Source organism: Streptomyces sp. NPDC127119 (genome assembly GCF_042677425.1).
Classification (GTDB): domain Bacteria; phylum Actinomycetota; class Actinomycetes; order Streptomycetales; family Streptomycetaceae; genus Streptomyces.
In genome coordinates this window covers 5400-50947 of the sequence record NZ_JBHXTO010000058.1, presented here as the reverse complement: position 1 = coordinate 50947, position 45548 = coordinate 5400, and the positions used below count along the sequence as shown (strand labels likewise).

Annotated in this window: 37 protein-coding genes and 1 pseudogene; 16 read left to right on the top strand and 22 right to left on the bottom strand. The window is 70.4% G+C overall.

Annotation, left to right across the window (positions count from 1 at the left end; genetic code table 11):
* Together ACFVH5_RS23845 and ACFVH5_RS23840 are read left to right on the top strand one after the other, a co-directional pair.
* Nucleotides 1-453 (top strand): annotated as a pseudogene (locus ACFVH5_RS23845) (hypothetical protein); the annotation flags it as partial.
* Nucleotides 454-483: 30 nt separating this feature from the next.
* Nucleotides 484-1029, top strand: a complete 546-nt coding sequence (locus ACFVH5_RS23840) for a hypothetical protein (protein WP_385835687.1) — start codon at nucleotides 484-486, stop codon at nucleotides 1027-1029.
* 112 nt (nucleotides 1030-1141) lie between these two features.
* Here ACFVH5_RS23840 and ACFVH5_RS23835 read toward each other — a convergent pair whose 3' ends face one another.
* The 7 genes from ACFVH5_RS23835 to ACFVH5_RS23805 form a co-directional block, all read right to left on the bottom strand.
* Nucleotides 1142-2254, bottom strand: coding sequence for an ABC transporter ATP-binding protein (locus ACFVH5_RS23835; RefSeq protein ID WP_385835686.1), 1113 nt, complete (start codon nucleotides 2252-2254; stop codon nucleotides 1142-1144).
* Between the two features lie 12 nt (nucleotides 2255-2266).
* The gene (locus ACFVH5_RS23830; protein ID WP_384804607.1) at nucleotides 2267-3328 is read right to left on the bottom strand and encodes an ABC transporter ATP-binding protein; all 1062 of its coding nucleotides are present in this window, start codon (nucleotides 3326-3328) and stop codon (nucleotides 2267-2269) included.
* A 10-nt stretch (nucleotides 3329-3338) separates the two neighbouring features.
* Nucleotides 3339-4316 carry an ABC transporter permease gene (locus ACFVH5_RS23825; RefSeq protein ID WP_384804609.1) on the bottom strand — a complete coding sequence of 326 codons (978 nt, stop codon included), beginning with the start codon at nucleotides 4314-4316 and terminating at the stop codon, nucleotides 3339-3341.
* 105 nt (nucleotides 4317-4421) lie between these two features.
* A complete protein-coding gene (locus ACFVH5_RS23820) occupies nucleotides 4422-6224 on the bottom strand; it encodes an ABC transporter substrate-binding protein (RefSeq protein WP_384804611.1) in 1803 nt (600 codons plus the stop codon).
* A 100-nt stretch (nucleotides 6225-6324) separates the two neighbouring features.
* Nucleotides 6325-7362 (bottom strand): ABC transporter permease, encoded by a 1038-nt coding sequence (locus ACFVH5_RS23815; RefSeq protein ID WP_384804613.1) that lies wholly within the window; start codon nucleotides 7360-7362, stop codon nucleotides 6325-6327.
* A 464-nt stretch (nucleotides 7363-7826) separates the two neighbouring features.
* Nucleotides 7827-9734, bottom strand: a complete 1908-nt coding sequence (gene typA / locus ACFVH5_RS23810) for a translational GTPase TypA (RefSeq protein ID WP_384804615.1) — start codon at nucleotides 9732-9734, stop codon at nucleotides 7827-7829.
* A gap of 217 nt (nucleotides 9735-9951) precedes the next feature.
* On the bottom strand, nucleotides 9952-12186 hold the full coding sequence (locus ACFVH5_RS23805; protein ID WP_385835685.1) for an ABC transporter family substrate-binding protein: 2235 nt from the start codon (nucleotides 12184-12186) through the stop codon (nucleotides 9952-9954).
* Nucleotides 12187-12527: 341 nt separating this feature from the next.
* On the opposite strand from ACFVH5_RS23805, the gene ACFVH5_RS23800 reads away from it, so the two are divergent.
* From ACFVH5_RS23800 to ACFVH5_RS23785, 4 genes are read left to right on the top strand one after another with little or no spacing between them, the layout of a single operon-like run.
* The gene (locus ACFVH5_RS23800) at nucleotides 12528-12818 is read left to right on the top strand and encodes a hypothetical protein (RefSeq protein ID WP_384804619.1); all 291 of its coding nucleotides are present in this window, start codon (nucleotides 12528-12530) and stop codon (nucleotides 12816-12818) included.
* 18 nt (nucleotides 12819-12836) lie between these two features.
* A complete protein-coding gene (locus tag ACFVH5_RS23795) occupies nucleotides 12837-13658 on the top strand; it encodes a hypothetical protein (protein WP_385835684.1) in 822 nt (273 codons plus the stop codon).
* Nucleotides 13659-13677: 19 nt separating this feature from the next.
* Nucleotides 13678-15630 (top strand): fumarate reductase/succinate dehydrogenase flavoprotein subunit, encoded by a 1953-nt coding sequence (locus tag ACFVH5_RS23790; protein ID WP_385835683.1) that lies wholly within the window; start codon nucleotides 13678-13680, stop codon nucleotides 15628-15630.
* Nucleotides 15627-16403: a succinate dehydrogenase/fumarate reductase iron-sulfur subunit gene (locus tag ACFVH5_RS23785; protein ID WP_385835682.1), complete on the top strand. Its 777-nt coding sequence runs from the start codon at nucleotides 15627-15629 to the stop codon at nucleotides 16401-16403. The genes ACFVH5_RS23790 and ACFVH5_RS23785 overlap by 4 nt, the downstream gene beginning before the upstream one ends.
* Before the next feature lie 66 nt (nucleotides 16404-16469).
* Here the strand turns inward: ACFVH5_RS23785 and ACFVH5_RS23780 are convergent, their stop codons facing one another.
* The 7 genes from ACFVH5_RS23780 to ACFVH5_RS23750 all read right to left on the bottom strand — a co-directional run bounded on the left by ACFVH5_RS23780 (nucleotide 16470) and on the right by ACFVH5_RS23750 (nucleotide 25093).
* Nucleotides 16470-19115 carry a SpoIIE family protein phosphatase gene (locus ACFVH5_RS23780; protein ID WP_385835680.1) on the bottom strand — a complete coding sequence of 882 codons (2646 nt, stop codon included), beginning with the start codon at nucleotides 19113-19115 and terminating at the stop codon, nucleotides 16470-16472.
* Nucleotides 19116-19365: 250 nt separating this feature from the next.
* Nucleotides 19366-19773, bottom strand: coding sequence for an ATP-binding protein (locus tag ACFVH5_RS23775; RefSeq protein ID WP_385835678.1), 408 nt, complete (start codon nucleotides 19771-19773; stop codon nucleotides 19366-19368).
* Between the two features lie 261 nt (nucleotides 19774-20034).
* Entirely contained in the window at nucleotides 20035-20523 is a 489-nt protein-coding gene (locus ACFVH5_RS23770) for a (deoxy)nucleoside triphosphate pyrophosphohydrolase (protein WP_385835677.1), read from the bottom strand.
* An 89-nt stretch (nucleotides 20524-20612) separates the two neighbouring features.
* Complete coding sequence (locus ACFVH5_RS23765) at nucleotides 20613-20795, bottom strand: SPOR domain-containing protein (protein ID WP_210880537.1); 183 nt, start codon at nucleotides 20793-20795, stop codon at nucleotides 20613-20615.
* A 313-nt stretch (nucleotides 20796-21108) separates the two neighbouring features.
* Nucleotides 21109-21861 carry a GntR family transcriptional regulator gene (locus ACFVH5_RS23760; RefSeq protein ID WP_385835676.1) on the bottom strand — a complete coding sequence of 251 codons (753 nt, stop codon included), beginning with the start codon at nucleotides 21859-21861 and terminating at the stop codon, nucleotides 21109-21111.
* A 146-nt stretch (nucleotides 21862-22007) separates the two neighbouring features.
* The gene (locus tag ACFVH5_RS23755) at nucleotides 22008-23252 is read right to left on the bottom strand and encodes a DUF4190 domain-containing protein (RefSeq protein ID WP_385835674.1); all 1245 of its coding nucleotides are present in this window, start codon (nucleotides 23250-23252) and stop codon (nucleotides 22008-22010) included.
* A 236-nt stretch (nucleotides 23253-23488) separates the two neighbouring features.
* A complete protein-coding gene (locus tag ACFVH5_RS23750; RefSeq protein ID WP_385835673.1) occupies nucleotides 23489-25093 on the bottom strand; it encodes a S8 family serine peptidase in 1605 nt (534 codons plus the stop codon).
* 272 nt (nucleotides 25094-25365) lie between these two features.
* On the opposite strand from ACFVH5_RS23750, the gene ACFVH5_RS23745 reads away from it, so the two are divergent.
* On the top strand, nucleotides 25366-26475 hold the full coding sequence (locus ACFVH5_RS23745) for a threonine synthase (protein ID WP_385835671.1): 1110 nt from the start codon (nucleotides 25366-25368) through the stop codon (nucleotides 26473-26475).
* A 43-nt stretch (nucleotides 26476-26518) separates the two neighbouring features.
* Here the strand turns inward: ACFVH5_RS23745 and ACFVH5_RS23740 are convergent, their stop codons facing one another.
* The 3 genes from ACFVH5_RS23740 to ACFVH5_RS23730 all read right to left on the bottom strand — a co-directional run bounded on the left by ACFVH5_RS23740 (nucleotide 26519) and on the right by ACFVH5_RS23730 (nucleotide 31787).
* A complete protein-coding gene (locus tag ACFVH5_RS23740) occupies nucleotides 26519-28768 on the bottom strand; it encodes a DEAD/DEAH box helicase (protein ID WP_385835670.1) in 2250 nt (749 codons plus the stop codon).
* A 121-nt stretch (nucleotides 28769-28889) separates the two neighbouring features.
* Nucleotides 28890-30737: a helix-turn-helix domain-containing protein gene (locus ACFVH5_RS23735; RefSeq protein WP_385835667.1), complete on the bottom strand. Its 1848-nt coding sequence runs from the start codon at nucleotides 30735-30737 to the stop codon at nucleotides 28890-28892.
* A gap of 432 nt (nucleotides 30738-31169) precedes the next feature.
* Nucleotides 31170-31787 (bottom strand): rhomboid family intramembrane serine protease, encoded by a 618-nt coding sequence (locus tag ACFVH5_RS23730; protein WP_385835666.1) that lies wholly within the window; start codon nucleotides 31785-31787, stop codon nucleotides 31170-31172.
* 233 nt (nucleotides 31788-32020) lie between these two features.
* Here ACFVH5_RS23730 and ACFVH5_RS23725 point away from each other — a divergent pair, with 233 nt between their 5' ends.
* Genes ACFVH5_RS23725 through ACFVH5_RS23715 form a run of 3 tightly spaced genes read left to right on the top strand, consistent with a single transcriptional unit; the run spans nucleotide 32021 to nucleotide 34742 of the window.
* Complete coding sequence (locus ACFVH5_RS23725; protein ID WP_385835664.1) at nucleotides 32021-32857, top strand: CPBP family intramembrane glutamic endopeptidase; 837 nt, start codon at nucleotides 32021-32023, stop codon at nucleotides 32855-32857.
* Nucleotides 32854-34071 carry a sensor histidine kinase gene (locus ACFVH5_RS23720; RefSeq protein WP_385835663.1) on the top strand — a complete coding sequence of 406 codons (1218 nt, stop codon included), beginning with the start codon at nucleotides 32854-32856 and terminating at the stop codon, nucleotides 34069-34071. The genes ACFVH5_RS23725 and ACFVH5_RS23720 overlap by 4 nt, the downstream gene beginning before the upstream one ends.
* 8 nt (nucleotides 34072-34079) lie before the next feature.
* Nucleotides 34080-34742 (top strand): response regulator, encoded by a 663-nt coding sequence (locus ACFVH5_RS23715; protein WP_385835688.1) that lies wholly within the window; start codon nucleotides 34080-34082, stop codon nucleotides 34740-34742.
* Nucleotides 34743-34858: 116 nt separating this feature from the next.
* On the opposite strand, the gene ACFVH5_RS23710 is transcribed toward ACFVH5_RS23715, so the two are convergent.
* Both ACFVH5_RS23710 and ACFVH5_RS23705 read right to left on the bottom strand, forming a co-directional pair.
* The gene (locus ACFVH5_RS23710; protein ID WP_385835662.1) at nucleotides 34859-35782 is read right to left on the bottom strand and encodes a CPBP family intramembrane glutamic endopeptidase; all 924 of its coding nucleotides are present in this window, start codon (nucleotides 35780-35782) and stop codon (nucleotides 34859-34861) included.
* A 151-nt stretch (nucleotides 35783-35933) separates the two neighbouring features.
* Nucleotides 35934-36728: an SDR family NAD(P)-dependent oxidoreductase gene (locus ACFVH5_RS23705; protein WP_385835661.1), complete on the bottom strand. Its 795-nt coding sequence runs from the start codon at nucleotides 36726-36728 to the stop codon at nucleotides 35934-35936.
* A 103-nt stretch (nucleotides 36729-36831) separates the two neighbouring features.
* Between ACFVH5_RS23705 and ACFVH5_RS23700 the strand changes: the two genes are divergently transcribed.
* Nucleotides 36832-37461: a TetR/AcrR family transcriptional regulator gene (locus ACFVH5_RS23700; RefSeq protein ID WP_385835660.1), complete on the top strand. Its 630-nt coding sequence runs from the start codon at nucleotides 36832-36834 to the stop codon at nucleotides 37459-37461.
* Nucleotides 37462-37500: 39 nt separating this feature from the next.
* Here the strand turns inward: ACFVH5_RS23700 and ychF are convergent, their stop codons facing one another.
* Nucleotides 37501-38589, bottom strand: a complete 1089-nt coding sequence (ychF, locus tag ACFVH5_RS23695; protein WP_385835658.1) for a redox-regulated ATPase YchF — start codon at nucleotides 38587-38589, stop codon at nucleotides 37501-37503.
* Between the two features lie 184 nt (nucleotides 38590-38773).
* On the opposite strand from ychF, the gene ACFVH5_RS23690 reads away from it, so the two are divergent.
* The gene (locus tag ACFVH5_RS23690) at nucleotides 38774-39331 is read left to right on the top strand and encodes a DUF6542 domain-containing protein (RefSeq protein WP_384814509.1); all 558 of its coding nucleotides are present in this window, start codon (nucleotides 38774-38776) and stop codon (nucleotides 39329-39331) included.
* Between the two features lie 130 nt (nucleotides 39332-39461).
* Here the strand turns inward: ACFVH5_RS23690 and ppgK are convergent, their stop codons facing one another.
* Together ppgK and ACFVH5_RS23680 are read right to left on the bottom strand one after the other, a co-directional pair.
* A complete protein-coding gene (gene ppgK / locus ACFVH5_RS23685; RefSeq protein ID WP_385835657.1) occupies nucleotides 39462-40208 on the bottom strand; it encodes a polyphosphate--glucose phosphotransferase in 747 nt (248 codons plus the stop codon).
* Nucleotides 40209-40237: 29 nt separating this feature from the next.
* On the bottom strand, nucleotides 40238-41254 hold the full coding sequence (locus ACFVH5_RS23680; protein WP_385835656.1) for a 4-hydroxy-3-methylbut-2-enyl diphosphate reductase: 1017 nt from the start codon (nucleotides 41252-41254) through the stop codon (nucleotides 40238-40240).
* A gap of 105 nt (nucleotides 41255-41359) precedes the next feature.
* On the opposite strand from ACFVH5_RS23680, the gene ACFVH5_RS23675 reads away from it, so the two are divergent.
* The 4 genes from ACFVH5_RS23675 to ACFVH5_RS23660 all read left to right on the top strand — a co-directional run bounded on the left by ACFVH5_RS23675 (nucleotide 41360) and on the right by ACFVH5_RS23660 (nucleotide 45414).
* A complete protein-coding gene (locus ACFVH5_RS23675) occupies nucleotides 41360-42736 on the top strand; it encodes an APC family permease (RefSeq protein ID WP_385835654.1) in 1377 nt (458 codons plus the stop codon).
* A 353-nt stretch (nucleotides 42737-43089) separates the two neighbouring features.
* Nucleotides 43090-44298, top strand: a complete 1209-nt coding sequence (xseA, locus tag ACFVH5_RS23670) for an exodeoxyribonuclease VII large subunit (protein ID WP_385835652.1) — start codon at nucleotides 43090-43092, stop codon at nucleotides 44296-44298.
* A 21-nt stretch (nucleotides 44299-44319) separates the two neighbouring features.
* Nucleotides 44320-44577 carry an exodeoxyribonuclease VII small subunit gene (locus ACFVH5_RS23665; protein WP_385835650.1) on the top strand — a complete coding sequence of 86 codons (258 nt, stop codon included), beginning with the start codon at nucleotides 44320-44322 and terminating at the stop codon, nucleotides 44575-44577.
* A 246-nt stretch (nucleotides 44578-44823) separates the two neighbouring features.
* Nucleotides 44824-45414 carry a malonic semialdehyde reductase gene (locus tag ACFVH5_RS23660; protein WP_384814522.1) on the top strand — a complete coding sequence of 197 codons (591 nt, stop codon included), beginning with the start codon at nucleotides 44824-44826 and terminating at the stop codon, nucleotides 45412-45414.
* Nucleotides 45415-45548 lie beyond the last annotated feature (134 nt).

The window sequence follows — 45548 nt, the reverse complement described above, 5'->3', positions numbered from 1 at the left end:
ACCTGGCAGCGCGGCCCCGAGCACGGTCACGCCTGGCACGACACCTGGGTCGACATGGGCGGAACCGCACAAGGACGCCCCACCGTCCTCGTCGGCCGCGACGGAGGCATGGTCCTCTTCACCCGCGGCACCGACAACGCCCTCCACCACCGCTGGCAGACCGGCACCGGCGGCCCCTGGTCCGACTGGAACCCCCTCGGCGGACAGCTCACCAGCGACCCCGCCGTGGTCCTCAACCCCAGCGGTGATCTCTCCGTCTTCGGACGGGACGCGCGCGGCCGGGTCACCCACACCTGGCAGCGGGGCCCCGAGCACGGTCATGCCTGGAACGAGAGCTGGGTCGACATGGAGGGCAGCCTCGCCGCCGATCCCGACGCGTCCGCGGTCACCGGCGTACTCGCGGCTCCCCGTACCCCGGCCGAGGCCCCGGCGGCGGCCCGCCCCGCCCCGTAAACCGTCCGCCCCAGGATCAGGAGCCCCAGGATGGCGTGCCACATCCCGCCCCACCACGATCTCGACGTGACCAGGGCCGTCTACCTCGTCGGCCGCGAACTCCAGGTCTCGGACAAGGTGATGCTCGCCGGTTTCGAGGCCGGCTGGGTCGAGTCGCACATGAACAACCTCGACTGCGGCGACCGCGACTCCCTCGGCGTCTTCCAGCAACGGCCCAGTCAGGGCTGGGGAACCCCGGAGCAGATCAGGCACGTACCGTACGCGGCCCGGCAGTTCTTCGTCCGCGCCGTACGGGTCGAGGAGCAGTCGCCGCAGCTCACCGCGGGGCAGACGGCCCAGAAGGTGCAGCGTTCGGCCTTCCCGGAGCGGTACGACCAGGTCGCGGACAAGGCCCGCGCTCTCCTCGACGAGGCCAGGGAGGCCGCGGGCACGCCCGCGGTGCCCGCCCCGCGTGTCAGCACCGGGGTTCCGTCGGTCGTGGACCACGGCTCGGGGATGGCCGTCTTCGGCGTGGACGACACGGGAGGGGTGTTTCACCGCTGGCAGAACGAGCCCGGCGGTCCGTGGTCGGGCTGAACTGCTGCGTCCGAAAACGCCGGACGGGCTGAAGAATCGCGGCCCGTCCGCGAAATCTTCAGCCCGTCCGGCGTCCGAGGACCGGGGGTCCGGGGGCAGCGCCCCCGCCCTCCTACTCCCCTTCCTTCTCCAGCGCCGCCAGCGCCGGGTCCAGCACGATGTCCGCGTCGCGGGCCTCCGTCGTCGGGTCCTCCGGGAAGTGGCAGGCCGTCAGATGGTTCTCACGGTTGCCGGAGATCTGCACGAGCGGCGGCTCGGTCGTCGCGCACTTGTCCTGCGCCTTCCAGCAGCGCGTACGGAAGCGGCAGCCGGACGGCGGGTGGATCGGCGAGGGGACGTCGCCGGAGAGCCGGATGCGCTCCCGGTCCTCGGTCTCGTCGTCGAGCGTCACCTCGGGGACGGCCGACAGCAGGGCGTGCGTGTACGGGTGACGGGGCCGGTTGTAGATGGAGTCGCGGTCGCCGACCTCCACCACCTTGCCCAGGTACATCACCGCGAGGCGCTGCGAGAAGTGCCGGACGATCGCCAGGTCGTGGGCGATGAAGAGGAAGGCGATGCCCATCTCTTCCTGGACCTTCTGGAGAAGGTTCACGACCTGTGCCTGGATCGACACGTCCAGGGCCGACACGGGCTCGTCCGCGACGATCAGCTTCGGGTTCAGGGACAGCGCGCGGGCCACGCCGATGCGCTGGCGCTGACCGCCGGAGAACTCGTGCGGGAAGCGGTTGTAGTGCTCGGGGTTGAGCCCGACCAGCTCCAGCAGCTCACGGACGCGCTTCTCGATGCCGCCCTTCGGGTTGATCCCGTTGACCTCCATCGGCGACTTGATGATGGTGCCGACGGTTTGCCGCGGGTTCAGCGAGGAGTACGGGTCCTGGAAGATCATCTGGATCTCGGACCGTACGGGCGCCATCTGCCGGCGCGAGGCGTGCGTGATGTCCTGACCCGCGTACGTGACCTTGCCGGCCGTCGGCTCAAGGAGCCGGGTGATGAGCCGGCCGGTCGTCGACTTGCCGCAGCCGGACTCGCCGACCAGGCCGACGCTCTCGCCGACTCCGACGGTCAGGTCGACCCCGTCGACGGCCTGCACGGCTCCGACCTTGCGCTTGATCGGGAAGCCGCCGTAGATCGGGAAGTGCTTCGTCAGGCCCTCGACGGAGAGCAGCGTCTCGGCTGTTCCGTCCACCGGGCCCTGCGGCTTCGGCAGGGTGAGTTTGTCGCTCATGAGTCGTTCTCCCTAGCCCAGCCGGGGCTTGATCTGCTCGATGAAAAAGGTCGACTTCTGCGCGTCGTCCAGGTGACAGGCGGCGCCGCGGCCCGCGGCCAGCTCCGGCCGCTCGGTGGAGCAGCGGTTGCCGCCGACCTCGGACGTGAAGCCGCACCGGGGGTGGAACGGGCAGCCCGACGGCGGGTTCAGCAGGCTGGGCGGGGACCCCGGGATCGGGGTGAGCGCCTGCGCCGTGTCACCGCCGAGTCGCGGCATGGAGCTCAGCAGGCCCCAGGTGTACGGGTGCTGGGGCGCGCGCAGTACCTCGCGGACGCTGCCGCGTTCCACGGCCCGGCCCGAGTACATCACCAGCAGGTCGTCGGCCATCTTGGAGATGACGCCGAGGTCGTGGGTGATGAAGATGATCGCCGAGCCGAACTCCTGCTGGAGGTCCTTGAGCAGGTCCAGGATCTGGGCCTGCACGGTCACGTCCAGAGCCGTGGTCGGCTCGTCCGCGATGAGCAGGTCCGGGTTGCAGATCAGCGACATCGCGATCATCGCGCGCTGGCGCATACCGCCGGAGAACTGGTGCGGGTAGTCCTCGAAGCGCATCGCGGGCTGCGGGATGCCGACCTTGTCGAGCATCTCGATGGCGCGCAGCTTCGCCTCCTTCTTGGAGGCGCCGGTGTGCTTCATGAAGGGCTCCGCGATCTGCCGGCCCACCGTGTAGTACGGCGAGAGCGCGGTCAGCGGGTCCTGGAAGATCATCGCGACCTTGTTGCCGCGAAGCTTCTCCATCTCCTTCTCGGTCGCGGTGACCAGTTCCTTGCCGTCGAGGACGATCTCACCCTCGACGGTGGCGGTCTTGGGGTTGTGCAGTCCGAGGACGGTCAGGTTGGTGACGGACTTGCCCGATCCCGACTCCCCCACGATGCCGAGCGTCTTGCCGCGCTCGACGTCGAAGGAGAGCCCGTCGACGGCCTTCACGATGCCGTCCTCTGTGGAGAACCGCACCCGCAGGTCGCGGACCGAGAGGAAGGCCTCCGGCCCGCTCGGGGCCCTCTCGCCTTCGGTCTTGGTCAGTGTGGTCACGGTATTTCTCCTAGGCGAGGCGCACGCGCGGGTCGATGTAGGCGTAGGCGAGGTCCACGACGATGTTCAGGATCAGGATGAAGAAGGCGCCGAACAGCATGACGCCCATCGTCAGCGGAAGGTCCTTGGTCAGCGAGCCCTCGACCGCGAGACGCCCGATACCGGCGAGGTCGAAGGTGAACTCCGTGACCACGGCGCCCGACAGGAGCGCGCTGAGGTCCATGCCGATGATCGTGACGATCGGGATGAGTGAACCGCGCCAGGCGTAGCGGAAGAAGACGTAGCTCTGCCGCATGCCCTTGGCTCGCGCGGTTCTGACGTGCTCCTCCTGGAGCTGCTCGATCATCGTCGAGCGTGCCATACGGGTGTACTGGGCGGTGAAGATCGTGGCCATCACGGCCCACGGGATCAGCATTCCCATGAACCAGCTGCCGGGGTTGTCCGTGAAGGACACGTACTTGGGGCTCTCCAGCCAGCCGGTGTTGTAGACGAGGAGGCTGAGGACGATGGGGCCCAGGAAGTAGATCTGGAACGAGCTGAGCACCATCGAGGAGCCGCTGACGACCTTGTCGAGGGCGGTACCGCGCTTCCAGGCCGCCATCAGACCCGTACCGAGGCCGAACAGCAGGAAGATCACCAGGCCGCCGATGGTCAGCGAGAGCGTCAGCGGGAAGCGGTCCATGATGGAGTCCCACACGAAGTCGCCGCTGTCGAACGAGACACCCAGGCACGGGGCGGCGCAGTGTCCCTGCGGGAAGTCCCGGCCGGACACGATGCCCATCATGAATTCCCAGAACTGGGTGGTGATGGGCTTGTCCAGGCCGAGGTTCTCGCGGATGACCGCGATGTTCTCGGGGGAGCAGTTCTTGCCGCAGGACAGCTGCGCGAAGTCCTGGGGGATCGTATAGAACAGGAAGAACGTGAAGGCGCCGATCAGGAACATGATCACGACGGCGCCGCTCAGCCTGCGGATGAGGAACTGAAGCATGGCGGGTGGGTGCTCTCTTCGAAACGCGGCGGCAGGAGGGGGATACCGACCGCGGGGGTGCGCTCCGCCTGGCGCACACCCCCGCGGATCAGCCGAGCATGGGTGTTACGGCTGCTTCAGGAACAGGTCGTTGATGTCGATGTAGCTCGACTCCGTGCTGAACCGGGCGCCACCGATGTTCGAACCGTAGAGCTGCATCTGCTTCGAGTAGTAGACCGGGGCGCTGGGGTTGGTGTCCTCCACGATGCGGTGGTGGGCCTCTTCCCAGGTCTTGGCGGCTGCCTCGGGCTCCTCGGTCACGGCCTTCTTGATGAGGTCGTTGACCTTCGGGTCGTTGATGTGCGAGTAGTTCGGCGCACCGTCGGCGATCAGGTCACCGTCGTAGACGGGCGTGATGACCGTGGACGGCGACGGCCAGTCCTGGCCCCAGCCGGTCATGTACAGGTCGTACGGGTTCTTGAGCTTGCCGACCTGCTCGTAGAAGGTCGCGCGGTCGATCTCCTTGGCCTGGACATCGAAGCCGAGCTTGTTCAGCGCGTCCTTGATGATGACCATCTGGGCCTGGCCGCGGGGGGTGTTGGAGTAGGCGTAGCTGAGCTTGGTGCCCTCCTTGAAGCCCGCTTCCTTCAGCAGCTCCTTGGCCTTCGCCGGGTCACCGTTGGGCTTCTTCAGCTTGCCGAACGGGTCGTACTTCGGGTCGAAGCCGGGCAGGGTCGGGGCCAGCAGACCACCCGCGACCTCACCGCCGTACCGGCCGCCGTCCGCCTGCACCATGGACTGGTTCGGGATCGCGTAGGTGATCGCGTCCCGGATCTTCTTGTCCTTCATCTGGGCGCTGTCGAGGTTGAAGCTCAGGGCCCAGACGTAGACCTGGTAGCCCTGGATGGTGCGCTTCTTGGCGTCGGCGTTGCCGATGACCGTCGACAGCTGCGCCGGGTCCACCGAGTCGGTGAACTGGATGGCGTTGGCGGCCTCGCCCTTGTCGGCGATCAGACGCTTGGTCTGGCTGGCCTGGTCGATGGTGTTGGTGAAGTTGTAGCCGTCGACGTACTGGTGGCGCACCGAGTCCGTCTTCTCGTCCCACTGCTCGTTCTTGACGAGCTTGAGGGACTTGCCGGCCTTGTACTCGGCGATCTTGTACGGGCCGAGGGAGGCGGGGGCCTTGTCGTACTTCTCCTTCGTGTCCTGCTTCTCGGGCACGATGGCGTAACCGGCCATGGCCAGGGCCTGCGGGAGGTCCGGCTGGGCGGTCTTGAAGTGGAAGACGACCGTTTTGTCGTCCGGGGTCTCAAGGACCGAGTCCGGCAGGTGCTTGCCCTTGTAGGGGCCGTCCGGCAGCGCCTTGCGGTAGTCGGAGCCCGAGAGCCAGGTCTGGACATAGGTCGGACCGTCGAAGATCACCTTCGAGTACTGCCGCTCGATGGTGTGCCGGACGTCCTTGGACGTGATGACGTTGCCGTCCTCGTCCTTGACGTCGTCCTTCAGGGTGTACGTCCAGGTCTTGCCGCCCTCGGACGACTTGCCCGAGTCGGTGGCGATGTCGCCGACGACGGTCAGGTTGCCCTTCGCGTCCTCCTGGAAGTTCGTCAGACCGCGGTGGATCAGGTTGGCGAACTGGCCGGCGTCACTGACGTAGATCTGGCCCGGGTCCATGTGGGACAGGTCGGACTGCTGGTAGACGTTGATCGTGCCACCGGACTTGGCCCCGGCCACCGCCTCGGCCGGACCGGTCGACGCCTGCGCGTCACCGTAGGCGACGGGCTTCGACTGCGCCTTGGCGTCCTCCTTGGACTTGGAGTCGTCCTTGCCGCTGTCCTTGCCGCTGTCGCTGCAGCCGGTCAGTGCCAGCGATCCCGCCGCTACCGCGACGGTTATGGCGCGGACGGTGCGCATTCTTATCGGGTTCATGATTCCGATGACCTACCTGTCGATAGTTGTCCACGAGTGCTGCCTGACGGTCCGGACGAGCCGGAACGGGGGTGGCAGCCCCCCCACCACCAATGGACGTTTAGCGTCCGGTCTTGGGGTCGAATGCGTCCCGGACGGAGTCGCCGAGAAGATTGAAGGCGAGCACGAAGACCACCATCGCGATGCCCGGGAAGAACATGAACATCGGGTCCTGCTCGTAGATCCCGGCGCCGATGGCGAACATCCGGCCCCAGTCCGGTGTCGGCTCGACGAAGCCCACACCGACGTAGCTGAGGAACGCGATCGAGAGGATCGCGCTGGGCAGCATGTACGTGCCCTGCACCAGGATCGGCGTGACGATGTTCGGCAGGATCTCCTTGCGCACGATACGCGCCGGAGAGGCACCCGAGACCTTCGCCGCCTCCACGAACTCCCGCTCCCGCAGGGAGAGTACGGAGCTGCGCACCAGACGGGCCATGCCCATCCAGCCGAGGAACCACATCACCAGGATGATCGCCACCGCACGCAGATAGGTGGGGGTCTCGTCCGTCGGGGAGACGAACATCGCGGTGACGACCGGCATGAAGGCGATGAAGAACAGCTGCTGCGGGAAGGCCAGGAAGAAGTCGGTGATCCGGCCCAGCCAGTAGTCGACCTTGCCGCCGAAGTAGCCGCTGATCATGCCGAGGACGACACCCGTGACCACGCTGAACACCGTGACGAGCACGGCCATGTAGAGCGAGGTGCGCATGCCGTACAGCAGCATGGTGAACACGTCGCGGCCCAGCTTGGGCTCGACGCCGAACCAGAAGTCGGAGGACATGCCGCCGAAGGATCCGGTGGGCATGGCGAAGTCGTCGAGCAGGAAGGGGTAGTCGGGCTCCTGCGCGTACAGCGTGTAGGGGTCCTTGCCGTACAGGGACGAGATGACCGGGGCGAGGGCGGCGACCGCGAAGAAAAAAATCACCACGCACGCGGAGATGACTCCGGTACGGTCTCGCTTGAAGCGATGCCACATGAGCTGCCCGGGGGAACGGCCTTCGAGCTGCTCGGCCTCGGCGGGCTCGGCGTTCGACGCGAGCTCGGGGTCCAAGGCCGCCGACGGCCCGGAGCCCTCGGCCTTGGTTGGACTGGTCATCTTTGTTCTTCCCCCGGGGGATGGAGAGTTGAGCGCAGCACAGATACCGGCAGGTTCTGTGGTTTCAGGGAACTTTCACCAAGTGGGTCAACGCGCGTCAAGGGCGGAAGACATAGGGATCTCCCTACCGTCGAAATTTTGAGCAAAAATTGCAGAGAATGACACCTACGCGCGCTTGACAGGTGAGATGAGATTCCGGCGAATCGGTCATCTACTGCGAAAATTTCGTTTACGTGTCCGAAACTTGATTGGGCATTGACCGATATGCGAACGCCGCCGCATCCTTTACGCCGTTGTCCGAACTGAGCCGTTTTTTCGGCCCGCGGACAGGCCCGTGTCCGGGTACGCCGAAGGCCCGGCTCCCCGCCGTGCGGAGGGCCGGGCTCTTCTCGAACCGTCGGCGGGACCCCTGAAGGGCCCTCAGAGGCCCCGGAAGCGTGCTCCCGGGGCCCGCGGGGGCAGGGTCAGCCGTGCTTGGCGCGGCTCGCGGCGCGACCGCGCTCACGGGCGTCCAGGTTGACCTTGCGGATGCGCACGGCCTCCGGGGTCACCTCGACGCACTCGTCGTCGCGGCAGAACTCCAGCGACTGCTCGAGCGAGAGCTTGCGCGGCGGGACGATCGCCTCGAACGAGTCGGCCGCGGCCGACCGCATGTTGGTGAGCTTCTTCTCCTTGGTGATGTTCACGTCCATGTCGTCGGCGCGCGAGTTCTCACCGACGATCATGCCCTCGTACACCTCGGTGCCGGGCTCGGTGAAGAGCACACCGCGCTCCTGGAGGTTCGTCATCGCGAACGCGGTGACGGCGCCCGAGCGGTCGGCGACCAGCGAACCGTTGTTACGGGTCGTCAGCGTGCCGAACCACGGCTCGTGGCCCTCGTGGATCGAGTGGGCGATGCCCGTGCCGCGCGTCCCGGTCAGGAACTCCGTACGGAAGCCGATGAGACCGCGGGACGGCACGACGAACTCCAGCCGGACCCAGCCCGAGCCGTGGTTCGACATGTTGTCCATCCGGCCCTTGCGGACGCCCATGAGCTGCGTGACCGCGCCCATGTGCTCCTCGGGCACGTCGATCGTCATGCGCTCGACCGGCTCGTGGGTCTTGCCGTCGATCTGCTGCGTGACCACCTGCGGCTTGCCGATGGTCAGCTCGAAGCCCTCACGGCGCATCTGCTCGACCAGGATGGCCAGCGCCAGCTCACCGCGGCCCTGCACCTCCCAGGCGTCGGGGCGCTCGGTGTCGAGGACCCGCAGCGAGACGTTACCGATCAGCTCGCGGTCCAGACGGTCCTTGACCTGCCGGGCGGTGACCTTGCGGTCCTTGACCACGGCCTTGGCGTCCGCGCCCTTGCCGGTCGCGCCGCGGCCGACCATCGGGGAGGTGTTCGTGCCGATGGTCATCGAGATGGCCGGCTCGTCCACCGTGATGAGCGGCAGCGCGATCGGGTTCTCGGGGTCGGCGAGGGTCTCGCCGATCATGATGTCCGGGATACCGGCGACGGCACAGATGTCACCGGGGCCCGCCTTCTCGGCGGGCTTGCGGGTGAGCGCCTCGGTCATCAGCAGCTCGGTGATGCGGACGCTCGACATGCTGCCGTCACGCTTGATCCACGTGACCGTCTGGCCCTTGCGCAGCTCGCCCTGCTCGACGCGGAGCAGCGCGATACGGCCGAGGAAGTTGTCCGCGTCCAGGTTGGTGACGTGCGCCTGGAGCGGGGCCTCCTCGTCGTAGGACGGGGCCGGGACGTGCGACAGGATCGTGGAGAAGAAGGGCTCCAGGCTGTCGCTGTCGGCCGGGACCGTGCCGTTCTCCGGCTTGGTCAGCGACGCGACGCCGTCACGGGCGCACGCGTAGACGATCGGGAACTCGATCTGCTCCTCGTCGGCGTCCAGGTCGAGGAAGAGGTCGTACGCCTCGTTCACGACCTCGTCGATGCGCGAGTCGGGGCGGTCCGTCTTGTTGATGCACAGGATGACGGGCAGGCGGGCCTGCAGCGCCTTGCGCAGCACGAAGCGGGTCTGGGGCAGCGGGCCCTCGGAGGCGTCGACCAGGAGGACGACCGCGTCCACCATCGACAGACCGCGCTCGACCTCACCACCGAAGTCGGCGTGGCCGGGGGTGTCGATGATGTTGATGGTGATGACGTCGCCGCCATCCTTCGGGTGGTACTTCACCGCCGTGTTCTTGGCCAGGATCGTGATGCCCTTCTCACGTTCCAGGTCGTTCGAGTCCATCATGCGGTCGTCGAGCGACTCGGCGGCGTGCGCGGCGAAGGCACCGGCCTGCTTGAGCATGGCGTCGACCAGGGTGGTCTTGCCGTGGTCGACGTGGGCGACGATGGCGACGTTGCGGATGTCGTGGCGCGTGGCCATATTGAGGCGCTTCTCCCGGAGTGAGGTTACGGCCATCCGCTTCGCGGGGCCCTGCCGGGCTGAAACGTGCCACGGCCTTACCCCCATGGTACGGGTGCGCTGCCACTGGGGCTTCGCGGGCTGGTTCGGTCGGCTCTCACAGCGCGGGCCGGTGGGGGTCGATCGCGCAGTTCCCCGCGCCCCTGACGGGGCCGGGGAATCGCCTTCACCTGCGGGTTCAGCTCTTTTTGAGGAAACCCATGTCCTCGTAGAGCGGGGTCTGGAAACCGAATGCTCCCGCGTTGGCCAGACCGTTGCGGGACGCCGTCAGCTGGGGGCGCTGGTAGAGGGGGATCGAGGCCGCGGCGGCCCAGATGCGGGCGTCCGCCTTGCGGACCAGGGAGCGGGACTCGTCCGCGTCCAGTTCGCCGACGGCCTGGTCGAAGAGCTGGTCCACCTGGTCGGTGCCGACCCGGGTGAAGTTCTGCTCGACGTTCAGGGAGCCGTCCGCCGCCGGGACCGGCTTGGCGTAGATCGGGCGGGCGTCGGTCGCGGGGAACGCGGACGCGGGCCAGGAGTACAGCGCCAGGTCGTACTGGCCCGAGGCGATGTGATCCTTGAAATAGCTGTCGTCGGCGACCTTGGAGATCTCCGTACGGATGCCGACGCGGTCCAGCATCCGGGCGATCCGCTCCCCGACCGCCCGCAGCGACTGGGATCCGGGGCCCGAGGGGAGCACGAACCGCAGCGACAGCGGCTTGCCGTTCCTGGCGAGCGGCCCCACGGCCGCCGGGCCGGGGGCGCGGGTGCCCCTGGGCGCGTACGCCCCCGGGGCGCCGCCGGGCTTGAGCTGCTGCTTCCCGTCCTGGGCGAGGTGCTTCTCCGCCCCGCTCGCCCCGTCCCGCTTCCTGGGCGCGAGCACGGTGGGGCTCTCGTCGTCCGCGGGCTTGTCGTCCGTCCCGCCGACGATGTACGTGCCGTCGTCCCCGGTGCCGTCCGCCTCGTCCGTGTCCTTGGCGTCCTTGGAGTGCTTGGCGTCCTTGGCCTTCTTGTCCTTGGCCTCCTTCGAGGCCTCCGCGCCCGCCCCCTTCTTGGGCTTCTTCTCCTTGACGGAGCCGCCCGCCACCCATCCGGCGTCGGAGAGCAGGGCCTGCGCCTCCCCGGTGTCCTGGTCGCCGAGCGCTCCGCTGTTGTCGGCGTACGCCTGCTGTCCGGCGAGCGCGAGGTGGCTGCCGACCGGCTCGGCGGGCAGGCCGAGCGGCTCAAGGACGGCCTTGGCCAGCTCCTTGCGGTCGAGGGCGCGGGCCACGGCCCGGCGGACGCGTTCGTCGGCGAGCGGGCCCTCGGAGCCGTTCAACGCGAGCTGGGTGAAGGCCGGTTCGAGGGACTTGCGGACCACGTAACCGCGCAGGGCGGACTGCTGGCCGGTGTACTTCGCCACGGCTTTGGCGCGCTTCTTGCGGGCCGTGGTCTCCTTGTCGGCCGCCTCCTCGTCGGAGCCGTGCGCGATCGCCCAGGAACGCAGCGCCCGGCCCGGGGTGAGGGCGGCGCCGGGCCCATGGGTGAGGGGCGCGCCCCGGCCGCCCGTCGTCTCCCGGGCGGCGGACGTGATCCGGTGGGCCTCGGTCGCGTCGATCTCGGCCAGGTCGAGTCGGCCGCCGGCCAGCGCCGCGGCACGCTTCTCGCGGGGCACGGCCCGCAGGACCAGCTCGGAGAGCTTGGCGGGCCGCCCCCACCAGCGGGGGTTGCGCTTGAGGGTGACGTCGCCCGCCTTGCGGTCGACCGTGTCGACGGAGAAGGGGCCCGCGGTGACCTTCAGCCTGCGGCGGGCGCTGTCGTTGAAGGTGTCCGGGGTGCCCATGACGTCCTTCGGGTACAGCGGCGAGAAGAGGGACTGCCAGTCCGCGTACGGCTTCTTGAAGGTGACCCGCACCTCCAGGTCGTTCTTGCCGCGTTCGATCTTCTCGATGCGGTCGTAGCCGGCGTTGCGGGCGGTCCAGTACGCGGTGTCCTTGCCGGACAGGGCGCGCCACTGCGCGGCGAAGTCCGCGGCGCCGATCTCGCGGCCGTCGCTCCAGACGGCCTGCTGGTTGAGCTTGTAGAGCACCACCTGCCGGGGCTCGCGATCGACGATCTTCGCGCTCTCCAGATAGTCGGGGTTGCGCCGGGGGTGGCCGTTCGCGTCGAGCCGGTACAGGGAGGGCAGTACGGCGCCGGCGACCCGGGAGGTGGCGGCGTCCGCGTCCGCCTGGAAGGTGTTGAGGGTCTCGGGGACGTTGTCCACGGCCCAGTGCAGGGTGCCGCCGTCGGCGATCCGATCGCGCTTCGCGGACGCGATGTCCTGGGCGGCGGCGGGCTTGCCCGCCTCGTCCTGCTCACTGCACCCGGCGAGAGCGGGCACCGCGAGGACGCCCGCCGTGAGGAACGCTACCGAGCGCGTCACCGCGCGCAGTCCGACGCCGTCGTGGGACATGACTGGTACCTCCGGGGGGCCGCTCCACGGGTGAACACGGGTGGTCTGATCACGTATGGCGGTATTTGGAGTTGATCAGATCTATGCGGCCACTGAAGAGGAAAGGTTCCGGCACCGGGCGGCAACACGGCGACGGGCCGGGGGAAGCCCACCCGTGCGGCGCAATGCTCCGGGCCCGCGCGCCGGAGCGGGCCCGGTACCCGCACGCCCCCGGAGGGCTTCTGCCGGATCTTCCCAATCCATGCACGTCCCTTCCCACCAGCCGGTGTGACGCGCGACACTCGCAGGCGCATGAACGTTGCCGCCTTGGGCCGATGGGCCCGCGGAAGTGAGGGCAAGTCATGTCCGTGCACGACGAACTGACGTCAGTCCAGCGCTGCCTCGACGACCTGGTGAGGTCCGTGAAGCGCCTGGAACAGCAGGTGGACGGTGGCGGCCTGGAGATGCGCAGGGTGCGCACCGACGCCGATCACCTGCGCGAGAGCGTGGCACTGCTGCGCGAGGCCGCACCCGGTCTCGTCAGGCCCAAGCGCCCCGACCTCGTGTCCATCCCCGACACCCCGTACGACACGACCCTGTGGACGGACTCCGACGACGAGGGTCTCGGCGCCCGCGACCGCCACGCACCCTGATCCCGACCGGAGCTCTCCTTGGCCACTGGTACGGAACCCCAAATGAAGAGCGGCGGCGTACGCAACGGTACGCGCGCCGCGATCACCGCCCCGCATCTGCGGACCGACCGCTGGTGGCTGGCGCCCGCCGCGACGGCGGCCGGGCTGCTGGCCTTCGTCGTCTACTCGACGTGGCGGGCGTTCTCGAACAGCGACTACTACGCCGCCCCGTACGTCTCGCCGTTCTACTCGCCGTGTCTGGCGGAGAACTGCGTGCCGATGAGGAACGGGCCCAACTGGGAGATCTTCGGCAGCTGGTGGGGCCTGTCCCCCGCCCTGCTCGTGCTGATCTTCCCGCTCGGCTTCCGGCTGACCTGCTACTACTACCGCAAGGCCTACTACCGGGGCTTCTGGGCCTCACCGCCGGCCTGCGCGGTCGCCGAGCCGCACAAGAAGTACTCCGGTGAGACGCGTTTCCCGCTGATCCTCCAGAACATCCACCGCTACTTCTTCTACGCGGCGGTACCGGTCGCCGGGATCCTCACGTACGACACGGTCCTCGCCTTCCGGAACGAGGACTACGAGTGGGGCCACATGGGGCTCGGCACGCTCGTGTTCCTGGTCAACATCACGCTGATCTGGGCGTACACCCTCTCGTGCCACTCCTGCCGGCACATCGTCGGCGGCAAGCTCAAGCACTTCTCCAGGCATCCCGTGCGCTACCGGGCCTGGCAGCTGGTGGGCCGGCTGAACGCACGTCACATGCAGCTCGCCTGGGCGTCGCTGGTGAGCGTGGCACTCGCCGACTTCTACGTGTACCTGGTCGCGTCCGGCGTCTTCGACGACCCGACCTTCTTCTAACAGACAAAAGGTGCTTCAGATGTCCGTGGTCGACCGGCAGGAGTGGGACGTCGTCGTGGTCGGTGCCGGAGGAGCCGGCCTGCGCGCGGCGATCGCGGCGCGGGAACGCGGCGCGCGTACGGCCGTCATCTGCAAGTCGCTGTTCGGCAAGGCGCACACCGTGATGGCCGAGGGCGGCATCGCCGCGGCCATGGGCAACGTCAACTCGGGCGACAACTGGCAGGTCCACTTCCGCGACACCATGCGCGGCGGCAAGTTCCTCAACCAGTGGCGGATGGCCGAGCTGCACGCCCAGGAGGCCCCCGACCGCGTGTGGGAGCTGGAGACCTGGGGCGCCCTCTTCGACCGTACGCACGACGGGCGCATCTCCCAGCGCAACTTCGGCGGGCACGAGTACCCGCGGCTCGCGCACGTCGGCGACCGTACGGGCCTGGAGCTGATCCGCACGCTCCAGCAGAAGATCGTGTCGCTCCAGCAGGAGGACTTCAAGGAGACCGGCGACTACGAGTCACGCCTGAAGGTCTTCCAGGAGTGCACGGTCACCCGGATCCTGAAGGACGGCAGCAGGGTCGCCGGGACCTTCTGCTACCAGCGGGAGTCCGGCCGCTTCTTCGTCCTGGAGGCACCCTCGGTCGTGGTCGCCACCGGCGGCATCGGCAAGTCCTTCAAGGTGACGTCGAACTCGTGGGAGTACACGGGCGACGGGCACGCGCTGGCGCTGCTCGCCGGGGCGCCCCTGCTCAACATGGAGTTCGTGCAGTTCCACCCGACGGGCATGGTCTGGCCGCCGTCCGTGAAGGGCATCCTCGTCACGGAGTCGGTGCGCGGGGACGGCGGGGTGCTCAGGAACTCCGAGGGCAAGCGGTTCATGTTCGAGTACATCCCGGACGTCTTCAAGGAGAAGTACGCCCAGTCCGAGGAGGAGGGCGACCGCTGGTACGAGGACCCGGACCACAACCGGCGCCCGCCCGAACTGCTCCCCCGGGACGAGGTGGCACGGGCCATCAACTCCGAGGTCAAGGCGGGCCGCGGCTCCCCGCACGGCGGAGTCTTCCTCGACGTCTCCACCCGGATGCCCGCCGAGGTGATCAGGCGCCGGCTGCCGTCCATGTACCACCAGTTCAAGGAACTCGCCGACGTCGACATCACCGCCGAGGCGATGGAGGTCGGGCCGACCTGCCACTACGTGATGGGCGGCATCGCGGTCGAGTCGGACACCGCGGCGGCCCGCGGGGTGCCAGGGCTGTTCGCGGCCGGTGAGGTCGCGGGCGGGATGCACGGCTCCAACCGGCTCGGCGGGAACTCGCTCTCCGACCTGCTGGTCTTCGGGCGGCGGGCCGGACTGCACGCGGCGGAGTACGCCACCGGCCTCACCGGACCCGCCGGCGGGCGCCCCCTCGTGGACGTCCAGGTCGACGCCGCCGCCGCGGAGGCACTGCGGCCCTTCTCGGCCGAGGGTCCCGCGCCCGGCGAGCAGGAGGACGGCCGGCCGCCGGAGAACCCGTACACCCTCCACCAGGAACTCCAGCAGGCGATGAACGACCTCGTCGGCATCATCCGCCGGGAGGCCGAGATGGAGGCGGCCCTGGAGAAACTCGCGGACCTGCGGGTACGGGCCCGGCGGGCCGGGGTCGAGGGCCACCGGCAGTTCAACCCGGGCTGGCACCTCGCGCTCGACCTGCGCAACATGCTGCTCGTCAGCGAGTGCGTGGCCCGGGCCGCGCTGGAACGCACCGAGTCGCGCGGCGGCCACACCCGTGAGGACCATCCGGCGATGGACCGGGCCTGGCGGCGCGTGAACCTGCTCTGTCAGCTGACCGATCCCACCGGCGGCCTGGCGGCGACGGACCCGGTGCACGGCCAGATCGACCTCGTCCGGGAGACCACCGAACCCATCCGACCCGACCTGCTCGCTCTCTTCGAGAAGGAAGAGCTGGTCAAGTACCTCGCCGAAGAGGAGCTCTACGAGTGAGCAGCTATGAGGCCCGCTTCAAGGTGTGGCGCGGGGACGTCGGCGGCGGCGGCCTGGAGGACTTCGGGGTCGAGGTGAACGACGGCGAGGTGGTCCTCGACATCATCCACCGCCTCCAGGCGACCCAGGCCCCGGATCTCGCCGTGCGCTGGAACTGCAAGGCCGGCAAGTGCGGTTCGTGTTCGGCGGAGGTCAACGGCCGGCCGCGGCTGCTGTGCATGACCCGGATGTCGGTGTTCACCCGCGAGGAGACGATCACCGTCACCCCCCTGCGGGCGTTCCCGGTGGTCCGCGACCTCGTCACCGACGTCGGCTTCAACTACACGAAGGCGCGGGAGGTGCCCGCGTTCGTACCGCCGGAGGGCCTCGGGGCCGGTGAGTACCGGATGATGCAGGAGGACGTGGACCGGTCGCAGGAGTTCCGCAAGTGCATCGAGTGCTTCCTGTGCCAGGACACCTGCCATGTGGTGCGCGACCACGAGGAGAACAAGGCGGCCTTCGCCGGGCCGCGCTTCCTGATGCGGGTGGCGGAGCTGGACATGCATCCGCTGGACGCGGCGGACGACAACGGCCTGGACCGCAAGAAGACCGCGCAGGACGAGCACGGGCTCGGCTACTGCAACATCACCAAGTGCTGCACCGAGGTCTGCCCCGAGGGCATCAAGATCACGGACAACGCCCTGATCCCCCTCAAGGAACGCGCCGTCGACCGCAAGTACGACCCACTGGTCTGGCTGGGGTCGAAGATCGGCAGGCGTTCTTCGAAGGGGTGAGGTCCACGCGGCTCCGGCGGCCCGGAACGGACTCGGTCGGAACGGACTCGGTCAGAACAGGCTCGGTCAGAACAGGCTCAGCAGGGCCTCCGCCGGGTCCGCGAGGCTCGTTCCGCCGTTGGGCAGGGGCAGTTCGAACCACACCGTCTTGCCCCGGGGCGTGCGGCGCGAGCCCCAGGCGGCGCTGAGGAGCCCCACGAGCTGGAGCCCCCGGCCGCCCTCGTCGGTGTCGCGGGCCCGGCGGCGGCGCGGCTGGACGAGACCGGCGTCCCAGACCTCGCAGACCAGCGTGCGGTCGAGGAGGAGCCGCAGCCGGATCTCGCCCTCGCCGTAGCGCAGGGCGTTGGTGACCAGCTCGCTGACGAGCAGTTCGGCCGTGTCGACGAGCGGCTCCAGGTCCCAGCCGACCAGCTGGTTGCGGGCGAACTCGCGGGCGCGGCCCACGCTCCGGGGCTCGCGCGGCAGCGTCCAGTCGCCGACCGACTCGGCGGGCAGCCCCTGGACACGTGCCATCAGCAGCGCGATGTCGTCCTCGCCGTGATGGGTGTCGAGGGTGCTGAGGACGTGGTCGCAGACGTCCTCCAGCGGGGCCGAGGGGTCCGTGAGGGCGCCCACGAAGGCCTGCAGGCCCTCGTCCAGGGGGTGGTCGCGGGATTCGACGAGACCGTCCGTGTAGAGCGCCAGGAGGGCGCCCTCGGGGAGTTCGACCTCCACCTCCTCGAACGGCTCGCCGCCGACGCCCAAGGGCATGCCCGGCGGTACGTCGAGCATGAGCGCGCTCTCGCCGGGCTCGACCAGGACCGGCGGGAGATGGCCGGCGTTGGCGAACGTACAGCGGCGGGTCACGGAGTCGTAGACCGCGTACACGCAGGTGGCGAGGTACACCTCGGAGAGGTCGGCGTCCCGGGACTGGCGGGCACCGCGCGTAGATTGCTGGGTGCCGCCGGGTGTACCGAGTCCGCGGGCGATCTCGTCCAACGCGGAGAGCACTTCGGCCGGTTCGAGGTCGAGCAGGGCCAGCGTGCGTACGGCCGTGCGCAGTTCGCCCATCGCGACGGCCGCCCGCAGACCGCGGCCCATGACGTCGCCGACGACCAGCGCCGTGCGGTGACCGGGCAGTTCGATGACGTCGAACCAGTCGCCGCCGACCTCCGTCGCCGCGTTCCCCGGGAGGTAGCGGCAGGCGATGTCCAGGCCGGAGGCCTCCGGGTCGCCCGGGGGCAGCAGGGAGCGCTGGAGGATCAGGGCGCGTTCGTGCTCACGTCGGTACAGGCGCGCGTTGTCCATGCAGACGGCGGCCCGCGCGGCCAGTTCGACCGCCAGCGCCCGGTCGCGCTCCCCGAACGGCTCGCTGCCCTTCGTACGGGAGAACTGGACGATGCCGACGACCGTGTCGTGGGCGACCATCGGCACCGCGAGCGTGGACTGGATCAGCTCGCCCTCCTCGGCCGCGACGAACTGCGGCTTGGCGGTGCGCAGGGCGTCCGCGCAGGCGGAGTTGAAGGCGAAGCGGTGGACCGCGCCGACGCTCACGAGCTTGCGGCCACCGACGAAGGGCGCGTCGGACACGGCGCTGGCATAGGCCACCCGGCGCAGTTCGGCGCTGCCGTCGGCGAGGCCCGGCGGGGTCTCGTCACCGGCGAGCAGGCCTTGGTAGAGGTCGACGGAGGCCAGGTCGCAGAAGCCGGGGACGGCCACGTCGAGGAGTTCGCGGGCCGTGGTCTCCAGATCGAGCGAATTCCCTATACGCGCTCCCGCCTCGTTCAGGAGGGCGAGATTGCGCCGGGCCTGCGCGGCCTCACGAGCGGCCGCGCGGCGCGCGGTGATGTCGGTACCCAGCCACGCGATCCCGATCGCACGGCCCGAACCGCCGTGTACGCGATAGAGGTTGATGGACCAGTGGCGGCGCTCGGTGGAACCGGGCACGGTGCCCGTGACCAGCATCTCGGTGACGGAGTCGCCCGTCTCCAGGACCCGGCGCAGTATCGCCGAGACACGGTCGGTCTCACCCGGCGACAGATAGTCCTTCACCGTCCGGCCGCGGTGGTCGTCGACGGTGCCGCCGAAGGTCGAGGCGAACCGCTGGTTGGCGCGGCGAATCCGCAGGTCCGGGTCGATCAGGAGGAACCCGAAGGGAGATTGGCCGAAAATTGCCTGCGAGGCGGCGAGGTCGGTTTCGATGCTGCGGAGCGTGCGGACGTCCACCACGATGCACACGGCGGCCCGTTCGCCCTCCTCGGTGCGCGTCGGCATGACGTACACCTCGGCGAGTCCCTCGATGATCCGGCCACTGCCCCCCGGGTCGGGCAGCCGGAAGGGGACCACACCGGTCCACTCCCTGCCGTCGAGGACTTCGGCCATCTTCCGCTGGCCGAAGTCACGCCTGTCCTCGGCCAGGAAGGCCTCGATGGGGTCCATGCCCACGGCGCGGTCGGTCGAGATGCCGAAGAGCTGCTCGGCGCGCAGGCTCCACTGGTCGACGAGACCGTCGGGGCCGATCGAGAAGGAGGCGACCTTGATGTAGTCGTAGATCGATCCGGGCGGACTGCTCTGCCACACGACCTCACCGGACGAGTCGCCCGACGCCCCGTCCGGCACGCGGGCCGCCGTCCTGCCCGCCGCGGGCGTGGCGTCATCGCCTGTCGTCGCATCAGCCATCGCGCCGCCCGACGGATCCTCGGACTCCGTGGCCTTCGCTGGTATCTCGCTCACGCGAACCGTCCCCTCCAGCTCACCGCGCCCGGCACCGGTCACCGAAAGCGGCTGCCCGCAGTATCCAGCACTACGGAGCCGCACAACACGGTGTTCACGATCACAGCACGGTCCCGATGCTTTTAGGACCGGCTGCGACAAACACTCCCAGTCTTCTAACCACGTGGCACCCCGTCGAACCACCTACTCGGCCCGTCTCTCCACCCGAGACGGGCCGGACCGCCCGCAGACCGTGCCGAGGGGCCGGCGATCAGCCGGGGAGGGCCAGCTCGAACCACACCGTCTTGCCCGTTTCGCCTGGTCTGGTGCCCCAGCGGCGCGCGGCGTCCGCCACCAGTCGCAGCCCCCGGCCGGTCTCGTCGTCGGGTTGGGCGGAGCGCTCCCGGGGCGGGTCGGGCAGCGGGTCGGAAACCTCCACGAGCAGGGCGTCGAGAAGACCCGAGGGACGTACGAGGCGGACGCCGATGGGGCCGGTCGCGTGCCGCAGTGAATTGGTCACCAGCTCGCTGACCAGCAGCGTCGTCACATCGCTCAGGGCGTCGAGGCCCCAGGAGCGCAGTTGGCCGCGGACCACGGCACGGGCGGTCCTGACGGCGCCCGGCTCCGCGGGGAAGGTCCACTCGGCGACTTCGCCCTCGGTGTGAATCACGCGGCTCACTCCCAGGCCTACGTCGGACCATGTCCGATTTCATCGGGTTTACTGGCACATACCCGATATCCCGGGCGAAGTACCGCGCGCGAGGGCGTGCCGTGCCACGAACGGCGTACTCCGAGCCCGCATCACTCTCCACACGCGCCCCGCGAGGGCGAGCGTCCCACGTACGACGCGTGTATCGCATCCCCCCGGGGGCTGCGCCCCCGGACCCCCTTGTCGCGCTGACGCGCTCGTCCTCAAACGCCGGACGGGCTGAAGAGCCTTTCAGCCGTCCGGCGTTTGAGGACCGGGGGTTCGGGGGCGAAGCCCCTGAGTACGTGACGGGACGGGTAGGGGCGGCGGGGGCGAGGAAACCCCCCACACCACCCGCGCCACCTCGGCGACAGCCGGCACGTCCTGGTCCAACCAGTCGACGTCCCACAACTCGTCCGCCGTCAGCCAGCGCAACTCGTCATGGTCCTGAAGGGCCCGAGGATCGGGCGACCCCGGCAGCAGCCGCACCGTCCACACCCGCAACACGTACGGCGCCCGCAGGGCGAACTCCCCCGGCACCCGCCGCACGACCTCCGCCGAAACCCCCAGCTCCTCCCGGAGCTCCCGTACAAGAGCCTGTTCGGAGCTCTCCCCCGGTTCGACCTTCCCCCCGGGAAGCTCCCAGCGCCCGGCCAACTCCACAGGCGCACTGCGACGCGCGGCGAGCAGGCGCCCGTCGCTCAGCACGGCGGCCCCCACCACCACGATCAGTTCGGTCATGCGCGGGAGCCTACGGGAGCCGCGGGAACCCTCCGCCGCCGCTCACGGGCCGCTCACGCGCCGCCCGGCCCACGCTCACCCGACGGCCGTCACCTCGCGCCGTTCTGCGCGATCCGCTCGACCCAGTACAGCTGCTTGTGTCCCCGGCCGTCGAGGCTGTCCGCGATCTTCTGGGCCTCGGCCCTGGTCGCATACCTGCCGACGCGATAGCGATTGCCGTTGTCGTCCTGTCGGACGACAAGCCAGGGAAGTGTGATCGTGCCGTCATTCATCGCGCCCCTCCACTCCCCGCCCCCGGTTCGCGCCCAGCCCCGTTCCATAAGGAAACCGCAATCCGCATATGCCGGAGCCTACGCCTAACCTTCACGCAGCGAATACGGCTTTTCACAAAGAGGTACACACGACGTAAGCAACCGGCCAGCGCAAAGAGGGCGCATCCTCATGGATACGCCCTCCGGCACCCCTTGCCACCCCAGGCGGGTCCCGCCGACGGCACGAAGACCGGCCCCGGCGCCACCCGGGGAAGGCTGCGAGAACGACCGGAATACACCGCCGGACCACCCCTCGGACCGCCGCCCGCGACCCCTACTTCACCGGCAGGTGATACGCGATCCGGTACCGGTCCGCCGGTACGACCACGTCCGCCGTCTCCACCGGCCGGCCCGACGCGTAGTACGTGCGCTGGATGACGAGCACGACATGGCCCGGCACTCCCCCCAGCGCCGACAACTCCTCGGCCAGACCGGGCCGGGCGCCCACCTCCTCCGTGACGTTGTCCACGACCACGTCGATGGCGGCCATGCGCTCGACCACGCCCATCCCGCCGAGGGGGCCCTCCTCGGGGAGCATCACCGGAGTGCGGCCCGTGACGGCGAGGGGCTCCCAGGAGGTGGAGAGCATCATCGCCTCGCCCGCGTCCCGGAAGACGTACTTCGTGCACATCACCCGCTCGCCGGCCTCGATGCCGAGCCGCTCGGCGACGGCGCCGCTCGCCTCCGTCTGCGCGCTGTGCGACTCCCACGTACCGCGTGCGGCCAGGTCGGCCTGCTCCTGGCGGAACGGGGTCGAGCCGCTGTCCGACCGGTATCCGGAGCGGGCGATCCGGCGGGGCACCGGGCGCGCCCGTACATACGTACCGGACCCGGAGCGGCCCTCGACCAGCCCCTCGGCCATCAGCACCTTGCGGGCCTCCAGGGCGACCGTGTCCGAGACCCCGTACTCCTCGCGGATTCTGGCCTGCGACGGGAGTCTGGTGTGCGGTGGCAGCGATCCGTCGGCGATCTTCTTGCGAAGATCGCCGGCGACGCGCAGATACGCCGGCTGCTCACCGAATGTCACTGGCCACTCCCTCAGGTTGTACAGACAGCTACAGGGTGGCAACCGTGGGTTGGACCAGGCAAGTAAAGGCCAAAGAATCACTCGATGTGATGACGTAGGGCCTTCGGGGGCTTTACGCAGGCACTTTCTTTCCGCTACGGGCGGCTCTACACCTCGGCGTCACCGGCGCTGCCGCCATCGCCGCCGTCACCGCCCCCGTCCTCGTACGCGGGCGGCGGGGTCGACTCAAGGCCAAGGGCCTTGCGGGTCGTGACGGACTTCTTCGCGTCGGTGAGGTCCAGCGCCTTGCCGTAGTGCTCGTAGAAGGTGTCCACGTCGGAGGTCCTCGCCGCGTCGGCCCACTCGTCCTTCGCGGACTCCAGGTGCTCGACGAGCGCGGCGACGGGCTTCTCCGCGTCGGCGGGCCACCGGTGGCCGCGCAGCAGGCCGACCTGCTCGGTGAGGGCACCCGAGACCCGGGTCGCCCACGCCTTGTGACCGGGCAGGTCGTCCTCGACGTACTCCTCCTCGGGCGCCGAGTCCATCGCCTGGTTCAGGACCTCGGCCGCCTCCAGATAGGCGACCTGGTCGGCGTCGAGGGTCGTGGCGTCCTGGCGCAGGGAGCCGGTCAGGTTGCCCTTCGCGTCCGTGTTGCCGAAGACGCAGGTGATCTCGCGGTCCCCGTAGGTCCAACTGTCGCTCGTGGGCGTGAAGTAGTAGATGTCGACGTCGTCCGGGACGGCCCAGGAGTCCATCGCGTAGGCGTACTGGAGCGAGTAGCACTTGTCGTCGGCGGCCTCGGTGACGGCGTCGCCGCCGGGGTAACGGCCGTCCGGCATCGGGAAGTTGGCGAAGACCTCGCCGTCGTGCTCGCCCTCGCAGGACACCGTGTCGACGTCGTAGGCCATGCCCTCCAGGAAACCGCCCTGCGTGTCGAAGCACTGGCCCTTCTCCAGGGAGAAGACGGCGCCGCTGCCGCCCGCGTCGCGCGCGCCTTCCTTGAAGCCCTCCCAGAAGCCGGCCGCGCCGCCGGTGGCGAGCGCGATCACGAGGATCACGGTGCCGAGTCCCGACAGGACGATCCCGGCGACCGCCATGCCCTTGCCGCGCTCGCCCTTCCGCCGGATCTGCCCCAGCGCGACGATCCCGAGCACCATCCCGACCAGCGGCAGGAAGCAGAGGATGCCGAGCACCAGCGCGGAGATGGCGAGGCCGTTGACGGGCGCCGGGCTGTTGTACGGGGAGTAGCCGTGCCCCCAGGGCTGGTACCCGTACGGGGCGGGCCCCTGCGGCGGGTACGGCCCCTGGCCCGGGTACGGGGCCGGTCCCTGGCCCGGGTATGCGCCGTACGGGCCCTGCGGCTGCTGCCCCTGCGGCGGCTGCGGTGGCCCGGCGGGCGGGGGTATCTCCACGTGTGCTGTGCTCCTCGTCCGAGTGATGCGCTGCGTGCCGCCGATACGGAACCGTGTGCGACAAAGCGCATGGTAAGCGGCGTACGAGCGGGGACGGAACAACGTTTCCTCGCCCCCGCCGGACAGGCTAGGGATTAGCCTCTCCGGCGTTTGAGGAGCGGGGGTTCGGGGGCAGCGCCCCCGAGTCAGTGACGGGAAGGGTAGGGGCGGCGGGGGCGAGGAAGGCTGGGCCCGGGTCAGAACCGCAGGCCCCACCCGTTGACATACCCCGTGTCCAGCGAAGCGTTGTCGCTCACCCTCAACGTCCACGTCCCGTTCGCGACCTCGGACGACGCATTCACCGTGTACGTGGTGGCGATGTCGTCCGCGGCCCCACCCACCCCGTACGCCTTCAGCGTGTACACACTCCCGTCGGGAGCGACCAACTGCACCTGGAGGTCACCGATGTACGTGTGGACGATGCTCACCGGCACGCTGAGAGCCGCGGGCGCGTTCCCGGAGACCCCGCTCACCACGACCGGCGAGTTCACCGTGGAGTTGTCGGCGATCGCAAAGTCCGCGGTGTTCTCGAAGTACGAACCCGGCGGCGGGGTCGTCCCCCCGCCACCGACCCGCAGCAGCCGGTTCGGCGACCCGCTGCCGGGAGCGGTGACGACCCCGGTCGTGGCAGCGGCGACCAGCGCACTCTGTACGGCGGTCGGCCCGGCGGTCGGGTTGTCCGCCAGATAGAGCGCCGCGGCTCCGGTGACATGCGGCGTCGCCATCGACGTACCGGAGATGGTGTTGGTCGCGCTGTCGCCCGTGCCCCAGGCGGAGGTGATGGACGAGCCGGGGGCGAAGAGGTCGAGGACGGCGCCGTAGTTGGAGTAGCTCGCCTTGGCGTCGGTGCTGGTGGTGGCGCCGACCGTGATCGCCTCGGTGACCCGGGCGGGCGAGCGGATCGAGGCGTTGGTCGTCTCGTTGCCGGCCGCGACGGCGTAGGTGACGCCGGAGGCGATGGAGTTGCGTACGGCGGTGTCGATGGCCGTGTCGGCGGTGCCGCCGAGGCTCATGTTGGCGACGGCCGGCTTGACCGCGTGGGAGGTCACCCAGTCGATGCCCGCGACGACCTGGGCGGTGGTCCCGGAGCCGGAGTTGTCGAGCACCCGCACGCCGACGATCTTCGCCTTCTTGGCGACGCCGTACGACGTGCCGCCGACCGTGCCGGCGACGTGCGTGCCGTGGCCGTGGCCGTCCTGGGCGGTGTTGTCGTTGTCGACGGCGTCGTAGCCGTAGGAGGCCCGGCCGCCGAAGTCGGTGTGGGTGATACGGACCCCGGTGTCGATGATGTAGGCGGTGACGCCCTCGCCCGCGGTGTCGTCGTAGGTGTAGCTCCGGTTCGGCGGAAGGGCCGCCTGGTCGATGCGGTCCAGGCCCCAGGAGGGCGGGTCGGGCTGGGTCGTCCTGATCGAGAAGACCCGGTTCTGGACGACGGAGGCGACGGCCGGATCGGCGGCGAACCGCCGTGCCTCGGCCGCGCTCGCCTCGACGGCGTACCCGTTCAGCGCCTTCCTGTACGTACGCTCGACGGTCGCGCCGTACTCCTCGGCCAGGGCCCTGCCCTCGGCCGAACCGGCCTGCGCGGCGTCCGCGTGGAGCGTCACGATGTAGCTGTCCGCGATCGCGCCGGGCGCGCCCGCGTACTGGATGAGGCCTTCGGGGCCCGCGGCCCGGGCCGGGAGCGCGCAGACGAGGCCGCCGACGAGAGCTGCCGAGCCGATACCGAGAGCGATTCCGGCGAATCGTCCACCGGTGAATCCGCCACCGGCCAGTCTTCGCCGGGCATGACGCGTCACTGCCATCTGAGGGATCCTCCTCAATCGGTGGTGCGCTGGTGGTGCGCTGGTAATGCGGTGGTGAGAGGGGTGCGGTCGGGCACGCACAAGGTGGTGCGGGTCGCACGGGCGCGCCGGAGGCAGGTTCACTCCGGGTGTCCGGCGGGACGAAGCACACGCTCAGCCAGAAAGATGGCGGCTCTCACAGGCACTGCACAAGAGCCCTGCACACAGGCAACGCAACTGCCCTATGCCGGCCATGACGCCCCGTCATCGACCGGGGCATCTAACCTGCGGGAATGACTCCCTTGCCGGATTGTTTCTGCCCGGTGGACGGCACGCGCGTCCCCACGGACTCCCTCGCGTGGTGCTGCCCGGTCTGCCGCGGCCCGCTCGACCTGGACTTCGCGCCGACGCCCGCGCCCCTCAAGTCCCTTACGGGCAGGGTCAACTCACTCTGGCGCTACACGGAGTGCCTGCCGCTGCCGGCCCCCTCGGTGTCGCTGGGCGAGGGCCGCACCCCGCTGGTCACGCTCCGGGAGGGCGTCTCGGCGAAACTGGACTTCCTCATGCCGACGCTCTCCTTCAAGGACCGCGGGGCCGTCATGCTCGCCGAGCTTGCCCTGCGGCTGCGGCCCCGGCGGGTCGTCGCGGACAGCAGCGGCAACGCGGGCACGGCCGTCGCCGCGTACTGCGCACGGGCCCGGCTGTCGTGCACGGTGTACGTCCCCGAGGGCACGTCCGCCAAGAAGCTGGAGCAGATCGCGGCGCACGGGGCCCGGCTGGAAGTGGTGCCGGGCGACCGTGAGGCGACCGCGTGGGCGGCCCGGAAGGCGGCGGACGAGGAGGGCACGTTCTACGCCTCGCACGTCTTCAACCCGTACTTCCTGCACGGCACGAAGACCTACGTCCACGAGGTGTGGGAGGAGCTCGGCGGCCAGCTCCCCGAGGTGCTGGTCCTGCCCGTCGGGAACGGCACGCTCCTGCTCGGCGCGGCACTCGCCGTCGCCGAACTGCACGCGGCGGGCCTGATCGACCGCAGACCCGCGCTGTACGCGGTCCAGTCCGCGGCGGTCGCCCCGCTCGCCCGCGCCTGGCACGACGGGGCGGACGACCTGGTCGGGGTCACCCCGGCGGCCCCCACGTTCGCCGAGGGCATCGCGATCCCCCGTCCGCCGAGGGCCCGCCAGATCCTGCGGGCGGTACGCGAGTCCGGCGGCACGTTCCTCACCGTGACGGAGGACCAGATCCGCCACGCCCAGACCGACCTGGCCTCCCAGGGCCTGTACGTGGAGTCCACGGGAGCGGCGTGCTGGGCGGCAACGAGAGAAACCCCCCTGACCCCCCGCACCGCAGTAGTCCCCCTCTGCGGAGCAGGCCTGAAATCAGGCCCGGCAACCCCCGTTTAGGAGCGCGGCGCCACGAATAGGGACACGGGGAACTGCGCAATCCTCAACTCGCGCCAGGAACGACGCGGCCCGTCAGAGCCAACCGCTCCTGCTCCTCCTCGACGATCCGCCGAGCAATCGCCCCATCGGAAACATCCACCGCGTCAGGCGAAGCCTCAGCCACATCGCTACGCCGAGCGTACGCATCGAAAAGCCGCGCCTTGCTCTCAAGAATGCGCAACAACCGATCGTCCACACTGTCCGTCGCCAGCAACCGATGCACCTGGACCGACCGCACCTGCCCCATCCGATGCGCCCGCGCGACAGCCTGATGCTCCAGCGTCGGCTTGACCTGCGGTTCGCACAGGATCACCACGGACGCGGCCTGCAGATTCAGCCCGATCCCACCCGCCTCGATCTGGCAGAGCAGCACCGCGTGACCGGCCGCGTCCGCGAACTCGTCGACGAGCTGCTGCCGGCGCACGGCGGGCACACCCCCGGCCAGCGGCCCCAGCACGACCCCACCTCCACCACCACGGCCACCGTCTCCCTCGCCCAGAGCCCCCTGCACAGCGGCGAGCACATCGCGGAAGTACGAGAAGACGACGACCTTCAACCCGTTCGCCGCCGCCTCGGTCACCAGTTCACGCAACCGCTGAAGCTTCGCCGACTTCTCCGCGTGCGCGTACGCGGCCCGGCGCATCGCCATGAAATTCCCCGCGGCGACCGCGAGCCGGTAGGCGTCCTGGTCGGCCGCGCTGAACTCCTCCCACTCGTCGACCTGGACCAGCGCGGGCAGTTCGGTCAGCACGTCCTGCTGGTTGCGCCGCAGATAGGCGGGGGCGACGGACCTGCGAAAGGTGTGCGGCCCGGCGACCGCGTCGCTGCCCTGGATCCTCGGCACCAGATCGGGCTGGAGATAGCGGACGAGCGTACGGAATTCCTCGACCCGGTTCTCCATGGGCGTCCCCGTGAGGAACAGGACCCGCTCGCAGCGGTTCGTCCAGCATGCGACGGCCCGGGACCGGCGGGCCTCGGGGTTCTTCACGTAGTGGGCCTCGTCGACGACGAGCGCGGCGGGCGCGTCCAGCGGATGCTGTTCGGCCTTCTTCGGGTCCGGCAGGCTGTGCAGCACGTCGAAGGTGGTGACCGCGACCCCACCGCGCTCACGCCACTCCGCGTACGCGTCCAGCCGGTCCGGGCCGTGCACGGGCACCGCGCGCAGGGTGCTGCGGGAGCCGATCTCCCGCGTCCAGTTGATCAGTACGCTCGCCGGGCACACCACCAGGAAGTGCCGGTGCCCGTCGGCGGCGAGGTGCGCGAGGACCGCGATGGCCTGGATCGTCTTGCCGAGCCCCATCTCGTCACCCAGGACCACCCGCCGCTGGGCCAGCGCGAACCGCGCGCCGAAGGACTGGTAGCCGCGCAGCGAGACCCGGCGGTGGGTGTCGTCGAGCCCCTGCGCGTGCACCCGCTCGGCGACCTCCGCGGGCAGAAAGCCCTCGGACGCCTCGACGTCGGGCGCGCTGCCGGCGATCTCGGCGAGCTGGCTGTAGTACTCCGCGGACCGCAGCTCGAAGTCCACCCACGCCCCGGCGTCGGAGGAGGACTCCCGCAGCAGATCGGTGGAGGCCTGCGTGAGCAGCATCGGTACGCCCTTGGAGACGGCGTCGGCGACCAGGGTGCGCAGCTCGGTCGCCGCCGCGAGCGCGCTCTCCCGTCCGGCCCTGCCGAGGAGGGCCATCCGCAGACGCCCGCCGGCCGGACGCGCCGCCGCCAGGAGCCCGGCGAGCTGTCGCTCAAGTCCCTGGGCCGCGTCCACGGCCCGGCGCAGGTCGGGCCCCGCCTCGACGATCCGCCGCAGCGCGATGACCAGGGCGGTGGTCCGCGGCTCGGGGTGGTCCACGTCGATCCGTACGGACACGGTCTCTTCCAGGGCGCGGGCGATCTGCCGGGCGGCGGCGAGCGCCTGGTCGGCGGTCTGCGCGCCGACCCCCGGAATCTGCCGCAGCTCGTACCGGCTCGCCTCGAACACCGGCCGTACGCTGCCGAATCCGGCGGTCTCCAGGGCCCCGAGCCGCAGCCGCCCCTCGGTGACGTCCTTCAGCCGGGAGACGGGGATGCCCTCCAGTTCCTGGGCGACCAGTTCGGCGAGGAGCGGGGCGAGGGCGGCCCGTACCTGCTCCACCGCGCGGACGTGGTCGGCGAGCACGTTCCGGGCGAGCCCGGCCAGCCGCTCGCCGCGCGCGACGACCTCACGCGCCTTGCGCCCCACCGCCACGGGGCTGCCGCCGGCCCTCTCGCCCTCCGCCATGAAGCCCCTCATACCCCGCCGTACCCCGCAGACCCCGATCGAGCGGTCATCCTTGCACGGGGGTACGACAACCGGCCCGGACGCACGTTCCGGACCGTGGACCCGCGGTCCGGCACCTGCGTCAGGCCCGGTCGGTGTCCGCCGGATCCGCCAGCAGCCGCCCGCACTGTGCCGCGAGCCCCGCCATGCCGTAGGCCCGCGCGCTGCGCAGCGCCTCCTGCAGCAGGCTCTGCGCCTGGGCCTCGTTGCCCGCACCGCCGACAGCGCGCAGCGCACGGGCTCGGGCCAGCCGGAGCCGCGCCAGTTCCGGCTGCGACGAACGGGCCGGTACAGCGCCCTGCCGGAAGTGGCCGAGCGCGGTCTCCGGCTCCCCGGCGGCCAGCGCCAGGAGGCCGCGGGCCCGCGCGGTCGAGCCGACCAGCACGGTGGGCCAGCCGGCCAGCGCGATCTGCTGTCCGTCGTGCGGCGCCAACCGCTCCCGCAGTCCCGGCACGAGCTCCCTCAGCGGGCTCTCGTACCCGCCCTGGATGTCCAGGGCCGCGCAGGCCTCGGCGAGGACGACGAGGGTGGGCACCGCCCAGCCGGAGGGCGGGAACCGGCTGAAGTCGACGGTGTCGGCGGCGAAGCCCGTCAGCAGGTCCGCCGCCTCGGCGTGCTGTCCCGTCTCGCAGAGGGCGAGCGCGAGGCCGGCCCGCCAGATGGGGAAGTAGGCGTGCCGTTCGACGTCCTCGGCCAGGTCCGAGGTGAACAGCTCCGCCATCCGGCCCTGTTCGCGCAGCAGCCAGAAGGCCTGGCCGAGGCGGGTCTGGCGCAGGGCGTCGGCGGGGACCGCGAGATCGGCGTGCAGTCCTTCGATGTACTTCGGCGACTCGCCGAGGATCCAGGCCGCCGCCGCGTCGAACCTGCCGTGCCACAGGTCGAGCAGGGCGTCCAGGGTGTGCCGCTGCCAGGTGGCGAGGACGCTGCGGGTGTCGGCGGCGTACTTGCGGTACTGGCTCGTGGTGGCCAGTGCGCTGTAGACCCTGCCGGTGCGCAACTGGTCGATGACGAGGGCCATCAGCGCCTCGCCGTGGAAGTAGGGGGAGTCGAGCCGGACCGCGGCGTCGTGCAGTTGCCGGGACAGCTCCAGGGCGTCGGCCGCCGGGGTGAAGTCGTAGCGCGCCCAGCGGCATTCGGTGAGCACTTCGCAGCGCACCTCGTCGTCCCGGGCGTCGCTGCCGTCCCGAAGGTCTCTGCTGTGACGAGCGTTTCTGCCGTCTCTGCCGTCTCTGCCGTGCGCCGATAATCGGCTCAGTGTGTCGTCGGCGAGTCCGGCCCCTTCCTCGGGGCCCACCCGGCCGGCCGCGGTGTCCTCGCTGACCGCCATGGACACCTTCTTCGCCAGGTGTGCGGTGAGGCGCAGCCGCAGGCCCACGGCCTCGGCCCCGCCGTCGCCCTGTAACTCGGCGAGGCTGTTCCTGATGAGATGCAGCACTTCGTGGTCGACCTGCCCGGGGTCCGACCACCGCCGGGCCATCCGGATCACGGCCTCGGCCTGCGCCCTGGGGTCCCCGGCGGCGCCGTGCAGCGCGGCCCGGTAGAGCCGGTCGGCCTCCCGCATGTCACCGGTGGTGTGGCTCAGGTCGCCGCGTCTGAGCAGTCGGTCGAACTCGTGGCGCCGCTGGGCGACGGCCCCCACCGGACGACCTCCGCCGGCCGGTCCCGCCGTCCGTCTCGCGGACCGGGTCCTGACCGGCCTCGGTAAGGAGTCGAGGCTCGGCGGAGCCAGGGCCGTCAGCACCCCCTTGGCATCCAGCACCTGGTCACACAGCTGCGCCAGCTCCACGGACGCCCGCCGCTGACCGGTCTCGACCCGGCTCAGGAAGCTGCGGCTGCAGTGCACCTTGTGGGCCAGTTCACTGAGCGACAGTCCTGCCGCGACACGGCGGCGGCGCAGCTCGGAGCCCAAGGCGTTGTCCTCGATCGTCATCCCCCCAACAGTCCGCTGTCCGCCCCGTGTTGCCAAAAGAACGCTGGCAACAGCAGACCACTCCACATTGCCGCGGATACGAACGAACCTGTCCGTGCGGAGCTTATCGGGAGCAAGGGCTTGGTCACCGGCAGACAGGAGCACTGGCCACCCGCGGCGCCAACGTGCCCGCACGGTGTCGCCCCGGCCTTGTCGAACGGTGCCGGTGACCCGCACAGGTGCGGCCTGCCCGGACGGGCCGCCCGAGTTCGTCGCCGACGGGCACTCTTTGGGGGAAGAGGCTCGTCGGCGACGTCCTGTCCACCCTGGGGCCGGAGTCGGGGCAGGGCGCATTCGGTCCGGGGCGCACGGGGGGCGCTCCGGACCGGCTCGCAGGCCGGGCCCGGATGCCCGACCCGTACGCCCAACCCGGACGCCCGGCCCGTACTCCGGCTAGACGCGTATTCGGGCGTCGCCGCGAGGGCGGCGGAACGCGAAGGCCGCGGCCACTCCGCCCAGCAGCCCGAAGAGATGCCCCTGCCAGCTGACCCCGGTCGCCGTCGGCAGGACGCCCCACAGGATCGAGCCGTACACCGCGCCGACGAGGAGTCCCACGACCACATCACCGATACGGCGGTCCACGAAGCCCCGTACCAGCAGGTAGCCGAAGAGGCCGAACACGACGCCGGACGCGCCCGCGGTCAGGGAGTGGGCGGGCGCGGTGAGCCAGACGCCCAGGCCGCTGACGAGGATCGTCACGGTGACGACGGCGAGGAAGCGGCGGGTGCCGGACAGCGCGGTGAGGAAGCCGAGGACGAGCAGCGGCACGCTGTTCGCCGCGAGATGGTCGAAGCCGAAGTGCAGGAAGGCGGCGGGCACGATGTCGCGCAGCTCGCCGAACTCGCGCGGGGTGATGCCGAACGTGTCCAGCGCATGGCCGCTCACCGCGTCGATGCCTTCGAGCACCCAGAGCAGGGCGACCCAGCCGCCGGTCAGCACGGCCGCGCTCCTGGCCCGCTCACCGCGCGACTGCGGAGCGGGAAGGCCCACGCCCTGCCGTTCGTACGTCATCGCAGCCCCCCAGCCGGTCCCTTTTCGGTCCCTCTGTACCGCTCAACGCACGGAGGGCTCGGGCCGGTTCCCGTCGCGGGGCGGAAAAAGGCGCGTACGCCCGCCGCCCCGGTCTGTCCCCCGTCCGAGCTACGCGCAGGTGTCCACCGGGCGGTGACGATTCCCGGCCGCCGGATCCCTAGCTTTCTGCACAGCCCGCGGCACTCGGCCGCGGCTCCGGTGCAGGAGTCCTCATGAGGTTCGTCTGGCAGCTCGTGGCTGTCGTCGCGGTCGCTTTCGTCGGTGGTCAGGGCATCACGGCGGCGGAGGGCAGACCGTGGCTCCAGCTGCTCGTCGGCGTACCGGCGGCCGTGCTCGCGGTGTTCGTCTACCGGTGGGTGGTGGGGCGGACCGAGCGGCGCCCGGTCACCGAACTGGCCCTGGAGGAAGCCCCCACCGCGCTGGGCCGCGGAACCCTGATCGGCGTCGCGCTGTTCAGTGCCGTCATCGTCAACCTCTTCACCTCCGGGTACTACGAGGTCGACGGCATCGACTCGCGGTCGGGCGCGATGGGCCTGCTCGGCTTCATGGCCGCCGCCGCGGTGACGGAGGAACTGATGTTCCGCGGCGTCCTGTTCCGTATCGCCGAGGAGCGCATCGGCACCTGGATCGCGCTGGTGCTGACCGGCGCGCTGTTCGGCCTGTCGCACCTGCTCAACCCGAACGCCAGCCTGTGGGGCGCCGCCGCCATCGCCGTCGAGGCGGGCGGCATGCTCACCGCCGCGTATGTCGCCACCCGCTCGCTGTGGCTGCCCATCGGCCTGCACTTCGGCTGGAACTACGCCGCGTCCGGCGTCTTCAGTACCGAGGTCTCCGGCAACGACACCCCTCCGGGGCTGCTCGACTCCTCGATGTCGGGCCCGTCGCTGCTCACCGGCGGCGACTTCGGCCCGGAGGGAAGCGTGTACTCGGTGCTGTTCTGCGTGCTGGCGACGATCGTGTTCATGTGGCTGGCCCACCGGCGCGGCCGGGTGGTGCCGCGCGGCGGCCGTGCCGAGCGCGCCGGCGCCACCGCTACACTCCCCCGATGATCGGGATGGTCAGTCTTCGGCGGGCCCGTGACCGGTGGCCCGCCCTGGTGCGGCGGCGGGTTCCGCAGTGGTGGCGCCGCTCCGACGTCATCGTCCGGGACCTTCCGCTGGGGCTGCTGCTTCTCGCCGTCTCGTTCCTGCCTGAGGCCCACGGGACGCAGATCGGCGGCCTGCCGAACCGTCCCCTCGACGCCCTGGCTCTTCTGCTGATCGCCCTCCAGAGCCTCCCGCTCGCCGTGCGCCGCCGCTGGCCGGCCGTCTGTCTCGCCCTGGTGTCGGTGGGGTTCGCCGTCGACCAGCTCCGCGGCTACCACTCGTTCGCGGGCACCGCCCTGCCGATCGCGCTGCTGAGCGTGGGGGCCCACCTGGTACGGCATCGGCGTACGGCCGCGCTCGTCTTCTCCGTGGCGTACGTGCCGTTGGCGGTGGCGTTCGCCCGGCTCGATCCGGGTGAGCCGCCGAGCGAACTCGTCACGTTCTATCTGGCGATGGTCCTGGCGTGGGGCCTCGGGGCGTGGCTGCGCTCGACGCGGGTCGCGGACGCCGAGCACCGGCTCCGGATCGCCGAGGACACCCGGACCGCCGAACGCACCCGTATCGCCCGGGAGTTGCACGACGTCGTGACCCATCATGTGACGGCGATGGTCGTGCAGGCCGAGGCGGCGCGCTATCTCACCGCCTCGCCCGACCGCCTCGACCAGTCCCTGACCGCCGTCACCGACACCGGCCGGCGGGCCATCGCCGATCTGCGGCACCTGCTCGACCTGCTCAACCCGGACCACGGCACGGGCCACGGCACCGACCGGGGAACCGAGCCGCGGACGCCGTCCGGCGGCGGGCTGCTCGCGCTCGTGGAGCGGACGCGGCTGGCCGGGCAGCCGGTGGAGTTCACCGAGGAGGGCACCCCGGCGCAGCCCGCCGGCAGCGCCGAACTCGTGGCCTACCGGGTCGTGCAGGAGGCGCTGACCAACGCCCTCAAATACGCTCTCGGCAGCCGCACCTCGGTTCAGGTGCGGCACGCCGAAAGGGAGATCACTGTGGAGGTCGGTACGGACGGTTCCGGCTCGGGGGCCGGTTCCCCGGGCGGGAGCGGGCGGGGTCTCGCCGGTCTCCGCGAGCGGGTCGACATCCTGGGCGGCGACTTCAGCGCGGGCCCGCGGACGGAGGGCGGCTTCGTCGTCCGGGCGCGCATACCCGCCGGGAGCCCTTCGTGAGCGCACCCGTGGCCTCCCCGATCCGGGTCCTGGTCTGCGACGACCAGGTGCTGATCCGCACCGGCCTGGTGACGATCATCGACGCCCAGCCCGACCTGGAGGTGGCGGGCGAGTGCGGGGACGGGCGGGCCGCGGTCGATCTCGCCGCCCAGGTCCGCCCGGACGTCGTGGTGATGGACGTACGCATGCCGGTGCTCGACGGCATCGAGGCCACCCGCCTGCTGGCCGGCGCCGGGGTACCGCATCCCGTCAAGGTGCTCGTGGTGACCACGTTCAACCTCGACGAGTACGTGTACGAGGCGCTGCGCGCGGGGGCGAGCGGTTTCCTGCTCAAGGACGCGCCCCCGGCCCAACTCCTGCACGGCATCAGGACCGTGGGCGCGGGCGCGGCCCTGCTGGACCCCGAGGTGACCCGCCGCCTCGTGGGCCGTTACGCCGCCCGCATCCGCCCCGCCGACAGCACCGCTCCGCAGGACATCCCGCTGACGCCACGCGAGTTGGAGGTCCTGCGCCTCATCGCGAACGGCTTCTCCAACAGCGAGATCGCCGCGACCCTCGTGATCAGCCCGGAGACGGTCAAGACCTTCGTCTCCCGCATCCTGGCGAAGCTCAATCTGCGCGACCGGGTGCAGGCGGTGGTGTACGCGTACCGCCAGGGGCTGGTGACCTGACCCGGACGCGCACGGACAGGGACACGCACAGGCAAGGACGCGCACGGACGAAGAGCGCCTACGGAGATCCGTAGGCGCTCTTCGTCCGGCGGGGCCGGTCGTCCCGGCCCTCGTGGTCAGGACGAGGCGGTCGTCCCCGCGGACCTGAGCTGCTGCCGGGTGTAGAGGCGGCCCCTGCGCTTGGCCAGGCGCAGGAACACGACCGTGGGGACCGTGCAGACGAGGATGGCGAAGATGCTGGCCTCCGGGCCGAAGCCGCCGCCGGTGATCGCCTCGGGGCCCGACAGCACACCGTGGAGCAGGCCGGTGGGCTGGTCCTCGTTGCCGGAGACCGTGACGCCGAAGATGCCGCTCAGGGCGAAGTTCCAGCCGAAGTGCAGGCCGATCGGCATCCACAGGGAACGGGTGGCCGCGTAGACGGCGCCGAGCATCAGACCGGCCTCGATGGCGATGGCGAGCGCGCCCCACACGGTGGCACCGGAGTTGACGAGGTGCAGGCCTCCGAACAGCACGCCCGAGATCACCATCGCGCCCCGCGTACCGGTGAGTTCCTCGACGAGGCGGAAGATGATGCCGCGGAAGAGGATCTCCTCGACGACCGCGACCCCGGCCATGATCCCGAGGACGGTCAGGGCGCCGCCGACGGACACCCCGCCCTCCGTGCCGTATCCGCCGAACAGGGCGATCAGCGCGAGCGTCGCGACGAAGAGTCCGAGGCCGGCGGCGGTACCGACGCGCAGACCGGATGCGGCGTCGGCGGGGTCCAGTTCGGGCACGGGGCGCTGTTCGAGGAACCGTACGGCCGCCGCGTAGACCGTCAGGGCGATCACCGCGGTCGCCGCGCCGAACAGCAGGGACAGCACCGGGTTGTCGCCCGCCACGCTCCTCATCCCCGCCGCGAGCCCCGTCACCAGGACGAACAGCACCACCATCACCGCGAGCCGCACCCCGGCCGGCCACACCCGGCGGGTGGGCTCGACGTGCGACTGCGTGTACTGGTCCTTGACCCATCGCACGGCCTGCGTGTTCCAGAGCGACATGACATCTTCCCCTTCTCGACCGGCGGCCCGGCCGCCCCTGCATCGAGAGGAACGCTATGAGGAGGGGGTACCTCGGAACGTCCCGCCGGGGTGGGCATTGCTTGTCGCTCGCGTGGGGGACAACGGGGCGTACGGGGGTTGCGGCGATCCGTCAGAGCTGGTTCTCGCCGCCGTCGACGTAGAGGTTGGCCCCGAGGACGAAGCTGCTCTGCTCGGAGGCGAGGAAGGCCACGGCGTCGGCGACCTCGGCCGCCCGCCCGATCCGGCCGAGCGGGACGGCCGCGGCGAACTGCGCCTTGGTGACGGGCGGACCCGCGACGGCTGACCCGTCCGGCACATCCGCCGCGTCCGGCACATCCTGCGTGGCGACCACGGCGTCGAGCCCGGGGGTGTCGATCGTGCCCGGGGAGATCGCGTTGACCCGGACACCGCGGTCCTTGAGCTCGTTGGCCCAGGTCCGGGCGAAGGACCGGATCGCCGCCTTGGAGGCCGCGTACGCACCGAACGCGGCGACGCCGTCGTCGGCGCGCACCGAGGAGTTGAGGATGACCGAGGCGCGGTCGTTGAGCAGCGGCAGCGCCTTCTGGACGGTGAACACCGTGCCCCGGACGTTGACACCGAAGATCCGGTCGACGTGGTCCTCGGTGCTCTCCTCCAACGTGGCGAACGACGCGCTGCCGGCGTTGGCGAAGAGGACGTCCAGGCCCCGACCCCGGGCGCGGACCGCGTCGTACAGCCGGTCCAGGTCGGCCGGGTCGGAGATGTCACCGGCCACCGCGGTGGCCCTCTCCGGACCGATGGCCTCGACGGCCCTGTCCAGTTCGGCCTCGCGCCGGCCGGTGATGAACACGTGCGCGCCCTCGGCCGCCAGCCGTACGGCGGCGGCCAGGCCGATCCCGGTGCCGCCGCCGGTGACGACGGCGGTCCTGCCTTCGAGCTGTCCCATTCGGATGACCTCCGTAAACATCAGTACCGATCGGTACTGATTGACATCGGGGAGGACCGTAACACATCCGCACCGACCGGTACGGAAAGGTAGGATGGGTTGCATGGAGACGCGACAGAAGGCAGCGATCGGCCGGCCGAGGGGCTTCGACACCGAAGAGGCCCTGGAGCGCGCCATGCGGGTCTTCTGGGAGCAGGGCTACGAAGGCGCCAGCCTCACCGACCTGACCGGCGCCATGGGCATCACCCGTACGAGCATGTACGCGGCCTTCGGCAACAAGGAGGACCTGTTCCGCAAGGCCCTGGAGCGCTACACCGAGGGGCCCGCCTCCTACAGTGTCCGGGCCACACGGGAGCCGACCGCGCGGCAGGTGGCCACGGCGTTCCTCAACGGTTCCGTCCGGACGAGCACCCAGCCCGGCGGCCCCACCGGCTGCCTCGGAGTCCAGGGCGCCCTGGCCGCCGGCGAGCCGGGACGCACCGCCCGGGACACCCTGGTCACCTGGCGCAACGAGGGCATGGACCTCCTCCACGACCGCTTCCGGCAGGCCGTCGACGAAGGCGACCTACCGCCGGACCTGGACCCCGCCCTGCTCGCCCGCTACCTCATGACCGTCGCGAACGGCATCGCGGTCCAGGCCGCGGGCGGCGCCCCCCGCGAGGAGCTGCAACTGGTGGCGGACATGGCGATGCGCAACTGGCCGTCGGCCGGGACACAGCAAACCGCCCCCTGACCCGCACGGACGCGGGTCGGGGGGCGGTTCGGGGCGGAACTAGACGTTGAAGCGGAACTCCACCACGTCGCCGTCCTGCATCACATAGTCCTTGCCCTCCATGCGCGCCTTGCCCTTGGCGCGGGACTCCGCGACCGAGCCCGTCTCGACGAGGTCCTCGAAGGAGATGACCTCCGCCTTGATGAAGCCCTTCTGGAAGTCGGTGTGGATGACTCCGGCGGCCTCGGGGGCGGTGGCGCCCTTCTTGATCGTCCAGGCGCGGGACTCCTTCGGGCCGGCCGTGAGGTAGGTCTGCAGGCCGAGGGTGTTGAAGCCGACGTGCGCGAGCCTGGCGAGGCCCGGCTCCTCGACGCCGACCGACTGGAGGAGTTCCATGGCCTCCTCGTCGTCGAGTTCCGCGAGGTCCGACTCCAGCTTGGCGTTGAGGAAGATCGCCTCGGCGGGGGCGACCAGCGCGCTCTGCTCGGCCTTGAACGCGTCGTCGGTCAGTTCGTCCTCGTCGACATTGAAGACGTACAGGAACGGCTTGACCGTGAGCAGGTGCAGGTCGTGGAGCATGGCCTCCTGGTCGGAGCCCTGGGTGATGCCCGCCGCGAACAGCGTCTGCCCCGCGTCCAGGATGTCCTTCGCCGCCTCGATCGCGGTCACCTTCGCCACGACGTCCTTCTTGATCCGCGACTCCCGCTGGAGGCGCGGCAGGACCTTCTCGATGGTCTGCAGGTCCGCGAGGATCAGCTCGGTGTTGATCGTCTCGATGTCGTCCTTGGGCGAGACCTTGCCGTCCACGTGCACGACGTTCTCGTCCTTGAAGGCGCGGATGACCTGGCAGATCGCGTCCGACTCGCGGATGTTCGCGAGGAACTTGTTGCCCAGGCCCTCGCCCTCGCTCGCGCCGCGCACGATGCCCGCGATGTCGACGAAGTCCACGGTCGCGGGCAGGATCTTCTGCGAGCCGAAGATCTCCGCCAGCTTGGTCAGCCGGGCGTCGGGGACACCGACCACGCCCACGTTCGGCTCGATCGTGGCGAACGGGTAGTTGGCCGCCAGCACGTCGTTCTTGGTCAGGGCGTTGAAAAGGGTCGACTTGCCGACATTCGGCAGACCGACGATTCCGATCGTGAGCGACACGTTGCGACTTCCCGTACGTGAGGGTGTGGGGCGATGACTGGGGCCCGGAGGGGTGCTCAGGCCGATTCATCAGTCTACGGCGTGCCACGCCTCGCACCGGCGACGTGTCGAACGCTTGGCCAAGGTCGACCAAAGCGCGTGTCTAGGGGGTCATTCCACACATAACCCGACCTAAGTTGGACCAGTGGAGCAACACAGGACACGTCCTCCCCAGTCACAGCCGTCGCGAGGCGGCTCGCCCCTTCCCCCGCAGGCCGGACGGGGCGGTGCCCGTACGGCCCGGCAGGCCGGGGCCGGTGTCCCGCGTACCGCGAAGTCCGTCTCGCCGCTCGTGCAGGCGGTACGCCGGTTTCCCAACCCCCGGCTCACCGGTCTGGGCAGCGGCCTGTTCTGCGCCGCGTCGATGTTCGCGCTGGCCTGTCTGATCCAACTGCTGTTCGGGGCGTCGCTCGTCGTCTACGGAGTGCTGTTCCTGCCGGTCTGCGTGCTGACCGCGGTGTGGGTGCGGCGGGCCGACCTCGTCACGGCGGTCGTCGCCGTACCGATCGCCTTCGCCGTCGGCCTCCTGCCCATCGCGGACAGCGAGGGCGGTTTCGGCGGCCGGGTGATGGGCCTCGTCACCGCCCTCGCGATGCACGCGGGATGGTTGTACGGCGGGACGCTGCTGGCCGGGGTCATCGTGACCGTGCGCAAGGCTCGGATGATGACCAGGAAGGCCGCGCAGCGTCGCCGGATGGCCTGAAGGGCCGGCCGGGCGCTCCTGGCTGTCCGGCCGACCGTCGGCGTCGGCACCTCGGCTGCGGGCCGGTGCGGGTTGGCCGCGCAGTTCCCCGCGCCCCTGACGGGGCGGGGGTGAGGGTGGGGCCGGGCGCTCAGTCCGTCTGGGCCGCGCGCATCGCCGCGCCCACGATTCCCGCGTTGTTCTGCAGTTGCGCCGGCACGATCTCCGCCTTGATGCCCTCGATCAGCGGCAGGAACTTCTGCGACTTGCGGCTGACCCCGCCGCCGATGATGAACAGCTCGGGCGAGAAGAGCATCTCCACATGGGCGAGGTACTTCTGGACGCGGTGCGCCCAGTGCTCCCAGGAGAGGTCGTGGTCCTCCTTGGCCTTCGTGGAGGCGTGCTTCTCGGCGTCGTGGCCGTTCAGTTCGAGGTGGCCCAGTTCCGTGTTCGGGACGAGGGTGCCGTCCACGAAGAGGGCGCTGCCGATCCCCGTACCGAACGTGAGCAGGAAGACCGTGCCCTTGCGGTCCTTGCCCGCGCCGAACTGCATCTCGGCGACGCCCGCCGCGTCCGCGTCGTTCAGGACGGTCACCGACAGCCCGCCCAGCCGGTCACCGAGCAGGGCGCGCGCGTCGGTGTCGATCCAGTCCTTGTCGACGTTGGCCGCCGTGCGGATGGTGGAACCACCGGTGACCACGCCCGGGAAGGTGATGCCGACCGGGCCCGTCCAGCCGAAGTGACCGACGACCTCCTTCACACCGTCCGCCACCGCGTCGGGTGTCGCCGGATGCGGCGTGAGCACCTTGTAGCGCTCCTCCGCCAGGTCGCCCTTGTCCAGGTCCACGGGAGCGCCCTTGATCCCTGAACCGCCGATGTCCACGCCGAAGATCTGCATGGCTCTACGTTACGTCGTGGGACGGACAGTCACTCGACCGAGGGGGTGGTTCCGGTGCGCTGCGCCACCAGGGCCGCCGCCTCCGCGCGCAGGTCGCGGCGCAGCTCCTTGGGCAGCGAGAACGTGATGGATTCCTCGGCCGCCTTCACGAGCTCGACGTCCTCGTAACCGTGCGTGGTGAGGTACTCCAGGACCTGCTCCACGAGGATCTCCGGCACCGAGGCCCCGGAGGTGACGCCGACCGTCGAGACGCCCTCGAACCAGCTGTCGTCGATCTCGTCGGCGAAGTCCACGAGGTACGCCTCCCGGGCGCCCGCGAGCTTGGCGACCTCGACGAGCCGTACGGAGTTGGAGGAGTTGCGCGAGCCGACCACGATGACGAGATCGGCCTGCTCGCCCATCTGCTTCACCGCGAGCTGGCGGTTCTGCGTGGCGTAGCAGATGTCGTCGCTCGGCGGGGAGATGAGCTGCGGGAACTTCTCCTTGAGGGCGTCCACCGTCTCCATGGTCTCGTCGACCGACAGCGTCGTCTGGGACAGCCAGACGACCCGGGAGGGGTCGCGGACCTCGACTTTCGCCACGTCACCGGGGCCGTCGACCAGCGTGATGTGGTCGGGCGCCTCTCCGGACGTGCCGATGACCTCCTCGTGGCCCTCGTGACCGATGAGGAGGATGTCGTAGTCGTCGTCCGCGAACCGGACGGCTTCCTTGTGGACCTTGGTGACCAGCGGGCACGTCGCGTCGATGGTGGCGAGCTTCCCGGCCGCGGCCTCGTCGTGGACCACGGGGGCGACACCGTGCGCCGAGAACATGACGATGGACCCCTCGGGGACCTCCGCGGTCCGCTCGACGAAGATCGCGCCCTTCTTCTCCAGGGTCTGCACGACGTACTTGTTGTGGACGATCTCGTGACGGACATAGATCGGGGCCCCGTACTGCTCCAGGGCTTTCTCGACGGCGATCACGGCACGGTCGACACCCGCGCAGTAGCCACGGGGGGCGGCGAGCAGGACACGGCGGCCAGTCGAAGCAGTCATGCGTCCCATCGTAAGGGTGCGCCCGACAGGTCAAAGATCACGTCCACGGAGAGACTGGTCGGGGGCCGGGGAGCGGAGCGGGGGCGGAGGCGTCACGACTCTCGGGAGGCATGGATGTCCGGTACGGATTCACCGGCCCGCACGGCCGGCGGCGAACAGGGCCTGCGGCGCAGTCTCGGCTTCCGCGACCTGGTCGTGTACGGGCTGCTGTTCATCGCCCCCATGGCGCCGGTCGGTGTCTACGGGACCCTCGACGCCAGGTCGCACGGGGCGGTCGCGCTGGTCTACGTGGTCGCCACGGTCGCGATGGCGTTCACCGCGTTCAGCTACGCGCAGATGGTGCGGGTCGTCCCCCAGGCGGGTTCGGTGTTCGCCTACGCGCGCGCGGGGCTCGGAAAAGAGGCCGGGTTCATCGCCGGGTGGATGGCGATGCTGGACTACCTCCTCATCCCGGCGGTGGCGTACCTCTTCTCCGGGATCGCGATGAACTCCCTGGTCCCGGACGTCTCACGCTGGGTGTGGACGGCGCTCGCGGTCGTCGTGACGACGCTGCTGAACCTGTGGGGCGTACGGGTCGCCGCGCGCGTGGGTTTCCTGGTGCTCGCGATGGAGATCGTGGTCCTCCTCGTCTTCTTCGTGTCGGCGATCGTCGTCCTCGCGCGCGACGGGGCGCAACGGGGCTGGCTGTCGCCGTTCTCCGGAGACGGCTCGCAGGGGGCGTTCGCGCTGTCCGCGGTCCTCGGAGCGGTGTCGATCGCGGTGCTGTCGTATCTCGGCTTCGACGCGATCGCCTCCTTCGCGGAGGAGGTCACCGGCAGCTCGGAGAAGGTCGCCAGGGCGGTGCTGTTCTGCCTCGCGCTCGCCGGGGTGCTGTTCATCGCGCAGACCTACCTCGTCGCGTTGCTGGAGCCGATGTCGTCGGCGCGGCTCGCCGATGATCCGGTGAAACAGGGATCGGCCTTCTACGACGCCGTGGACGCCTCCGTCGGCACGTGGCTGCATGACCTGGTGGCCGTCAGCAAGGCGATCGGGGCGGCGTTCGCGGCGCTGGCCGGGCAGGCGGCGGCCGGGCGGCTGCTGTTCGCGATGTCCCGGGAGCGGCGGCTGCCGCGGGCCCTGTCGAGAACGGACTCCGGGGTGCCACGGGTCGCGCTGCTCTGCGCGGCCGTCATCACGCTCGTGGCCGCGGTGTGGGCGGCGCGGCGCGACGACGGGATGGACCATCTGGTGTCGGTGGTCGACGTGGGTGCGCTGACGGCGTTCACGTTGCTGCACGCGAGCGTGGTGGGGTGGTTCGCCGTGCGGCGACGGGGGGCGGGCGGGGTGGTTGTGTGGTGGCGGCATGTGGTGGTGCCCGTGGTGGGGGCGGGGGTCACCGTGCTGGTGATCTTTGAGGCGTCTGGGGCGGCGCGGGTGGTGGGGGCGGTGTGGCTTTTGGTGGGGGCCGGGGTGCTGGTCGCCCAGCGGGCGGCCACGTCCACGTCCGGCTGAACGCGCGCGCTGCCCCTGCGGGGTGGCGGGGGTGTGGGGTGGGTGCGGGTAGGTGGGGGCTGATCGCGCAGTTCCCCGCGCCCCTGAAGACGACATTCGTCCGCGGGCCGGTGGGGGTTGCTCGCACAGTTCCCCGCGCCCCTGAAGACCACGTTCGCCTGCGGGCCGGTGGGGGTGCTCGCGCCGTTCCCCGCGCCCCTCGGGGAGGGGCTGCGCCCCGTCCCGCCCAGGGGCGCGGGGAACTGCGCAGTCTTTTGGCCTTGGGGGCGCGGGGAACTGCGCGGCTCGCCCCCGCCGGGGCGCACCCGGGTACAAGCTTCGGCTGTGTCAGAGGGTGCGGCTACGCTCGGCTCATGGCTCTCAATACGTCCGCCGACGCACCCCTCCCCGTCGGCGAGGTGTCGCGGCTCATCGGGGGATGGATCGACCGGCTGGGCGCGGTGTGGGTCGAGGGGCAGATCACCCAGCTGTCGCGCCGCCCGGGCGCCGGCGTCGTCTTCCTGACGCTGCGCGACCCGTCGCACGACATCTCCGTGGGTGTGACCTGCTACCGGCAGGTGTTCGACGCCATCGCCGACGTCGTGAGCGAGGGCGCCCGCGTCGTCGTCCACGCGAAACCCGAGTGGTACGCGCCGCGCGGACAGCTGTCGCTGAGAGCCGTCGAGATCAAGCCGGTCGGCGTCGGCGAACTGCTCGCCCGCCTGGAGCAGTTGAAGAAGTCCCTGGCCGCGGAAGGGTTGTTCGCCGCCGAGCGCAAGAAGCCGCTCCCGTTCCTGCCCCAGCTCGTCGGCCTGGTCACCGGCCGCGCCTCCGCCGCCGAGCGGGACGTCCTGGAGAACGCGCGCCACCGCTGGCCGGCCGTCCGCTTCGAGGTGCGCAATGTCGCCGTACAGGGCGTTCACGCGGTTCCGCAGGTCGTGCAGGCGGTCAAGGACCTGGACGCGCTCGACGACGTCGACGTGATCGTCGTGGCGCGCGGCGGCGGCAGCGTGGAGGACCTGCTTCCGTTCTCGGACGAGCAGCTCGTCCGGGCGGTCGCGGCCTGCCGTACGCCCGTCGTGTCGGCCATCGGCCACGAGCCCGACAACCCGCTCCTGGACCACGTGGCCGACCTGCGCGCCTCCACCCCGACCGACGCCGCGAAGAAGGTCGTACCGGACGTCGGGGAGGAGTACGAGCGGGTCCGGTTCCTGCGGGACCGTGCCCGCCGGTGCGTCGGGTCCTTCATCGAGCGTGAGGAGCGGGGGCTCGCGCACGCGCTGGCCCGCCCCTCGATAGAGGATCCGCACCGGATGGTGGACGAGCGCGCCGACCACGTGGCCGCACTCCTGGACCGCGGTCGCCGCACGCTCGGCCATCTCCTGGACCGCGCCGACTCGGAGCTGACCCACACCCACGCGCGCGTGGTGGCCCTCTCCCCCGCCGCGACCCTGAAGCGGGGGTACGCGGTGCTGCAGAAGTCCGACGGCCACGCCGTCCGGTCCCCGGACGAGGTGACGGCGGACGAGAGCCTGCGGGCGCGGGTCGCCGAGGGCGAGTTCACGGTACGAGTCGATGTCTGAGGCAGACCCTAGGGTGGACGCATGACCAGCAGGACCGGCACGGCCGGCACGACGGACGAGGCGCTCGGGTACGAGCAGGCGCGCGACGAACTCATCGAGGTCGTACGACGCCTGGAGACGGGCGGTACGACGCTTGAGGAGTCGCTCGCCCTGTGGGAGCGCGGCGAGGAGCTGGCGAAGGTGTGCCGGCGCTGGCTCGACGGGGCCCGCGCCCGCCTCGACGCGGCGCTGGCGGAGGAAGAGGAAGAGAAGGACGAGGCTGCGGCGGACAACGGCTGACTCCGCAGCGGTACCGGCCGGCTCCGAGCAGACACTTACCAGGAGCAGGCAGGGAGCAGGCAGGGGCGGGGCGGCACGAAGGCGGTGTCGCCCCCTTTCTTCCGTCAGGTAATTGGTCCGGCCATGTATATGTGAAGCGGATCACCCTGGTCCACTTTTGGTTGAAACTTAAACCTACTCGGCGTACCGTCACACGTGTCAGCCGATCCCCCGGATCCGACGCACGCTCCGAGAAGGTTTTGTTTCATGTCTCTCGTTCTTGACCCCGCCGCCCAGGACCTGCTGTTCCGCGAGGCCCGCACCGCCAACGCCTTCACCGACGAGCCGGTGACCGACGAGCAGGTGCAGGCGATCTACGACCTGGTCAAGTACGGGCCGACCGCCTTCAACCAGTCGCCGCTGCGCATCACCCTGGTCCGCTCCGCCGAGGCCCGCGAGCGCCTGGTGCAGCACATGGCCGAGGGCAACCAGCCGAAGACCGCCTCCGCCCCGCTCGTCGCGATCCTCTCCGCGGACAACGAGTTCCACGAGGAGCTGCCGGCCCTTCTCCCGCACTTCCCGCAGGCCAAGGACCTCTTCTTCGCCGAGCGCCCGGCCCGTGAGGGTGCCGCCGCGCTCAACGCCGCGCTGCAGGCCGCGTACTTCATCATCGGCGTCCGTGCCGCCGGCCTGTCCGCCGGTCCGATGACGGGCTTCGACTTCGCGGGCGTCCAGAAGGAGTTCCTCGACGGCGACCACACCCCGCTGATGGTGGTCAACATCGGCCGGCCCGCCGAGGACGCCTGGTTCCCGCGCTCCCCGCGCCTTGAGGCAGACCAGGTCATCACGACGGTCTGAGCCGAACGGGACCCCGGACACGACCCCGGGATGCCGGACATGGCCCGGGAGCCCCCCAACCCCGCGGGCCGCCACCCTAACCCACCGCCAGATGCGCCCCCGCCGCCCCGCCGGCCGAGCCCAGACCCCCACCA

Coding starts and splice junctions, on each gene's coding strand:
- ACFVH5_RS23840 (WP_385835687.1), top strand. CDS start 484: ATGGCGTGCCACATCCCGCCCCACCACGATCTCGACGTGACCAGGGCC.
- ACFVH5_RS23835 (WP_385835686.1), bottom strand. CDS start 2,254: ATGAGCGACAAACTCACCCTGCCGAAGCCGCAGGGCCCGGTGGACGGA.
- ACFVH5_RS23825 (WP_384804609.1), bottom strand. CDS start 4,316: ATGCTTCAGTTCCTCATCCGCAGGCTGAGCGGCGCCGTCGTGATCATG.
- ACFVH5_RS23820 (WP_384804611.1), bottom strand. CDS start 6,224: ATGAACCCGATAAGAATGCGCACCGTCCGCGCCATAACCGTCGCGGTA.
- ACFVH5_RS23815 (WP_384804613.1), bottom strand. CDS start 7,362: ATGACCAGTCCAACCAAGGCCGAGGGCTCCGGGCCGTCGGCGGCCTTG.
- typA (WP_384804615.1), bottom strand. CDS start 9,734: ATGGCCACGCGCCACGACATCCGCAACGTCGCCATCGTCGCCCACGTC.
- ACFVH5_RS23805 (WP_385835685.1), bottom strand. CDS start 12,186: ATGTCCCACGACGGCGTCGGACTGCGCGCGGTGACGCGCTCGGTAGCG.
- ACFVH5_RS23800 (WP_384804619.1), top strand. CDS start 12,528: ATGTCCGTGCACGACGAACTGACGTCAGTCCAGCGCTGCCTCGACGAC.
- ACFVH5_RS23790 (WP_385835683.1), top strand. CDS start 13,678: ATGTCCGTGGTCGACCGGCAGGAGTGGGACGTCGTCGTGGTCGGTGCC.
- ACFVH5_RS23770 (WP_385835677.1), bottom strand. CDS start 20,523: ATGACCGAACTGATCGTGGTGGTGGGGGCCGCCGTGCTGAGCGACGGG.
- ACFVH5_RS23765 (WP_210880537.1), bottom strand. CDS start 20,795: ATGAATGACGGCACGATCACACTTCCCTGGCTTGTCGTCCGACAGGAC.
- ACFVH5_RS23750 (WP_385835673.1), bottom strand. CDS start 25,093: ATGGCAGTGACGCGTCATGCCCGGCGAAGACTGGCCGGTGGCGGATTC.
- ACFVH5_RS23745 (WP_385835671.1), top strand. CDS start 25,366: ATGACTCCCTTGCCGGATTGTTTCTGCCCGGTGGACGGCACGCGCGTC.
- ACFVH5_RS23740 (WP_385835670.1), bottom strand. CDS start 28,768: ATGGCGGAGGGCGAGAGGGCCGGCGGCAGCCCCGTGGCGGTGGGGCGC.
- ACFVH5_RS23735 (WP_385835667.1), bottom strand. CDS start 30,737: ATGACGATCGAGGACAACGCCTTGGGCTCCGAGCTGCGCCGCCGCCGT.
- ACFVH5_RS23730 (WP_385835666.1), bottom strand. CDS start 31,787: ATGACGTACGAACGGCAGGGCGTGGGCCTTCCCGCTCCGCAGTCGCGC.
- ACFVH5_RS23725 (WP_385835664.1), top strand. CDS start 32,021: ATGAGGTTCGTCTGGCAGCTCGTGGCTGTCGTCGCGGTCGCTTTCGTC.
- ACFVH5_RS23720 (WP_385835663.1), top strand. CDS start 32,854: ATGATCGGGATGGTCAGTCTTCGGCGGGCCCGTGACCGGTGGCCCGCC.
- ACFVH5_RS23710 (WP_385835662.1), bottom strand. CDS start 35,782: ATGTCGCTCTGGAACACGCAGGCCGTGCGATGGGTCAAGGACCAGTAC.
- ACFVH5_RS23705 (WP_385835661.1), bottom strand. CDS start 36,728: ATGGGACAGCTCGAAGGCAGGACCGCCGTCGTCACCGGCGGCGGCACC.
- ACFVH5_RS23700 (WP_385835660.1), top strand. CDS start 36,832: ATGGAGACGCGACAGAAGGCAGCGATCGGCCGGCCGAGGGGCTTCGAC.
- ppgK (WP_385835657.1), bottom strand. CDS start 40,208: ATGCAGATCTTCGGCGTGGACATCGGCGGTTCAGGGATCAAGGGCGCT.
- ACFVH5_RS23680 (WP_385835656.1), bottom strand. CDS start 41,254: ATGGGACGCATGACTGCTTCGACTGGCCGCCGTGTCCTGCTCGCCGCC.
- ACFVH5_RS23675 (WP_385835654.1), top strand. CDS start 41,360: ATGTCCGGTACGGATTCACCGGCCCGCACGGCCGGCGGCGAACAGGGC.
- xseA (WP_385835652.1), top strand. CDS start 43,090: ATGGCTCTCAATACGTCCGCCGACGCACCCCTCCCCGTCGGCGAGGTG.
- ACFVH5_RS23665 (WP_385835650.1), top strand. CDS start 44,320: ATGACCAGCAGGACCGGCACGGCCGGCACGACGGACGAGGCGCTCGGG.
- ACFVH5_RS23660 (WP_384814522.1), top strand. CDS start 44,824: ATGTCTCTCGTTCTTGACCCCGCCGCCCAGGACCTGCTGTTCCGCGAG.